This is a genomic window from Pseudomonas sp. CGJS7 (genome assembly GCF_036961695.1).
Genome location: NZ_JBAMDI010000015.1, coordinates 1 through 56,408, shown reverse-complemented (window position 1 = coordinate 56,408; position 56,408 = coordinate 1). Strand labels below are relative to the sequence as shown.

The following is a 56,408-nucleotide window of genomic DNA, read 5'->3' as shown; positions in this document are numbered from 1 at the left end:
AAGTACTCCGGACTCACGCCGCTGGCCTGAGCGTCGCTGCGGCCGCTGTCGCTGAACACCGAATGGGTGCGGATCGGTTTTTCGGCGGCGAAGCGCTCCGCGCCGGGCACCACCGCGAGCGCGGCGTCGGCGTCGGCCAGGCTCAGGCCGAGGCTGCGCGCGCGGGTTTCGCGCAGGCTGTTTTCGTCCTGCGGCTTGGCTTCGGCGATCAGATTGTTCAAGCCCAGGCTTTCGACCAGACGCAAGGCCTCGCGCCGGCTGCCTTCGCCGACCGCTTGCATCGCCACGATCGCGCCGACGCCGAAGATCATGCCGAGCAAGGTCAGCAGCGTGCGCAGACGCCGCCGCCACAGCTCCTCGACCGCTTCGCGCCAGATCGGCGGCAGCGCATGCAGGACGCGGCTCATGGGCGCGCCGCCTGGGGCGCGCGCGAGGTCGGCGCGGCCGACGGCTTGGGCGCGTTGTCTTCGCTGGCGGGTTCTTTCGGCGTCGGCGCGGTTTCGACCGCGCCGGCCTCCGCCAACAGCACTTCGTCGCCGGGCTTGAGCCCGGACAGCACCTGCGAGCGAGCCGGCCCGCGCACGCCCAGCTTGACCGGGCGGCGCAGGAAATCGCCGCCGTCGCGCACCCGCACGTAGTCGCGGCCGTCGTCGCTGTCGACGGCGACGTTGGCCACGCTCAAGGCCGGCGCGTCGAACAGGATCACCCGCGCTTGCAGCCGCTGCCCTGGCACCAGCCGGTAACGGGCGATCGCCGCGGCCGGAATCGGCGCCTTCATGCTCAGATACTTCACCGGACTTTCCTGGCTGCGCACCTTGGCCGCGCTGGCGACCCAGCTGAGTTTGCTGACGATCTTCTGCTCCGGCCGGCCGACCGGAAACATTTCCACCGCCGCGCCCACGTGCACGCCTTGCGCTTCGATCTGGGCCAGGCTCAGATCGAGTTCCATCGCCGACGCGTCGGGCAAGCTGCCGTAATCGAAGCCCGCGCGCAGGGTCGCGCCGACGTTGGGTTTTTCGCCGGACCAGTTGGTGCTCAGCATCAACACGCCGTCGTTGGGCGCGCGCAGCTCCAGCGCGTCCAGATCGGCCTGACGGCTTTTCGCGGCGATGTCGAAGGTCGCGCGCTGCGCGTCCAGCACCGCCAGCTCGGCGCCGCCGCGCACGCCGGCGCGATCGCGCTGCCATTCCAGGGTGCCGCGCTTCTCGGTCAGAAAGCGCCGGTCCTGGACCGCGTCGAGCACCTCGTTGCGCGCCATCGTGCTCAGATCGGCGTTGGCGTAACGCTCGGCGATGCCCAGTTGCACCGCCACCTGGGCCAGATCGACCGCGACCTTGCTCTGCGCGGTTTCCAGCTCGCCCTGCTTGGCCGCGCGCGCGAGCAGGTTGCGCTGCACGTCGATCAGGGTCTGGGCGAGTTCCTGCTTGCCTTGCTCGGCCGAGAAGCGCGCGATCAGATCGCCTTTCTTGACCGCGCTGCCTTCCGGCAGCATCCACTGCACCTGCCGCGCGGCCCAGTTGCGGCCCGGCACGTTGAGCGGGGTGGCCTTGGCCGATTTGAGTTCGCCTTCGCCGTTCACGCTGAGCCGCAACGGCGCACGCGCGACGGTTTCGGTCGCCGCCGGCGCGATCTCGCGCGAGCACGCGCCCAGCCACAACGCCGACAGCGCGCAGGCGAACACGCGCAGCTGCGCGCGAGCGGTCGCCGATCGCATGCCCGTCATCGCGCCGCGCTCCCGCCAGTGGTCTTGCTCGCCGCGCCGGACTCGGCGATTTCCACCCGCACCGCTTGTCCGGGCCGCAGCGGCGCCTGCGCGTCGTCCAAACGCACATCCAGATCCAGCACCGGCACCGGCTGCACCTGCGACTTGCTGCGCACCGCGCGGCCGACCGAGGCGATGCGTCCGCGCACCACGTTGCCGGCGCCGCCCTCGACCACGATCCGCACCGGCGCGCCCACCCGGACCTTCTGCAGATCGCGTTCGGCCAGTTCGGCGCGCACCGCCAAGGTGCTCAGGTCGGGAATTTCCGCGACCGTCTGGCCGACCCAGACCTGCGAGCCGACATCGTATTTTTCGCCTTCGAAATTGCTCCGGTGCATCATCAGCCCATCGCGCGGGGCGACGACGTTGAGCGCGGCGAGCGAGCGTTGCAGACGGTCGACATCGGCCTGAAGCTGATCGCGCTCGGCCGCCAGCAAGCGCCGTTCCTGACGGCGCTGTTCGGCCGAGAGCGCCTCGCGTTTGCGCGCCAGCGCCATCTTGCGTTCCATCTGCGCGCGCGCGACCAGCAATTTGCGGTACTCGATGCCGGCGATCAGTTCGGCCGGTTGCTGGGTCTTGCGTTGCGCCTTGTCCAGCGCGGCCTGCGCTTCGGAGGTGGCCAGGCGTTCGCTGCGTTCGCGTTCGGCCAGTTCCAGATCGAGCTTTTCCAACTCGCTGTGTTTTTCCTTGAGCTGGCTTTGTTTCTCGCTGAGCTGCTTGACCACGTCGCTGCTGTCGAAGCTGATCACCGCCTGCCCGCGTTTGACCGGCGCGCCGTCGGTGGCGAGCTGGGTGATGTTGAACTGCCACATCCGGTCCACGCTCGGCGGCATCAGCGGCGAGGTGCGGCGCGCGTAGACCTCGCCGTCGACCCGCAGCGGCGCGGCCGTCGCCGGCAGCGCCAGCGCGAGCGATATCGCCGCGACTGTGCGCGCGATGACGCGGCCGCTCATCGCGCCGCTCCGGCGGCGGCCGGCGTGGTCGCGACCCGCACGCTCATGCCCGGCAACAAACTCAGCCCGTGCTTGGCCGGCAATTCGATATCGATGGTGAAGTAGCGGCCTTCGCCCCATTCGGACTTGCGGTCCGGCGCGCCGGCGATCGCGGCGATGGTGCCTTGCGCGCGGACGCGCGGCAGCGCGTCGAAACTCAGCTGCACCGGCTGGCCCACGCGCAGGCCGCGGCGATCGGGTTCCAGCGCCCAGGCCCGCACCTGCATGCCGCCGCCGTTGCCGACGACTTCGCCGGCGCGGCTGCCGGGCATGGTCGAGCTGCCTTCGTCGATGCGCCCGCCGATCCAGTTGTTGTTGAAGCCGTGCAGGACGATGCCGTCGCGCTCGGCGCGCACTTCCGATTGGCGCAGCAGCGCGCGGTAGTACTCGCGCTGGCCGGACAGCTTGTCGGCTTCCAGTTGCCCGTCTTGTTTGCGCCGCGCCACCGCGGTGGTGGCGGCGTCGAGTTGTTCGCGTTTGAGCCGATGTTCGCGGGTGGTCTTGTCCAGCTCGCCTTGGTGGCGGTCGTAATCCAGTTGCGAGATCAGCGCGCGCGGGATCGCCGCTTCGATCTTGGCCGTGGCCAGCGCCGCCTCGGCCTCGGCCACTGCGACTTCCGCGTCGACCGCCTTGACCTCCAGCTCGGCCAGTTCCTTGGCGGCCTTGGCCCGGGCTTGTTCGAGCTTGGCGTCGAGTTCGGGAATCTGGGTGCCGGCCTGGCCCGGGTCGATCCGCAACACCACCTCGCCGGCCTTGACCGCCTGACCCTCGGGCACGAAGTAGCGGATCGTCACCGGCGCGGTGTTGGATTGCGGGGTGTAGAGGATCTGCGCGCCGACCGAGCGGACTTCGCCGGTCAGCACCGCCGCGCCTGCGGTCGTCGCCATCCACGGCAGCGCCGCCAGCGACAGCAGCGCGATTGTGTTGTGCGCGCGCATGCGCTCAGGCCGCCGAATCATGATCGATCTTGCCGTCGTGCAGACGCACCTCGCGCGGCGCGCGCGCGGCCAGGTCGCGGTCGTGGGTCACCAGCACCACGGTCTGGCCGCCGGCGTGAACCTCGCCGATCAGATCGAGCACGTCGGCCGCGCTTTTGGAATCCAGATTGCCGGTGGGTTCGTCGGCCAGCAGCAGGGCGGGGCGCAACAACAAGGCGCGAGCGATCGCCGCGCGTTGCTGCTGGCCGCCGGACAGTTCGCTGGGCCGATGCGAACTGCGCTCGCCCAGGCCGACCCGCGCCAGCAGTTCGCGCGCGTGCTCGTGCGCGTCGGCCGGCGGCTGGCGGTGGAAGCGCAGCGGCAACAGCACGTTTTCCAGCACGCTCAAGCGCGGCAGCAGATGGAAACTCTGGAACACGAAACCGATGCGGCGATTGCGGATGTCGCTGGCCGCTTCGTCGTCGAACTCGGCCACGTCGCGCGCTTCGATCAGATAGCGGCCGCGGGTGGGCCGATCCAGGCAGCCCAGAATATTGAGCAGGCTCGACTTGCCCGAACCCGATGCGCCGGTGATGGCGACGAACTCGCCGGCGGCGATCTTCAGATCCACACCGGCCAATGCATTCACCGCCTGCCCATTCATTTCATAGCGACGATGGACCGCATCCAGTTCGATCATCGAAAACCAAGCGCGAGGTAATGAATATGGTGCCAAGCGGCACGCCGTCGCCTCGATTACCGAAGCGATGCATGAATCGACCTGACGATCGCGCCAAGGTTCCCGGCGCAGCGGCCAAGCTTAACCCGCTCCCGCCGCGCCGATGCATCCGACCCTCGCCGGCGCTTGCCGCGCGCCGGAGGATTTGTGAACCCGTGCTGCAATCGCTTTGCGGGTAGCGGCTAGTTTATGGACAGATTCGCGCATCCGCGATCGCGTCGGCCGCGTTGATCGGGCACCGGGCCCGCGTCGTCTCGGAGCTGTTATGTTTCTCGCACCCATGCTCTGTCCGCGTCGCCGGCGAGCGGAATCACTCCAGGCGCGGCGCTTCGCCGACGCCTCCAACAGGGGATGCTCCATGCTCCGCAAATCCGCTACGGTATGCCTGTCCGTCTGCCTGCTCATGCTGGCCGGTTGCGAAATGCCGCCCCGGTTCATGCCGCTGTCGGCCGACCAGGCGCTTCCCCACGTCGATCTGCGCGACACCTTGCCGGCCGCTCAGGCCCCGGTCTGAACCGTATAAGTCGGGCCGGGCGGAGTTAAGCCCGAGTTCAACGCATCAGGCAGACTCTGGGATCCTACCCGGGGGGTCTGCCATGATCCGTAAACTCATAGTTCCTCTAGTTGCAGCCGGCCTGCTGGCGGGCTGCGTGTCCGATTACACCCTGCGCGGCGGTGGCGGCGGCGGTTCGTATTACTACGGCCGGCCCAGCGTCGACTACAACTACTACGGCGGTTACGGCGGCTATGGACCCTACGGGTATCCGTACGGCGAGTCCTACCGCTATCGCGGCTACGGCTACGGCGGCTATCCGTACTACGGGTATCCCTACGGTTACGGCTACCCGCGCTACTACTACCCCAACCGTCCGCACCGTCCGCCGAGCCAGCCCAACAACCCGTCGGTCCCGCGCCCGCCGCGCGCCGATGGCGGCGTGAGTTGGCGCGACGCGCGTCCGGTCGGCGGCGGCGTCTGGGTGCCGCGCGATCCGGGCGCGTCGCAGCCGCGCGCGATGCCGCAGCCGCGCATGTCGGCGCCGGCCGCCCCGTCCGGGCGTGCCGATGGTGGCCGCAGCTGGAAGGAATGGCGCAACGCCGAACGCTGAACGGTGTCCTGCCGGTGCCGGGGCATGCCCCGGCACTCGCCGGAATTGGAACGGGGCGCACTTGCGTTCAAGCCGAAGTGACCGCAATCTACCGCTACTGACCGCTTACGTCGCATTTGGACGTTTTCGGTAAGCACAGGCTTCCATGTCGGCGCCTGGCGAGGAATCACGGATCCCCCCTGTTCCGTCCCCGTCAGGCGTCGGCGCCCATTCTCCCGAGCGTTCGGGAATGCGAAAAAGCGCGCGTATCCACGCGCGCTTTTTCGTTTTGGATCAATGAGTTCGCTCTTGGCCGAGGACGGCCGGCCGAACCGGCGTGGCGGCCGATGGCCGCGGCCCGCGGCGTAAAGCGCAGGCAATAAAAAGGGGCCGAATGTCCCCCGACATTCGGCCCCCCGGCTTCCCCCGCGAGCGCTTGGCCAGCCCCTGTTCCAATTCCAGCCGGCGTCTAGCGCCTGCCCCGCAAGGTGCATGAATAGCTACGCATGATCCGTGCCAAGTGGACACGGATCCGGATAGCCGAATCCGGACTGTCCCGCTAGGGATTGGCGACGCTCAGACTCGAAAACCGGCCGCGTGAGATCATGGCGGCCGGCGCAGCCCCGACGTTGCGCTCCTAGCGACTCCTAATTTCCCGATCCCGGCCCCAAGCCCATGTCCTTCTACCACTACGACGTCATCGTGATCGGCGGCGGCCACGCCGGCACCGAGGCCGCGCTGGCGTCGGCGCGCGCCGGTGCGCGCACCTTGCTGCTGACCCACTCGGTGGAAACGGTCGGCGCGATGAGCTGCAACCCGGCCATCGGCGGCATCGGCAAGGGCCACCTGGTCAAGGAGATCGACGCGCTCGGCGGGATCATGGCGCGCGCCGCCGATGCCGCCGGCATCCAGTGGCGCCGGCTCAACGCCAGCAAGGGCCCGGCGGTGCGGGCGACCCGTTGCCAGGCCGATCGCGGCTTGTACCGCGCCTTCATCCGCCGCGCGGTCGAGGCCGAGCCGGGGCTGACCCTGTTCCAGGCCGCGGTCGACGACATTCTTTTCGAACACGGCCGGATCGTCGGCGCGCTGACCCAGACCGGCCTGCGCTTCCACGCGCCGGCGGTGGTGCTGACCGCCGGCACCTTCCTCGCCGGCAAGGTGCATGTCGGCCAGACCACTTACGCCGCCGGCCGCGCCGGCGACCCGCCGGCGACCGCGCTGGCCGCGCGCCTGCGCGAGGGCCCGTTCGTGGTCGACCGGCTCAAGACCGGCACGCCGCCGCGGATCGACGGACGCAGCCTGGATTACTCGGTGATGGAAGAGCAGCCGGGCGACGATCCGCGTCCGGTGATGTCCTTCCTGGGCAGTCGGGCCGACCATCCGCGTCAGGTCTCGTGCTGGATCACCCACACCAGCGAGCGCACCCACGAGATCATCCGCGGCGCGCTCGACCGCTCGCCGCTGTACACCGGCCAGATCGAGGGCATCGGCCCGCGCTACTGCCCGTCGATCGAGGACAAGGTGGTGCGCTTCGCCGAGAAGGCCAGCCACCAGATCTTCGTCGAGCCCGAGGGCCTGGACGTGGCCGAGATCTACCCCAACGGGATTTCGACCTCGCTGCCGTTCGACGTGCAGCTGGATCTGGTGCGCAGCATCCGCGGTTTCGAGAACGCGCACATCACCCGCGCCGGTTACGCGATCGAGTACGACTTCTTCGACCCGCGCGGGCTCAAGACCACCCTGGAGACCAAGGCCATCGCCGGCCTGTTCTTCGCCGGCCAGATCAACGGCACCACCGGTTACGAGGAAGCCGCCGCGCAGGGCCTGCTGGCCGGCGTCAACGCGGCGCGTTTCGTGCGCGGCGCCGAGGGCTGGAGCCCGCGCCGCGATGAGGCTTACCTGGGCGTATTGGTCGACGATCTGATCACCCACGGCACCAGCGAGCCGTACCGCATGTTCACCTCGCGCGCCGAGTACCGCTTGCAGCTGCGCGAGGACAATGCCGACTTGCGCCTGACTCCGGTCGGGCGCGAGTTGGGTCTGGTCGATGAAGCGCGCTGGAGCGCGTTCGAGCGCAAGCGCGAAGCGGTGGAGCGCGAGACCGCGCGCCTGGGCGCGGTGTGGGCGGCGCCGAACAATGCGCTGGGGCGCGAAATCGCCCAGACCCTGGGCATCGAAGTCAGCCGCGAGAGCAGCGCGCGCGATCTGCTCAAGCGGCCGGAACTGGACTACGCCAAGCTGATGCAGGTGGCCTCATTGGGCCCGGGCACGGACGATGCCGAGGTGGCCGAGCAGGTCGAGATCGGGGTGAAGTACGCCGGTTATCTGGACCGTCAGCGCGAAGAGATCGAACGCCAGCAGCGCAACGAGAGCACGCCGATTCCGGACGGTTTCGATTACGCCGGGGTGCGCGGCTTGTCGCTGGAAGTGCAGCAGAAGCTGGAACGGGTGCGGCCGCAGACGGTCGGGCAGGCGCAGCGGATTCCGGGGATGACGCCGGCGGCGATTTCGCTGCTGTTGGTGCATTTGACGCGGGCGCGGCGGGCGCGGGTGGCGTAGGCGGGCGAAGCAAATCCCCCGCGCAGTGGGGGCGGTCCCGGCTTCGTGCTTGCGCAAGCGTCCGCCCCCTTTTGCAAAGGGGGCGATTTGCAGCGCGCGGTCCTAACTGCGTTTGCAGCGTCCGTCTGCCCGTTCGCCCACCGTTGCCGTCGTTGTCGCTGTTGCTGTTGCTGTTGCTGTTCCCCCCTTTGAAAAAGGGGGGCAGGGGGGATTTGCTCTTGCTCCTCCCCAACAACCTCAATACAACTTCCGCTCCCCCTTAGGCGGCGGCGACCACTGATACAACCACGTCTCGCTAAGCGCCCCACTGCCGTCGCGCAAGAACAGGCGCAGATCGATCTGCTCGGTCGAATCCCCCGGCGGCACCGCGTCGAACATCGCCCGATACCCGCCGATCTCATGCAACGGCCGGCACGAAACGGTCTCCAGTTTGCCGCTGCCGATCTGCAACACCGGCTCGACCGTGGCGTTGCGCTTGGCCAGCTGCGCCAGCGTCCCACCGGCGAAATCCACCGCGAACCGCTGCGAGTAGTAATCGCGCTTGAAACCGATCCGCCCGCCCAGCCCCGTGCGCGTGGCCACGCAATGGGCGAGCTTGGGCACCGCCGGCGGCTGCGCACCCCAATACAGCCGGTAGCCGTACAACAGCTCCTGCCCGGCTTGCGGTTTCTCGCGCGGGTTCCAGAACGCGACGATGTTGTCGAAGGTTTCGTCGATGGTCGGGATTTCCACCAACTGCACCGAACCCGCGCCCCAGCCTTGCTTGGGCTCGACCCACAGGCACGGGCGCTTCTCGTAGAACACGCCGTCGTCCTGGTAATGGTCGAAGTTGCGGTCGCGCTGCAGCAGCCCGAATCCGCGCGGGTTTTCGTCGCTGAACATGTTGAAGCGCAGGTGTTCGGGATTGCACAGCGGACGCCAGATCCATTCGTCGCTGCCGGTCCACATCGCCAGGCCGTCGGTGTCGTGGATCTCCGCGCGCCAGTCCCAATCCATGCGCCGGTCGTTTTCGCCGACCTGGTACATGCTGGTGCACGGGCCCAGGCCGAGACGCTCGATGCTTTTGCGCGGGTACAACGCGCAATCGATGTCCATCAGCAACACTTCGCCCGGAGTGATGGCGAAGCGGTAAGCGCCGGCGACGCTGGGCGAATCGAGCAGGCCGTACACCACCACGGTGTTGGAGTTCGCCGCCGGGCGTTCGAGGTAGTAGGCAACGAAGTCGGGGAATTCCTCCGGGCGGCCGCTGCCGGTGTCGATCGCCAGGCCGCGCGCGGACTGGCCGTACTGGCCCTCCACGCCGACCGCGCGGAAATAGCTCGCGCCCAGGAACGCGGCGAAATCGCGCTCGGGGTCCTTGCGGGTGTTCAGGCGGAAACCGGCGAAACCCAGATCGGCCGGCAGCGGCTTGCCCTGGATGCCGCTGCGCGCGCGGTCGAACATCTCCGGGTCGTAGGCGATCTCGCGCGCCTGACCGTCGGCGAGTTCGTACATGTGCACCGGCGATTTGAAGTACAGGCCCAGGTGAAAGAACTGGGCCAGGAACTGGCCGTCGCCGTCGCCCCACAAGGCGTGGTCGCGGCGGAAGCGGATCGATTGGTACTGGTCCCAGTTCAGCGCCGCCAGCGCCGGCGGCAGGGTGGTGCTGCGCGGCACGTAAGCGCGCTCGGCCAAGGCGCGGGCCTTGCCTTTGAGGCTGGCGAAATCGAACGGCTGCGGCGCGCCGAGCTTCTTCACCGGCGCCGGGCCGGCCAGGGCCAACGCGGGCAGGGGCAGGCCGAACGAGGCCAGGGCGGCGGCCGCGGATTGCAGGAACTGGCGTCGGATCATGGCGGGGTGGTGCGATTGCGGGGGTTGAGCATGCTAGCCAATACCGCTGGGGTGGTGGTTATGGCGGTGTCTAGGTGGGGTCGGGGTCGCGGTTTGGTGGGGCGCGTTTGCGAGCCACTGGCTCGCGCGCCACCGAACGCCCGAACGCTATGCGTTCGGGCCGGGGGGCGAGTTGGAATGCAGGCCGAGGTGAGGGCGGCGCACCGCCCACCGTCCAAATCAAAAGCGCCCACCCCCGCAGCCACCTACAATATCGCCATGCTCCGACTCACCGACCTCCGCCTGCCGCTGGACCACAGCGACAGCGCGCTCACCGCCGCCATCGCCGCCCGCCTGGGCATCGCCGTCGCCGACATCGCCGGCCACACCATCGCCAAGCGCAGCTACGACGCGCGCAAGCGCGGCGGCATCGAATTGATCTATTCGCTCGACATCGACACCCCGCGCGAGGCCGAAATCCTCGCCCGCCTGGGCACCGAGGCGAACGTCGCGGCGCCAGCGCCCGGCAAGCGTTCGCCCGGCAAGGCGCCGGCCGCCACCGGCAAGGTCATGCCCACGCCCGACACCGACTACAAATTCGTCGGCCGCGCGCCCGCTTCGCTGCCGCTGCGGCCGATCGTGATCGGCATGGGCCCCTGCGGCCTGTTCGCCGGCCTGATCCTGGCCCAGATGGGCTTCCGCCCGATCATCCTGGAACGCGGCAAGGCGGTGCGCGAACGCACCGTCGACACCTTCGGCCTGTGGCGCAAGCGCGTGCTAAATCCCGAGTCGAACGTACAGTTCGGCGAAGGCGGCGCGGGCACGTTCTCCGACGGCAAGCTCTACAGCCAGATCAGCGACAAGCTGCATCACGGCCGCAAAGTGCTGACCGAGTTCGTCCTGGCCGGCGCGCCGGAAGAAATCCTCTACGTCAGCAAGCCGCACATCGGCACCTTCCGGCTGGTGTCGATGGTCGAGAACATGCGCGCGACCATCGAATCGCTGGGCGGCGAAATCCGTTTCTCGCAGCGGGTCGACGACGTGCTGATCGAAAACGGCCAACTGCGCGGCGTGGTTCTCGCCGACGGCCAGCAACTGCGCGCCGATCACGTGGTCTGCGCGCTCGGCCACAGCGCCCGCGACACCTTCAAGATGCTGCACGAGCGCGGCGTGTACATGGAGGCCAAGCCGTTCTCGATCGGTTTCCGGATCGAACACCCGCAGTCGCTGATCGACGGCGCGCGCTTCGGCCCGCAGGCCGGGCATCCGATCCTCGGCGCGGCCGACTACAAACTCGTGCACCACTGCCGCAACGGCCGTTCGGTCTACAGCTTCTGCATGTGCCCGGGCGGCACGGTGGTGGCCGCGGCCAGCGAGCCGGGCCGGGTGGTCACCAACGGCATGAGCCAGTACTCGCGCAACGAGCGCAACGCCAATGCCGCGATCGTGGTCGGCATCACGCCCGAGGACTACAAGCCCTACGACGACAGCGGCTCGCCGCTGGCCGGCATCGCCTTGCAGCGGCATTGGGAAGCGCAGGCGTTCGCGCTCGGCGGCGGCGAATACGAAGCGCCCGGGCAACGCGTCGGCGATTTCCTCGCCGGCCGCGCCTCGACCGCGCTCGGCGCGGTCCAGCCCTCGTATACGCCGGGCGTGCGGCTCAGCGATTTGAGCCAGTCGCTGCCCGACTACGCGATCGCGGCGATTCGCGAAGCGCTGCCCGCGTTCGACAAGCAGCTCAAGGGCTTCGCCATGGCCGATGCGATGCTGACCGGGGTGGAGACGCGCACGTCCTCGCCGCTGCGCATCACCCGCGGCGTCGACGGCCACAGCCTCAACACCCGCGGCCTGTTTCCGGCCGGCGAGGGCGCCGGTTACGCCGGCGGGATCCTGTCGGCGGCGGTGGACGGAATCAAGGCGGCCGAGGCGGTGGCGATGAGCCTGCTCGGCCGCGCGGCCTGAGCGGGCCAGGCGGACGCGGACGGCGATGATCGAGTTCGCCATCGGCAGCCGCAGCGAGGTGGCGTTGCGCCTGGATCGCGCCGATGCGTCGGCGTGGTTGCGGGCGCTGGGCGCGGGGACGCTGGTGGCGCCCGCGCTGCGCGAGGGCCAGGTGTTCGCGATCGAACTGCTGCGCTCGCAGCAGGAATGGCTGCGCATCGAAACCGCGCGCTGCCGGATCGCGGTGGATGAGGACTCGTTGCAGTACCTGCGCGATCGGCTCGAACAATTCCTGCAGACCGGGGAATTCTGGCCGGCCGAGTTGTGGCATCTGCGCGACACCCGCAGCGGCCGCGAACGCACGGTGTATCTGTTCAAGGCCGAGTCGTAGCGCATCCGCCGTCGCCGCGGCCGCGCCGGCTTGTCCCGATCCTGCGCAAGCCCTGTGCGCAATCGGTCGCCCCGCTCCGCCGGTAGCGGCCTATGCCAAATGGCAGGGGGCAAGCGCGGCGCCTTGGCTAGGATGTCCGATCCAGTCCCGCGCGTCGCCGGAGTCCGCCATGTCCCGACCCTCCCTTGCCCTGCTGCCGCTGCTGATCGCCGCCGCGCTGCCGCTGACGGCCGCGCGCGCGCAGACCGCCGCGCCGCGCGATACGCCGTATCCGGGCACGCTGCAGTTGGAGGTCGACGCCACCGACATCGCCCGCCGGGTGCTGCACGCGCGCCAGCGCATTCCGGTTCAGGCCGGGCCGATGACCTTGCTGTTTCCGCAGTGGATCCAGGGCAATCATTCGCCGACCGGGCCGGTCGACAAGCTCGCCGGCCTGCGCATCGTCGGCAACGGCCGGACGATCGACTGGACCCGCGATCCGCTCGACGTCTACGCCTTCCAGCTGACCGTGCCCGAGGGCGTGAGCGAGTTGGAACTGAGCTTCGACATGCTCACCCCGACCGGCAACAACCAGGGCCGGGTGATCATGACCGCGGACATGCTCAACGTGCAGTGGAATCAGGTCGCGCTGTATCCGGCCGGTTACTACGCGCGCGGCATCCAGATCGCGCCGACCCTGAAACTGCCGGCGGGCTGGCAGGCCGGGACCGCGCTGGAAGTCGAATCGCGTCAGGGCGATACCTTGCGTTACCGCGCGGTGCCGTTCGACACGCTGCTGGATTCGCCGGTCTACGCCGGCCGCCACTACAAGCAGATCGATCTCGACCCGGGCGCGAAAACGCCGGTGCGTTTGAACATCGTCGCCGACGCGCCCAAGTTCCTGGAAGCCAAACCCGAGCAGATCACCTTGCACCGGCAGCTGGTCCAGCAGGCGTACAAGCTGTTCGCCACCCAGCCTTACGACCACTACGATTTTCTGTTCTCGCTGTCTTCGCAGATGAGCGGCAACGGCCTGGAGCATCACCGCTCCAGCGAGAACGGCGTGGACCCGGACTACTTCACCGGTTGGGACGGCGCCAGCAGCGTGGTCGGCCGCGATCTGCTCGCGCACGAGTTCGTGCATTCCTGGAACGGCAAGTACCGGCGTCCGGCCGGCATCACCTCGACCAATTTCAATCAGCCGCTCAGCGACGGCCTGCTGTGGGTCTACGAAGGTCAGACCCAGTACTGGGGCTTCGTGCTGACCGCGCGCGCAGGATTGTGGAAGCCCGAGCTGGCGCGCGACGCCCTGGCCCTGGTCGCCGCGCGTTACGCCGAAGACCGGCCCGGACTGGCCTGGCGTTCGATCCAGGACACCACTTTGGATCCGGTGATCGCGATGCGCCGGCCGAAGTCGTACCAGAGCTACCAACTCAGCGAGGACTACTACAGCGGCGGCCAGCTGGTGTGGCTGGCGGTCGACGCCAAACTGCGCGCACTGACCGGCGAGAAGCGTTCGCTCGACGATTTCGCCCGCGGTTTCTTCCACGGCGAGAACGGCGACTACCGGGTCAAGCCGTATCAGTTCGAAGACGTGGTCGCGGCCTTGAACGCGGTCGCCGCGTTCGATTGGGCGAAGTTCCTGCGCGAACGCATCGACGCCAAGGCCGCGCCGCTGGACGGCCTGGCGGCCAGCGGCTGGAAGCTGGTGTTCACCGATACGCCCAGCGATTTCCTCAAGTTCGCCGAGGCCGATCGCAAGTCCACCGATCTGACCTATTCGCTGGGATTGAACCTGTCCGGCGAAGGCAACATCAGCAGCGTGCGTTGGGACGGCCCGGCGTTCAACGCCGGCATCGCGCCGGGCAGCACGCTGATCGCGATCAACGGTTATGCCAGCACCGGCGAGCGACTCAAGGAAGCGGTGACCGCGGCCAAGGACGGGCAGCGGCCGATCGAGCTGATCGTGAAGAACGCCGACGTGGTCAAGACCGTGCGCATCGATTACCGCGGCGGCCTGCGCTATCCCAAGCTGGAGCGGATCGAGGGTACGCCGGACCGCCTGTCGAAGATTTTCGCGCCGAAGTGAATGCGGCGCGCCCGCCCGGGTCGCGCGACCCGGGCGGCTTCGCGCACAATGGCGCGCATGGACGACGTACACACCGACGCGCGCGCAGGGCGCGGATCGCCGCAACCGGCGCATTACCTGCTGATCGATTTCGAAGCCACCTGCGCCGACGACGGTTCGATCGCGCGCACCCACATGGAAATCATCGAGATCGGCGCGGTCCTGGTCGAGGCCGATACGCTGAGCGTGGTCGATGAGTTCCAAAGTTTCGTGCGGCCGGTGCGGCACCCGCGCCTGACCGCGTTTTGCACTCGATTGACTTCGATCCGCCAGGCCGAGGTCGATGCCGCGCCGCTGTTCGCCGACATGCTGGCCGCGTTCAAGCCGTGGCTGTACCGCTACCCGGATTTCCTCTGGGGCTCGTGGGGCGACTACGATTTGCATCAGCTGCAACAGGATTGCGATTTCCATCGCCTGCCCAATCCGATCGGCGCGCCGCATCGCAACATCAAGCAACTGTTCGCGCAGGCCCAGGGCTTGAGCAAGAAGCCCGGCCTGGGCGAGGCGGTGCGTTTGGCCGGGTTGGAGTTCGCCGGCACCCACCATCGCGGCATCGACGATGCGCGCAACATCGCGCGGCTGATGCCGTGGGCTTTGGGGCGTGCGCGGCTGCCGTCGCGGCGGGGCTGAGGCGCTTGCAACCCCGGCGCCGGTTCGCGCATCCAAGCGCCACACCCGCTTTGGATCGCATCGCATGGACGCCCTGACCCGTCTTCGTTCTGTCCTCGCCGTCGCTGTGTTGGCGGCGGTCCCGTTCATGGCCACAGCGGCGCCGCCGCCCGAGCGCCTCAGCGTCGAGCAACTGCGGCAAGACCTGGACGTGGTTGCCGCTACTCTGCGCGAGCAGCACCCCGACATCGCCCATTCCATCGCGCCGGCCGAACTCGACCGCGCCCTGGCCGATCTGCGCCGCGACCTGCGCCGGCCGTTGACCCGCGAGCAGGCGTGGTTGCGCCTGGCCGAACTCAATCCGCGTCTGGCCGATGCGCATGTATCGATCGGTTACCCGGATTGGCGAGGTCTGGCCAAGGCGCAGCAAGCCGCGGGCCCTGGCTGGTTTCCGTTTGAGGTGCGGATCGACCCGGATACGCAGCAATTGTTCGTCGCCGCCGAACTCGGCGGCGGCGCCAGCGACCAGGCCCGCGCGCGGATCGTGCGCATCGACGGCGTCGACAGTCGCGTGGTGGTGCGCCGCCTGCTCAAGCTGGTGCACGGAGACACCCCGGCGTTTCGCGCGCGCCTGTTGCAGGACCGCTGGTTCTACTACTACTGGCGCGCCTACGGCGAGCCGGCGACGTTTCGGATCGTACTCGACCGCGCCGGCGCCAAGCCGCTGAGCGTGGCGGCGGCCAAGCGCACGCCCGCGGCGCTCGCCGTCGCGGACGATTTTGAGCGCAGCTTCCGCTTTGAGGTGCGTCCTGGTGGCGATGCGGTGCTGACCATAGCGAGCTTCGTCTGGCCCGACCGCGAGCGCTTCTTCGCCTTCACCGACGACGCGTTCGCCCGGATCAAGCGCGAAAGCGTGCGCCGCTTGCTGATCGACGTGCGCGACAACGGCGGCGGCGACGACGAACTGTGGACGCGCGGCATCCTGCGTCACATCGCGACCCGGCCGTACCGCACCGGTTCGACCTATCGCAAACGCGTGCTGGAGAAATTCCGCAGCGGCGATGAAGTGGTCGGGCAAGTGGTGCGCGGCGAGAAGACCAGCACGATCGAGCCCGAGCGCGACGACCCGCTGCATTTCGACGGCGAGCTGATCGTGCTGGTCGGCGCGGCGACGTATTCCTCATCGGTGTTGTTCGCCAACACCGTGCAGGATTACCGCTTCGGCCGCATCGCCGGCGCGCGCGGCGGGATCGTGCGCAGCCGCCAGAGCGGCAACGTGCAGGAAACGCGTTTGCCCAACAGTGACCTGCGCTTGTACTGGCCGCGGTTCGTGCTCGACCGGCCGCTGCCGCGCGATTCGATCTGGTTGCAGCCGGATGTGATCGTGCGCGATGACCCGTTCGATCCGGAGGCGGCCATCGCCGAGCTGCTGACGCCGCGCGCGGCGCCATAGCTCGGCGAACGGCTCGACCGATCAACCCGCGTCGAGCGGCGAAGCCGCCTCGGCGCGCGGTTCGACGACGACATCGGCGTCGCGCGATTTTTCCCGCCACAGCATGCTGCGCAACACCCCGTCGCGACGGATCAGCCCGTGGTACAGCGCCGCGGCCAGATGCAGCAGCACGGTCGCGAACAGCAGGTAAGCCAGGGTGCGATGCAACCAGCGCAGCGTCGCGAACACGCTGGCGTCGAACGGCGCGATCGGCGGCAGTCGCAGCCCCGCGCCGAGGTCGATCGGATAACCGCCGGCCGACAGCATCGCCCAGCCGATCAGCGGCAGCGACAGCATCAGCGCGTACAGCAGCCAGTGCGAGGCCTTGGCGGCGAAGCGTTGCAGCGGCGGCAGATCCGCGGGCAACGCCGGCGGTTTGTGCAGCAGCCGCAGCGCCAGCCGCAGCAGCGCCAGGATCAGGATCGCGATGCCCAGCGGTTTGTGCAGCGCCAGCAACCAGGTGTGCTTGTCCGACACGGTCGCGACCATGCCCGCGCCGACGAACAGCATGGTCAGGATCATGATCGCCATCAGCCAGTGCAGCACACGCGCGGGCAGGCGGAACATCTGCGGGTCGCGGTTCATCGGCGGGTCTCCTGCGGCGGGCGGCCGCCGGCCTGCGCTTGTTCGGCGGTGCGGCGGCGGTAGGAATCGGCGTACGCGGCCGAACGCGCCGGCAGCAGCGGATCGTCGGAGGCGGCGATGCCGTCGGGCAGGATCAGCGGGTCGTAGTTGATGTCGCGGCATTCGCCGGCGTCCTGCGCTTGCGCGCGTTCGATCACCACGCTGCCAGCGTCGATTTCGGCGCGGTCGGCCGGCCAGGTTTTGGTCGCGTCGTTGGTGGGATCGCCGGGCGCGGCCAGGGTCGCGAGCAAGCGCCAGCGCAGCGGGCCTTGGGTCAGGCGTTGGTTCAATTCGTTCGCCAACACGTCCTGGTCTTGCGCCGACAGCGGCGCGGCGGCCGCGCCGTTGTCGGGCGCCACCCGCCAACGCACCGCGTTGCGCTTGCCGTCGGCATCGATGAAATAGAACGCGTTGAGCCCGTAATAGCTTTCGGTGGCGTAGCTGGCCGAGGGTTTGCTGTCCTTGGCCCAGGCGCGGAACGCGGCGGTTTCCGGGTGCGCGGCGAAGAAGGCTTTCTGTTTGTCCGGGTTGGGTTTGCCGGTGGCCGGATCGGGCGCGCCGGCCTGCAGTTGTTCGAAGAACGCCTGCGGGGTGGCGACCGGAAACACCGGCATGTTGTTCATGCCGGTACGCCATTGCTGGCCGTCGGCCTGGGTCAGGCGCAGGGCGAAACTGCGGATCGGCACGCCGCCGTCGGGCGCGTACGGGTTGCCGCCGGGCAGGGCGAACCGGCCGACCAGGGGCGTGCTCGCGCCGGCGGCGAACAGGCCGGCGCGCGAGTAGGCCGCGGCGTTGCCGCTGCTGTCGAAGCGGCCGATCACGCACACGCCTTTGGCGTGGTTGCGCCGGTAGCCCGGATGCAAGCCGCCGTTGTTCTGCAGGTTGTCGACCAGCCGTTGTGGGGTCAGCCGTTGCGGGTCGAGGGGGCCGGCAACATAGCCGAACCCGGCCGCCAGGCCGGCGACGGCCAAGGCGATCAGGGCCCAGCGTCCCAGCGGACGCGGCGGCGCGGAAGAAGTGGGGGTATCGGGCGAGGGCATACGTGGCTCGGTTGGCTGCGATACCGGTACGACGCCCCGGGGCCGGGCTTATTCCCTGGAATCTGCCGATCGGATTTATTTGTTGGGCCGGGAATAAACTCAGGCCGGCGGCGTCCCACCCAGGACAGCCCACTCAGCCGGTTACCCGCCCATGTCCGCCAGCGAACTCGACGCCGCCCTGCGCGAACAACTGCCTGCCCTGCGCCGCTTCGCGCGCTGGCTGGCGCGCGATCCGCACGCCGCCGACGATCTGGTCCAGGCCGCGCTGGAGCGCGCGATCGTCGGCTGGAGCGGCCGCCGCGACGATCAGGCGCTGCGGCCGTGGTTGTTCTCCATCGTCTATCGCCAGTTCCTCGACGGCCAACGCCGCGCGCGCCGCTACGCCGGATTGCTCTCGCGCCTGGGCATCGGCGCGGCCGACAGCCAGCCCTCGGTCGAGCGCGAGCAGCTGGCGCGTTCCACCCTGGACGCGATGGCGCAGTTGCCGGTCGAGCAACGCAGCTTGCTGCTGTGGATCTCGGTCGAAGGCCTGAGCTATCGCGAAGTGGCCGAGATTCTTGAAGTGCCCATCGGCACGGTGATGTCGCGGCTGTCGCGCGCGCGGCAAGCGCTGCGCCGGCTCAGCGAAGGCGAAATCCTCGCGCCGCCGTTGAGGCTGCTGAAATGAGCCGCCGCCATTCGCCCATTGTCATGCGGCATCGCCGCCGTTGCTTCCTCACTCTTGCACACCCGCCGAGCGCTACATGAGCACGCCCCCGAGCGAACACGACCTGCACGCTTACGTCGACGGACGTCTGGACCCGGCGCGCCGCGCCGAAGTCGAGGCCTGGCTGGCGCGCGAACCCGAACGCCGCCAGGAGCTGTCGGCCTGGCAACGCGACGCGCAGCAACTGCGCGCGGCCCTGGCCGGGCAAACGCCCGAACCGGCGCCCGAACTCGACCCCGCACGTCTGCGCGCCGGCCTGACCCGCAAGCGCAACGCGCGCTACGCGATGGCCGCGGCGGTGCTGCTGAGCATCGGCGTCGGCGGCATCGGCGGCTGGCAGGCGCGCGAATGGAGCCGTCCGGCGGCGCCGCCGTCGATGCTGGCGACCGCGCCGATGGCCGACGCCATCGCCGCGCACCGCCTGTTCGCGGTGCGCCACGACCTGCGCCCGGACCGCGCCGCCGACCTGCAACCGTGGCTGGACGCGAACTTCCGCCAAGCGATGGCCTTGCCCGACCTCAGCGGCGCGGGCTTCAAACCGGTCGGCGCGCGCATGCTCGCCACCGACCAGGGCGCGGCGGCGTTGGTGGTGTACCAGGACGCCGCCGGCGAAGCGATCAGCTTCTACATCCGCCCGCCCGGCCCGCGCCGGCACATGCTCCCGCGCGGCGACCGCCGCGACGGCGATTTGCTGGCCCAGTACTGGTCGCGCGGCGGTTACAACTACGCGATGGTCAGCGCGGGCGACGATGCCAGCGCGGAGGCGGTGCGGCGGGCGTTGCAGGCGATTTGAGGCGGTGCGAAGTCGGTGGGTTTTCGGGATTTTGAATCGATCTCTGAATAGATTCCTGGATAGAAAAACATCAGGAAAATCAGATGCATTTCAGCTAAAAACCGACTGAAGTGAATAGATTGATGAATTGATTCAGGCGCAACGGTGCTGCAGGCGCTTTGCCAATCCGGCTACGGAAGACAGACCACCGCCAATGTCTCGATCCGCCCGCCCGCGCCCAAGTCCAGGCGCAGCCAGCACGTTTCGTCCTCGACGTAGTACTCGACCCGGCCGTCGACCGGCACGGGCGGCGCGCCGCGACCCAGGCGCGCGTGGGCCTGCACCAGCGTTTGCCCCGGGCATGCGCCCGAGGGCGTGCAGCGTTTGGGCGAGCTGCTGCTCAGGCCGGCGACATCGTCGCCGAAGAAGGTGACGTCCAGGCCGGGGTAACGAAAGACGTGTTCGTAAGAGTCGGCTTGGCCGGTGGTTTTGGTGGGCTTGCCCAGTTTCTTGCGCACCTGGGCCTGGCTGTCGCCGAGCTCGATGCCGGCGAACGACAGCTCGCTCAGCGCGATCTTGCCCGGGCGCGCGGGTTCGGCCGCGGCGAGCGCGGCGGGCAGCAGGCACAGCAACAACACAGCGCGTATCGGTCGCATACAGTCGTCCTTGTCGTGTCGATTCGGCCTCGCGTCGGTGGCGACGTCCATGCCGGTGCGGGCGTCGGCGCGCGCACGGTTGCATCGTACCGTCGGCGGCGCGGGTTTGGGCGATGCCGAAAAGAACGGGGCCGCTTTCGCGGCCCCGTTGGTTTCATGACGTTGGCAGCGGCGCTCAGGCCGCCCGCACGATCCGCAGCGGATTGGCGAATTCCTTCAACAGCTCCGCTTCGCGCGTCTTGGCCTTGTGCAAGTGATCTTCCTTGACGTGGCCGTAGCCGCGGATGTGTTCGGGCACGCTGGCGATTTCCGCGGCCAGATCGACGTTGCCGCCGTCGAGCTTGCCCAGCAATCCGCCGACGGTGTTCTCGTAGTCGGCGATCAGCTGGCGCTCCATCTTGCGCTCCTCGGTGTAGCCGAAGATGTCGAGCTTGCTGCCGCGCAGCTTGCGCAGCTTGGCCATCCACTTGAACGCGGTGAACACCCAGGGGCCGAACTCCTGCTTGATCAGGCGGCCTTGCGCGTCCTTCTTGGCCAGCAGCGGCGGGGCGAGGTGGAACTTGAGCTTGTAGTCGCCGTCGAACTGCTGCTCCAGCTTGCGCTGGAATTCGCCGCTGGTGTACAGGCGCGCGACTTCGTACTCGTCCTTGTAGGCCATCAGCTTGAAGAAGTACCGCGCGACCGCTTCGGCCAGATCGGTCGAACCCGGCGCGCGCTGTTGCTCGGCCGCGCGCACCTTGGCGACGAAGTCGGCGTAGCGCTTGGCGTAGGCGGCGTCCTGGTAGTCGGTGAGGAAGGCGACGCGGCGCGAGATGAGTTCGTCGAGCGAACGCGACAGGCGCAGGTCGTCCAGCGGCAGGAACGCGAGGTTGTCGCTCTCCGCCTGCGCCGGCACGTGGCGCAGTTCGTCTTCGTTGCGGGTCGCGCGCGGCGCCGAGGTCGCGCCCCATTCGTTGCCTTCCCACTCGCCCGGGGCCAGATGCGGCAGGTCGTGCGGGGTGGCTTCGGCGGCGGTCGGCACCTTGCGGGTGACGCCGGCGGCCTGCGCCACCGCTTGCGGGTCGATCGCGGCCAGGCGACCCCAGGCGAAGGCGGTCTTGTTCATTTCGATCGCCGCGCCGTTGAGTTCGACCGCGCGCATCAGCGCTTCCAGCGTGATCGGCACCAAGCTGCGCTGCCAGGCGTAGCCGAGGATGAACAGGTTGGTGGCGATGGCGTCGCCGAGCAGCGCGGTGGCGAGCTGGGTCGCATCGACCAGCAACGGGTCTTCGCCGCCCAGCGCCTGCTTGATCGCGGCGACGATGTCGGTGGCCGGGAACTGCATGTCCGGACGGGTGGTGAAGGTGCCCGGCATCGCTTCGTAGCTGTTGAGCACGACCTGGCTGCGGCCGGCGCGCACTTTCGACAGCGCCCAGTAGTCGTTGACTACGACCATGTCGCAGCCCAGCACCAGGTCGGCCTCGCCCGCGGCGATGCGCACCGCGTGGATGTCGGCCGGGGTCTTGGCGATGCGGATGTGGGTGGTGACCGCGCCGCCCTTCTGGGCCAGGCCGGTCTGATCGAGCACGCTGGCGCCCTTGCCTTCCAGGTGCCCGGCCATGCCGAGCAGCGCGCCGATGGTGACCACGCCGGTGCCGCCGACGCCGGTGATGAGGATGTTCCAGGGCTGATCCAGCGCCGGCAACGGCGGCAGCGGCAGGTTGTTCAGACGCTCCTTGGCCGAAGAGGCTTTCTTCTTCTTCAGCCCGCCGCCTTCGACGGTGACGAAGCTGGGGCAGAAGCCGTTGACGCAGGAATAGTCCTTGTTGCAGTTGGACTGGTCGATCTCGCGCTTGCGCCCGAACTCGGTTTCCTTCGGCAGCACCGACACGCAGAACGACTTCTTGCCGCAGTCGCCGCAGCCTTCGCAGACCAGCGAATTGACCATGACGCGCTTTTGCGGATCGACCATCTTGCCGCGCTTGCGCCGGCGGCGCTTTTCGGTGGCGCAGGTCTGATCGTAGATCAGCACGCTCACGCCCTTGGTTTCGCGCAGACGCTTCTGGATCGCGTCGAGTTCCTTGCGGTCGTGGAACTCCATGTCGCTGGGGAAGATCTCGCGCTTGCTCCACTTGGCGATGTCGTCGGACAGCAGGATGATCGTGTGCACGCCTTCCGAACGCACCTGATGGGCGATCTGCGGCACCGACAGGGTTCCGTCGACCGGCTGGCCGCCGGTCATCGCGACAGCGTCGTTGTAGAGAATCTTGTAGGTGATGTTGACGCCGGTGGCGACCGACTGGCGGATCGCCAGCGAGCCGCTGTGGAAATAGGTGCCGTCGCCGAGGTTCTGGAACACGTGCTCGGTTTCGGTGAACGCCGCCTGCCCCGACCAGGTCACGCCTTCGCCGCCCATGTGGGTGAAGGTGTTGGTGTCGCGGTCCATCCAGGTGACCATGTAATGGCAACCGATGCCGCCGAGCGCGCGCGAGCCTTCCGGCACCACCGTGGAGGTGTTGTGCGGGCAGCCGGAGCAGTAATGCGGCACCCGCGGGAACGAGGCGCGCGGCAGCGCCAGCTCGCTTTCCTTGGCTTCCATCCAGCGCAGCACGTTTTCCATCTGCTCGCTGTTGTGGAAGCGCTGGATCCGGCGCGCGATCACGCCGGCGATGCGCGCCGGGGTGAGCTCGCCGGTGGAGGGCAGGATCCACTCGCCGCTTTCGTCGTACTTGCCGACGATCGACGGGCGGCGCGCGCCGTCCCAGTTGTACATCGACTCCTTCATCTGGCTTTCGATGAAGGCGTGCTTTTCCTCGACCACGACGATGTCTTCCAGCCCCTGCGCGAACGCGCGCAGGCCGACCGGTTCCAGCGGCCAGGTCATGCCGACCTTGTACACGCGGATGCCCAGGTCCGAGCACGCGCGCTGATCCAGGCCCAGGTATTCCAGCGCCTGCAGCACGTCGAGGTAGCTCTTGCCGGTGGTGATGATGCCCAGCCGCGCGTTCGGCGAATCGATGACGATGCGGTCGATCTTGTTGGCCCGGGCGAACGCCTGCGCGGCCTTGACCGCGTACTGGTGCAGGCGCATTTCCTGATCCATCGGCGGATCGGGCCAGCGGATGCTCAGGCCGCCCGGCGGCAGGATGAAGTCGTCCGGGGTGATGATGTTCAGCGCCAACGGATTGACGTCGACCGAGGCCGAGGACTCCACCGTTTCGGCGATGGTCTTGAAGCCGACCCAGCGGCCGGTGTAGCGCGACATCGCCCAGCCGATCAGGCCCATGTCGAGGATGTCCTGGACGCCGGCCGGGTTGAGGATCGGCATCATCGCGCTGGTGAATTCGCCTTCCGAGCCGTGCGGCAGGGTCGAGGAGCGGCAGGCGTGATCGTCGGCGGCCAGCGCCAACACACCGCCGTACTTGCTGGTGCCGGCGGCGTTGGCGTGCTTGAGCACGTCGCCGGTGCGGTCCACGCCCGGGCCCTTGCCGTACCACATGCCGTACACGCCTTCGACCTTGGCGCCGGGGAACAGATTGGTCTGCTGGGTGCCCCAGACCATGGTCGCGCCGAGGTCTTCGTTGAGGCCCGGGGTGAACTTCACCCCCGCCGCTTCCAGGTGCTTGCGTGCGCGCCACAGTTCCAGATCGAAACCGCCCAGCGGCGAGCCGCGGTAGCCGGAGATGAAGCCGGCGGTGTTCAGGCCGGCGGCCTGATCGCGCAAGCGCTGCATCAGCGGCAGACGCACCAGCGCCTGCACGCCGGACAGATAGATGCGGCCCTCCTGACGGGTGTACTTGTGCTCGAGGGAATAATCTGGATCGAGGACGGAGTTGGTCAGGGACGTATTCGCCGACGAGGGCGAGCTGAGTTCTGCGGTGCTGGTCATGGCGGGCTCTCGCGGCGGTGCCGCGGGTGGGCTGGCGGGGATGGTTCTTCGATCCAGCTGGGCCGGCGGTGGCGCGCCGGGGACCGAGCAAAGACTCGGAATTATAGCAATCTGGCCGAATCGGGCCGCTAGACCGGCCCGGTGTGCCTTAAAGCACAGGCCCGGCGGGACCATACCGGCCCGGATTCGGCCGTGGGGTTTTATCCTGAACAGGCGGCGGCGCCCGGTCCGGCCGGGGGCGCGATGAAGTTCTTTCTGACCTGCGATGCCAACTGGGAATCGAAGATCAGCCACGCCCTTCGTTCGCTCGACAGCGAGCGGGCGCGAGTTCTTTCGCGAGCGTTGTTACGGCGAGGACTTGCAGGACATCGGCATCGTCTTGATGTGCCGCGATCCGGAACTGGCGTTCGTCCAGCGTAATCGCTACTACAAAGACCGCGCGGCCTTGAGCATGGACGTGAGTTCGATCTGCCGATGTTCATCGCCGCCACCCACGCGCAGCGACGGCGGTGGGTTCACGACGCGGTGCTGGCGGAGGTGCCGCGCATCATCGCCAAGAAGAAGCTCAAGCAGTTCGACCTGCCCGCGTTCGAAGCCGACCTGCGCGCCTATCTGAGTCAGTTGCTGAGCGAGGATGCGGGGCGTTTGGATGCTCTGGTGTTGGAACGGGCCACCGGTTACTGAAAACCCGCTCGCGCCTGCGGGCCCGGTTGCGGTGGCTTATGCGCCAGATGGCACATTTATCGGGCCACAGTTAGCATGACCGCGCGGCCGCGGGGAAAACGGCCAGGACTTCGCGCCGCCGGCAGCGTCCGGTTCGGCAGCGGGACGACTCAAGCACAGGGGGACATCGTGAAAATCACTTTGCTGGCCGGCGCGATCGCGCTGGCTTCGCTGCCGGCCATGGCCAAGGACAAGCTGATTCCGCTCGCCGCCGCCGATGCGGCCGCGCTCAAGGACAAGACCGTCGCGGTCACCTTCCATGAAGCGGCGGATTTCACCGCGATGACCGCGGGCAAGGCCACCCTGGGCTTGTTCGGCGGCTTGGCGATGATCAAGACCGGCAACGATCTGGTGAGCGAGAACGGCATCGCCGACCCGGCGATCCTGTTGCGGCAACAGCTCGGCGACGCGCTGCGCCAAACCTACGGCGCGCAGATCCGGCCGGTGGACGCTGCCGCGACCAAGGCCAAGAAGCCGAAGGAAATCGCCGCCGTCCACCCTGAGACCGATTACGTGCTGGATGTGCGTTCGGGCGGTTGGATGTATGCGTACTTCCCGACCGACTGGAACAGCTACCAGGTGGTGTATTCGGTCCAGGTGCAATTGGTGGCCAAGGACGGGCGGCAGGTCTCCAACGCGGCTTGCACCGCCAACACCAAGGCCAACACTAATCCGCCGAGCCGCGAGCAGCTGATCGCCAACGGCGCCCAGTTGCTCAAGGACTACACCGCCGCGCTGGGCTGGAACTGCTTGCAGATCCTGGCGACCAATCAGTTCATGGTGCCGCTGGAGAAGTTCGCTGGCGTGCCGCAGCCGTATGCAGGGTTGATCGCCAGCTTCACGCCGCAAGGGCAGGGGTCGGTCAAGGTCGCCAATGGCGGCACCGCGACGTCGACTGCGAAGGGGCCGGTGATTACTGCGCCGATCGCTGATGCGCATGTCGTCGCTACCGCGCCGATCGAAGTGGGCGAGGCGACTGAGGTTGCCGTGGCGGCGCCGGCATCCGCGGCCGCACCCGCGCCGGCGCCGCTTAGCGTCGAAGCTCCGGTCGCTCCGGTTGCTCAGGCTGTTGCGACTGCTCCGATCGTTTCGGCTGCCGCGGTCGCGCCTGTTGCGCCGGTCGCTTCGATGGTTCCGGCGGTCAAGACCGAAGTGCCGGTGCCTACGCCGGTCAAGTCGGTGGGCGATCGCTGATTCGATTCGTTTGCGAATCGGCCCGCGAGTGGGTCGGTTCGCTGCGGTGGCGTGTGCGTGTACTGTGAGTCGTCGACGAAGACTACGGCCGGGCCGATCAGAGCAAGATCAAAATGGGTTCCGGCTTTCGCCGGAATGACGGTCGGGTGGGTTGCGCGGTTCCAGCGGCGGGTGTTAGCGCCGCTTGGCGAGCATGGTTCGCTCGGCTCTACTCGACCGGCACGGCTAGATCAGTCCAGTTCGATTAGTCCAGTTCGATTAGTCGAGCTCAGCGCGCGTCAGCAGATCGCGGATCTGCGCGTCGTCGCGGAACACCGCCTGCATCGCCGCGCCGAGGGCTTGCAGCGCCTCGCGCGAACCTTGTGCGGAGAACATGCCGGCTTCCGAGTCGAACGAAAGCTGCGCCTGCCATTGCGGCAGGCGTTCGGCGACGACGACTTGCGCGAGCGAGTTCCAGTCGTAGCCGTTGCCGCTCCAGCCGTCCTCGCCGAGCTCTTCGAACACGGCGAACTTCGCCGCCATGTGCTCGTCGGTCAGCAGCAGCGAGCGATAGCCGCCGCGGTCCATCAGGATGAAGGGCGCGTAGGTGCTGCGGTCGGTGCGGTCGGTATCGTCCATGAGTCGTGTTCCTTCAGGCGGTGGTCGCGGCCGATGCTATACGGCGTGGGCGACGGTTGCCATCGCGGAACGACGCAGTTCAAGCCTCGCCGGCGATCCAGCTGCCGCGCACGTTCAGCGCATCGTCCAGCACCACCAGATCGGCGCGATACCCCGGTGCGATCCGTCCCAGCTCATGGCCCAGGCCGAGGAATTCGGCCGGGTAGGTCGAAGCCATGCGGCAGGCTTCCTCCAGCGGCAAACCCAGCCGCCGCACGCTGTTGCGCACGGCCGTGGCCATGTCCAGCGAGGAGCCGGCCAGGGTGCCGCTGGCGGTGGTGCATTTGCCGTCGCGGCAGGTCATGGTTTCGCCGTACAGCACGAAGTCTTCGCTGTCGCCGCCGACCGGCGGCATCGCGTCGGTCACCAGCATGATCTTGCCGCGCGGCTTGGCCGCGATGGCGATGCGCAGCGAGGCGTCGTGCACGTGTTCGCCGTCGACGATCACCCCGCACCACGCGTTCGGGTCTTCGATGCAGGCGCCGACGCCGCCGGGTTCGCGGCTGCCCAGCGGGGTCATCGCGTTGTAGAGGTGGGTCACCCCGCGCACGCCATTGGCGAACGCCGAGCGCAGGCGGTCGTAGTCGGCGGCGGTGTGGCCGGCGCAGACCAATACACCGCGCGCGGCCAGCGCTTGCAGGGTGTCGTCGCCGAAACGCTCCGGCGCGAGCGTCAGCATGGTCTTGCCGACGCCGAGCGAGGCGATCAGATCGAGTTCGTCCGCGCCCGGGGTATGGAATTTGTCCGGGTCGTGCACGCCCTTGCGCGCCGCCGCCAGATACGGGCCTTCCAGGTGGATGCCGAGAATCCCGGGGACGTTCTGCGCGATCGCCTCGCGCACCGCGGCGATGGCGCGGACCATCACCGCGACGTCGTCGCTGATCAGGGTCGGCATCATCGCGGTGGTGCCGAACTTGCGGTGCGCCTGCATGATCCGGCGCAGGCCGTCGACCGTGGGCGCGTCGTTGAACAACACGTCGCCGCCGCCGTTGACCTGGGTGTCGATGAAGCCGGGCACCAGATAACGGCCTTGCAGATCGACCGTGCGCGCGCCGGCCGGCGCCGGGCCGGGCAGCACCGCGACGATGTGCGCGTCCTCGACGATCACGCTCAGGTCCGATTCGAACCCGCGCTCGCTGAGCACGCGGCCGTTGACGAAGGCGGTGGCGGACATGGCGATGCTTCCTCAGACCGTCTCGGTGACTTTGTTCAAATGCGGCGGCAGGTCCGGGTTGTGCCCGCGCGCCACCGACAGCGCGTTGACCGCCTTGTAGAAGCTGGCCACGGTGATCAGCGGCGTCATCGCCGGATGCACTGAGCGCGCCAGCGGCAACGCATCGCCGCCGTGGATGCCCGGCGCGGCCAGCCACACCGGCGCGCCGCGCTGGCGGAACTCGCGCGCCACCGCGACGGTGCTGTCGCCGGTGCCGTCGTCCTGGGCGAAGGCCAGCACCGGGAAGCCAGGGCCGACGATCGCCATCGGCCCGTGCTTGACCTCGGCGCTGCTGAACGCCTCGGCGTGCAGGCCGCAGGTTTCCTTGAACTTGAGCGCGGCTTCCTGCGCCGCGCCCAGGCCCAGACCGCGGCCGAGCACGAACAGATTGCGCGCATCGACCAGGCCGTCCACCAGCGGCGACCAATCCTGGCGGGTCGCATCGCGCAGCGCGGCGGGCAGGGCGTGCACGGCGTTGAACAGGCCGGCGTCGTTGCTCCAGCGCGCGCTCAGTTGCAGCAGCGCGGCCAGTGAACACAGATAGCTCTTGGTCGCCGCGACGCTGGTTTCCGGGCCGGCGTGCAGGCCGAGCACGGTGTCGGCCAGCTGCGCCAGCGGCGAGTCGAGCACGTTGACCAGCGCCACCACGTGGGCGCCGGCGGCCTTGGCGATTTCGGCGTTGCGCAGCAAGTCCGGGCTTTTGCCCGACTGCGAGATCGCCACGAACAACGCGCCTTCCAGCTTGGGCTTGACCGCATACACCGAACCCACCGACGGCGAGGCCGAGGCGGTGACCAGACCCAACTGGGTTTCGAACAAATACTTGCCGTAGGTAGCGGCGTGATCGGAGCTGCCGCGCGCGCAGGTGACGATGAAGCGCGGCGGCTGTTTGCGCAGGCGCTCGACCAACTCATCGACGATATCGACGTTCGCCGCGAACTGGCGGGCGACCGCGTCGCCGGCTTCGTCGGCTTCGGCGTACATGCGCGTGCTTGTTGCGTCCAGCAAAGTGTCGGTGGTCACGGAGTGGTTTCGCTCTGCAGTTCGGCGACGAAGTCGTAGGCGTCGCCACGGTAGAAGGATCGGGTGAACTCGACGACGCGGCCGTCGTCGAGGAAGGTGCGGCGTTCGATGAACAATCCGGGCGCGCCTTCGGGCAGATTCATCAGGCGCGCCTGCTCGGCGTCGAAGGCGATCGCGCGCAGGCGTTGCAGCGCGCGGGTGGGGCGGATGCCGAGTTTGGCGAAGGCTTCGTACAGCGAGTTCTCAACCAGCGCCGGATCGGGCATCACCGCCAACGGAACCACCGTGCGTTCGAGCGCGAGCGCCATGTTGTCGGCGGTGCGCAAGCGGTAGTAACGGATCACCTGCGCGCCGGGCGACAGGTTCAGCGCCATCGCTTCTTCCGGGGTGACCTCGCCGACGCCGCGTTCGATGAAGGTCGAGCGCGGGTCCAGCCCGCGCGCGCGCAGGTCGTCGGTGAAGCTGGTCAGGCGCGAGAACGATTTGACGATGCGCTCGGCGACGAAGGTGCCGGCGCCCTGGCGCTGCACCAGCATCCCGTCCTCGACCAGCCCGGCGATGGCCTTGCGCACGGTCACCCGCGACAGGTCCAGCAGCTTGCCGATCTCGCGCTCGCCGGGCAGGGCCTGGCCGGCGGTCAGCTCGCCGTTCTCGATCGCGTGCTGCAGGGTCCGGCGCAGGTGCTGATAGGCCGGCGCGCGGCGCGCGTCGGACTGGCGGCGGAATTCGCTTTCCAGATAGGCCTGCATGGCAAAAAGATACCAGTCGCAGACCATTGACGGCAACAAAGGCCTGTAACCCAAATGTAACTAATTGATTTATGGTTTATTTGCCGGACTGGTATCTTACTGGTATCTTTGCTGGTATGGTTCCACTCAGACCTGTCCGAGCCCGTCCATGAGCGTCTATTCCGTGCCGACCTCTTCGCAAGCCCCGCATCTGCAGCCGTTGGCGCCGTTCGATCTGGTGATTTTCGGCGGCACCGGCGACCTCGCCCTGCGCAAGCTGCTGCCGGCGCTGTTCCACCGTTACGCCGACGGCCAGATCGTCGCTGGCACCCGCATCGTCGGCATCGCCCGCGACGAACGCAGCGATGAGGACTACCGCGACAAGGTCCGCGCCGCGCTGCGCAACTTCGCCGGCGACCAGGCCCAGCGCGCCGACTTGCTCGACGGCTTCCTGGCGCTGCTGCTGTACCGCCGCCTGGACCTGAGCTCGGACAACGGCTGGCCGGAGTTCTCGGCCGAATTCGCCGACGGCGAACGGGTGCGGGTGTTCTATCTTGCGGTCGGCCCGGATCTGTTTGGCGTGGTCGCCGATCGTTTGCAGTCGCATGGCTTGGTCAATCCCAAGACCCGGGTGGTGGTGGAAAAGCCGCTGGGCAAGGACGGGGTCAGCGCCGATGCGATCAACGACGCGCTGGCGCGGGTGTTCAACGAAACCCAGATCTACCGCATCGACCATTACCTGGGCAAAGAAACGGTGCAGAACCTGACCGCGCTGCGTTTCAGCAACGCGCTGTTCGAACCGTTGTGGAAGGCCGAGCACATCGACCACGTGCAGATCACCGTGGCCGAAACCGTCGGCGTGGAATCGCGCGCGCCGTACTACGACAAATCCGGCGCGCTGCGCGACATGGTCCAGAACCATCTGTTGCAGCTGCTGTGCCTGGTGGCGATGGAGCCGCCGTCCTCGCTCGCCGCCGATGCGATCCGCGACGAAAAACTGAAAGTGCTGCGCGCGCTGCGCCCGATCCTCAACGGCAACGCCGCCCAGTCCACCGTCCGCGGCCAGTACAAGGCCGGCGCGGTCGACGGCACCGCGGTGCCGGGGTATGCGCAAGAGTTGGGCGCGCAGTCGCTCACCGAAACCTTCGTCGCGCTCAAGGCCGAGGTCAAAAACTGGCGCTGGGCCGGGGTGCCGTTCTACCTGCGCACCGGCAAGCGTCTGGGCGAGCGGGTTTCGGAAATCGTGGTGACCTTCCGCCAGGTGCCGCATTCGATCTTCGAAGACCTGACCGAACAAGACCCGTCCAGCCGCCTGCAACCCAACAAGCTGGTGCTGCGGTTGCAGCCCGATGAGGGCGTGAAGCTGTGGCTGATGAACAAGGTGCCCGGCCCCGGCGGCCTGCGTTTGCGCCACGTGCCCTTGGACATGAGTTTCGCCGCGGCCTTCGGCGGCCGTCAGGCCGACGCTTACGAGCGTCTGCTGATGGACGTGGTGCGCGGCAATCCGATGTTGTTCATGCGCCGCGACGAAGTCGACGCGGCCTGGAAGTGGATCGACCCGATCCGCGCCGCCTGGGCCGCCAGCGCCGAGGCGCCGCGTCCTTACACGGCCGGCAGTTGGGGGCCGAGCGCCGCGGTGGCGCTGATCGAACGCGATGGGAGAACGTGGCATGAAGATGCAGGCTGAGCTGAAAGTGATCGAACCCTTGCCGCTGCCGTTGCACGAGCGCCTGTTCGACGACGCCGAACAGCTCGCCCAGGCGCTGGCCAAACAAGTGGCCGCGGATTTGCGCGGCGCGTTGGCGCGGCACGGCGAGGCATGCATCGCGCTGTCGGGCGGCAACACGCCCAAGCGTTTCTTCCAGGTGCTGTCCACGCAAACCCTGGATTGGGCGCGGGTGACGGTGCTGCCGGTCGACGAGCGCTGGTTGCCGCCGGAGCATCCGCGTTCCAACGAACGTCTGCTGCGCGAGCATCTGTTCCAGAACAACGCCGCCGCCGCGCGCCTGCTGCCGATGTACCGGCCGACGCCGACGCCGGAAATGGCGCTGATGCCGGTGCTGACCAAGATCGCCAACGAAGGCCTGCCGCTGGACGTGGTGGTGCTGGGCATGGGCGAGGACGGTCACGTGGCCTCGCTGTTCCCGGACTTGGGTTACGACAATCCCGCGCTGCGCGAGATCGGCTTGCAGCCGCGCGGCCGCGCGCCGGTGATGTCGATCCGCACCGCGGCGATGCCCGAGCCGCGCATGACCTTGACCTTGAGCGCGATCTTCACCGCGCCGGCGATCTATCTGCACATCGAAGGCGACAAGAAGCGGGCGGTGCTGGACGGCGCGCAGCGCGATCCGCGCAGCGCGTTGCCGGTCCGTTCGGTGCTCAGCGGCGCGCCGTCGGCGCCGACGTTGTACTGGAGTCCTTGATTCGTTGAGGTTCGCGGCCGCTGTGGTGTTTGGACCGCGAACCCGTCCCAGATTCGTTTTTTCGGCGCCCGCCGCATTCTTGGGCGCCATGACAGCCAGACCAGAGCTCCCTCCCCTCCCAGCTTCGGTCTTTGCTGTCGCCCCCTTTAGCACAGGGGGCCACGCCGCGTAGCGGCGTGGGGGGATTTGCTTTTGCCTTTGCTTCTTAGGAAGGTGTAGGAAGAGCGAATCCCCCCTAACCCCCCTTTTTCAAAGGGGGGAACTGTTCGGCGTCGCTTGCGGCGCCTGCCACCGACCGAGTGAACGTGAATACCCCATTGCATCCCGTTGTCGCGCAAGTCACGCACCGTATCCAGGAACGCAGCCGCGCGCGCCGCAATGCCTACCTCGCCCGCATCGACGCGGCGCAAGGCAGCGGCCCGCATCGGCGACGGCTCTCGTGCGGCAATCTCGCCCATGGCTTCGCCGCGTGCTCCAGCGGCGACAAGGCCGCGCTGCGCAGCGGCTACGCGCCGAATCTGGGCATCGTCAATTCGTTCAACGACATGCTCTCCGCGCACCAGCCGCTGGAGCGCTTTCCCGACCTGCTCAAGGCCGCCGCGCGCGAGTGTGGCGCGACTGCGCAAGTGGCCGGCGGCGTGCCGGCGATGTGCGACGGCGTCACCCAGGGCCGCGAGGGCATGGAGTTGTCGCTGTTCTCGCGCGATGTGATCGCCATGTCGACCGCGATCGCGCTGTCGCACGATATGTTCGACGCCGCGCTGTACTTGGGCGTGTGCGACAAGATCGTGCCGGGGCTGTTGATCGGCGCACTGCACTTCGGCCACTTGCCGGGCATTTTCGTCCCGGCCGGGCCGATGACCTCGGGCCTGCCCAACGACGAAAAATCGCGCGTGCGCCAGCGCTACGCCACCGGCGAGGCCAGCCGCGAGGAATTGCTCGAAGCCGAGGCGCGCAGCTACCACGGCCCGGGCACCTGCACTTTCTACGGCACCGCCAACTCCAATCAGATGCTGATGGAGATGATGGGCCTGCACTTGCCCGGTTCCAGCTTCGTCCATCCCAACACGCCGCTGCGCGACGCGCTGACTGCGCTGGCCGCGCGCCGCGCTGCGGAAATCACCGCGTTGGACGGCGACTACCGTCCGATCGGGCGCATTGTCGATGAGCGCGCCATCGTCAACGGCGTGATCGGCCTGCATGCAACCGGCGGTTCGACCAACCATTTGCTGCATTTGATCGCGATGGCCGCCGCGGCCGGGATCGAGCTGCGCCTGGAAGATTTCGACGCGCTGTCGTCGGTGATTCCGTTGCTGGCGCGGGTGTATCCCAACGGCAGCGCCGACGTGAATCACTTCCACGCCGCGGGCGGTCTGGCGTATCTGATCGGCGAATTGCTCGACAACGGTCTGCTGCACGGCGATGTCGAAACCGTCGCCGGCCATGGCCTGGAGCGTTACCGCGTGGAAGCGCGCTTGGGCGAGAACGGCGAAGTGGTTTACGTGCCGTGCACCGCACAAAGCTGCGACACCGCGGTGCTGCGGCCGGTGGCCGAACCGTTCCGCGCCGACGGCGGCTTGCGCGTGCTCGATGGAAACCTGGGCACCGCGGCGATCAAGGTCTCGGCGGTGCCGGAAGACCGCTGGGTCGTCGAAGCGCCGTGCCGGGTGTTCGTCGAGCAATACGAAGTAAAGCAGGCGTTCGAGCGCGGCGAGCTCGATCGCGACGTGGTGGTGGTGGTGCGCTTCCAGGGCCCGCGCGCCAACGGCATGCCGGAGCTGCATCAGCTCACTCCGACCTTGACCGTATTGCAAAAGCGTGGCCACCGCGTGGCGCTGGTGACCGACGGCCGCATGTCCGGCGCTTCCGGCCAGGTGCCGGCAGCGATCCATGTCACCCCCGAGGCGATGGTCGGCGGCGCGTTGGCGAAGCTGCGCGACGGCGATGTGCTGCGGGTGGATGCGGTGGCAGGAACCTTGAGCGTTGTCGAGCCGGCGGATTGGGCGTCGCGCGAGGCGGCGACGGCGGATCTGTCCGCGCACCATGTCGGCGTGGGGCGCGATTTGTTTGCCGCGTTCCGCGATTATGCGGCGCCGGCGGATCGTGGCGCGGGGGTGTTCGGGTCGGTGGCGGGTTGATGGCGAGGGCGGGTCGAGCGTTGTCGGTTCGATGCGCCGTAATCATCAACGTGTCCCTCCCGCGTACTCCCACAACGTCATTCCCGCGAAGGCGGGAATCCAGAGACTTCAGCGTCATCCTTCCACTTCGTCATTCCCGCGAACGCGGGAATCCAGCGACTTCATACGTTCTCGCACGAAAGGCACTGGATTCCCGCCTTCGCGGGAATGACGGTAGGTAAGTTCGTCGTTATCGACGATCGATAAGTACGCTAATCCCGAATCCCGAATCCCGAATCCCGAATCCCGAATCCCGAATCCCGAATCCCGAATCCCGAATCCCGAATCCCGAATCCCGGAGCACCCATGCCAGCCCCCGCGCGCACCACGTTCCTGTTCGATCTGGACGGCACTCTGGTCGACAGCGTCTACCAACACGTACTGGCTTGGAAGCAAGCCCTGGACGCCGACGGCATTCCGCTGTCGGTGTGGCGCATCCATCGCAAGATCGGCATGAGCGGCGGCTTGTTCACCAACATCCTGCTGCGCGAAACCGGAATCGACATCACTCCGGAGCGGATCGAGCGCCTGCACCGCCTGCACGCGCAAGCCTATTCGGCGCAGGCCACCCAGATCCGCCCGCTGCCCGGCGCGGTCGAGTTGCTCGCGTACCTGACCGACAACGACATTCCGTGGGCGATCGCCACCAGCGGGCGCATGGAAACCGCGCGGCATAATCTGGTCGCGCTCGGGGTCGATCCGGACAAGCGCGTGGTGATCACCCGCGACATGGTCAAGTACGCCAAGCCCGATCCGGATCTGTTCCTGGCCGCGGCCGACAAGCTCGGCGCCGACATCGAGCATTCGGTGGTGGTCGGCGACAGCATCTGGGATCTGTTGGCCGCGCGCCGGGCCCGTGCGCTCGGCGTGGGTCTGTTGTCCGGCGGTTACGGCCAGGACGAACTCGAACGCGCCGGCGGTTTCCGGGTGTACGAGGATCCGGCCGACCTGCTCAAGCACATCGACGAAGTGGCCGCGCGTCCTTGAGCGCGGCGTGGCGAACAACGGGAGTCTGGCGATGAGTTCCATGCAGGATCTGCAACAACGCGTGGCCGCGGTGCTGGCCTTGGCGCCGGTGGTGCCGGTGTTGGTGATCGATGAATTGAAGGACGCGGTGCCGTTGGCGCGCGCGCTGGTGGCCGGCGGATTGCCGGCGATCGAAGTGACCTTGCGCACGCCGGTGGCGCTGGACGCGGTGCGTGCGATCGCCGCCGAAGTCGAAGGCGCGGCGGTCGGCGTCGGCAGCGTGCGCAGGCCGTCGGATTTCGCCGATGCGCTGAAAGCCGGGGCGACCTTCGCGGTATCGCCGGGCAGCGCGCCGGGGCTGATTGCGGCGGCGCGCGATTTCGATCTGCCGTGGCTGCCGGGCGCGGCCAGCGCGTCGGAGGCGATGGCGTTGCTGGAACACGGCTACACCCAACTGAAGTTTTTCCCGGCCGAATCGATCGGCGGCGCGGCGGCGTTGAAGGCGATCGGCGCGCCGTTGCCGGAACTGCGTTTCTGCGCGACCGGCGGCATCGGCGTCAACAACGTGCGCGATTACCTCGCGCTCAAGAACGTGCCCTGCGTCGGCGGTTCGTGGGTGGCGCCGGCGGCGGCGATCAAGGCCGGCGATTGGGCGCAGATCGAAGTGTTGGCGCGGCAGGCGGCAGCGCTGAAAGCTTGATGCCTTTGCTCCCTCTCCCGCTTGCGGGAGAGGGCTGGGGTGAGGGCACGAGTGAGGTCGTTACTCTCACGCTCGGGTGTTGCCGCGCGCCCTCACCCTAACCCTCTCCCGCAAGCGGGAGAGGGGACCCGTCAACCTTGCAACGGTCGCGGCGGTGCCGTCGACCCGCGCACCACCAGGATCGGGCTGAAGCCCTCATTGGCCGGCACATTCACCGGCTGATCCCCACCATCGCGGCGCAACTCGGAAATCAACCGATACGCCGCGTGCCGCGCGATCTCCTCGGTCGCCTGCCGCGCGGTGGTCAGCGTCGGCCAGGACTGCTTGGAGAACGGGCTGTCCTCGAACCCGGCGATCGACAAGTCGTAAGGCACGTGCATCCCCGAGGACTTCGCCGCCGCCAACACCCCGGCGGCGATTTCGTCGTTGCTGCCGAAGATCGCGGTCGGCCGGTCGGGCAGGGCGAACAAGCGCCGCGCGCCGCGGAAGCCGTCGTCGAAGGAGTAGTCGCCCGGCAGCACCAGGTTTTCGTCTTCGGCGATGCCGTAATCGGTCAGCGCCTGCGCATAACCCTTGTAGCGCTCCCAACTGGAACGGTGCGATTTGCCGCCCCACAGGAAACCGATGCGCTGATGGCCGAGCTGGATCAGGTGCTCGGTGATGTCGTAGGCGGCGTCGCGGTCGTCGACCCACACGCAGGGCGAGCCGTCCTTCGGATCTTCGGCGGCCGAAACGATCCGCACCAGACGGATGCCGTGGGCGACCAGTTCGCTGACCAGTTCCATCCGCTCCGACATCGGCGGCGCCAGCACCAGCCCGGCCAGGCGCGCGCCCTGGACCAGATCGATCAGGTCGGCGGCCAGCAGCGGCGAGGACGAATCGCAAGGATGGATCTGCAAGCCGTAGCCGGTTTCGCGGCAGGCGGCGAGCACGCCGTTCTGCACGCTGATGATGTAGTACGGATTGGGATTGTCGTAGACCACGCCCAGCGCATACGGCATCGCGCTGCGCAGACTGCGCGCGGACGGGTCGGGCCGGTATTCGAGTTCGGCGATCGCCTCGTGCACCCGCGCGCGGGTGCGGGCGCGCACGCCGGATTCGTCGTTGATGACCCGCGAGACGGTCTTCAGCGAGACCTGGGCGAGTTCGGCGACATCTTTGATGGTGGGTCGGCGCACCGAAGCCTCGGCAATGAGCGGTGGAATCGCCGCATCCGGCGATGCGCCGCGGCGTGCCGTCTAGCCTACTCCAGTCCGCCGCTCCGGCGCGCGCGGCTCAGGTGTCCTGCTCCAGCGTGCCCAGGCGGAAGGCGTGGGTCTTGCGGATCGCCAGTTGGTAGTCGCGCTGGATCAGCTCGAAGTGGCCGTCGAGTACGCTCAGCAGCGCGTCCACGCCGAGCTTGGGCGTTTGCGCGGCGATCGGCGCGATCGCGCGGTCCTGCCAGCGCCGGCCGAGCGCGCGCCAGAACTCGCGCACCAGCTTGCCGGGCTTGTGCGCCGCGGCGTACTCCGGCGGCATCCACAGGTAGTCGTCGAAGATCATCACCCCGCCGACCTTGAGCTTGGGCCAGGCCATCACCCCGTCGGCGAGCGCGCCGAACGCGGTATGCCAGCCGTCGACGTAGATCATGTCGTAGGGGCCCTCGGCCAGCGGCAATTGCTCGGCGCTGGGGCCTTTGCGTTCCAGGACCTTGTCCGCCCACGGCGCGACGTTGGCGCGGAAGCGCGGGTGGTAGTCGCCCTGCTTGGGGTCGGGCGCGAACAGGTCGATGCATTCGATCCGGCTGTCGGGCTGGGTCAGGATGTTTTGCAGCAGCCAGACCGTGGAGCGCCCTTCGAAGCTGCCGATCTCCAGAAAGCGCAGGCCGGGCCGGTCGCGGAACTCGCCCAGCCAGCGTTGCCAATTGGGGATATGCGCCTGGAACCAGTCTTTGCTGTAGTGCGTGTCGGACATGTGCGGCCGTAACGATGAGATAGGGAAGGACGCGGCGCGACGCCGCGCGGGCGGTGCGCGAGGGTGGCCGGCGAGTTGGCGCGGTTCAGATCTTCGGCACGATCGCCAGGGTCAGGCGCGAGATGCAGGCCAACTGGCCGGCTTCGTCCTCGATCCGGATTTCCCAGACCTGGGTGCTGCCGCCGACGTGGACCGGCCGCGCGGTGCCGGTGACGGTGCCGCTGCGCACGCCGCGCACGTGGTTGGCGTTGATTTCGATGCCGACGCAGACCCGGCCTTCCGGGCAGCACAGATTGCCGGCGCTGCTGCCCAGGGTTTCGGCCAGCAGGACCGAGGCGCCGCCGTGGAGCAGGCCGTAGGGCTGATGGGTGCGGGCGTCGACCGGCATGGTGCCGCGGACGTAATCGGGGCCGATTTCGGTGAAGACGATGCCGAGCGGTTCCATCGCGGTGTTGCGCGAGAGCCGGTTGAGGTCGTCGACGGTGGTGGTGCCGCGGAACAGGGGCTTGGCGGCCTGCGCGGCCGCGGGGCTGGTCGGGTCGGGTGCGTTCATCGCTGCACGATAACGGCGATGCGGCGGCCGGACCAGCCGGGACCTGTGGATTGCGGTGGGTGGCGCTGCTGCGGCGGGGCCGCGGGACAACGGTGGGACTGGGGCCGAACAGTACTGCGCAAGCGGGGCGGGCGGTGTCGCGAGCGGGCCGCGGAGGTCTAGAAAAAGCCCGGAACGGTGCGCGGGGAAAAGGAAGCTGTGCGCACCGGTCCGGGTCGGAAAAAGACCTTACGGTGTATCGCTACGGACGGCCGGCCCATGAACGGCGGTCCGGAATCAGGCGAAGCGGAAGCGCGGCTGGACCCAGTTGCTGGCGTAGCTGCGGTTGCTGGCGTAGCCGCTGCTGTTGCCGTAGCCGACGCCGAAATCGCGCTGGCGGTGCAGGTGACGGACCGGAGCCGGGGTGGTGGTCGCAGCCTTGGTGGCGGGGGAGGTGGCGGTGCGGGTGGTCAGAGCGTTCATGGTGGTGTCCTGTGTTGTGGGTCTGTAGTGCTTCGGTGTGTTGGTAATCTACAACACCTAGGTAGAAGTCGCCATATGTCGGAAGTCATATCCCCCTTTAGTCATGCCCTGGAGCTTCTGGGCTGGCTGGGCGGCGGGTCCTGCCGTCCGGGTTCGCTAATAGAGATGTGCCGGGGTTGTGGAAGGTTGCAATCGCGCACCCATGACTGAAGACCTAGACGCGGTGGCGGATGTGACCGGCGGGCGGGCAGGGCGAATCCGCCTGGTCCGCGTCGGGGGGCGGACCGGACGGGTTGACCGGGGGAGCCGCTCAGCAGGCCGCGACGGTGAGCGCTGTGCCCAACGCCGCGCAGACGCCGTTGATCGCGCCCGCCGTCAGCCGGCCGCGATTGAACGCGATATCGCTCAGCCACGCGCCCACCAGCGCCAGGTAGAGGAGATAAGCGAAGCCGACGTAATCGCCGAACACGATGGTGCGCAGCCAGTCTTGTTGGAACAGATAGAAATACGCGGTGATCGCTGCCGCTCCGATCAGCGTCAAGGTCGGCGGCAACAAATGCAGGCCGGCGCGGGGCTTGCTCAGCGTGACCGCGCCGAGCAATGCGAACAGCAGCAGATTCGCGGCGCTGAAGATGCGGAACTCGCGGATCAAGGCAGCGGCCACTTGCCGGTATTGGTCGCCGATCGCGCGGGTCAGGCGGGTGTCCATATCCAGCAAACGCTCGCGCTGCGCTTGCAGTATCGAAGTGACGCGGTTCTCCACCTGCTGGCGGCAAGCGCACTGAGGGTCGCGCATCTGGGTGGCGATCTCGGCGACTCGGCGCGGCAGGTCCGATTGCAGTTGTCGATCGATCTGCGCGATCCGCGCGCGGCCGCGTTCGGACATGCGCGTGGCCAGTCGCGATACGGCCGTGTCGTCCAGGCGGTGCAGGGTTTCGCCTACGCGTTGTTCTACTTCGATTCGGATCAAATCGCGTGCTGCCGATTCGATCGCGATGGGGTGCACGAACGAATAGATGAGGGCGCCGCCGAAAGCCATTGTTCCCAGCACGCTTAGCAGCATTGCGACGATACGCATCGAGGAACTCCGGTCCGTGGGGTCGATTCGTTACGGCTAAGACCGGGGCGGGGTGTGCGAGTTCATTGGGGGCGCCTATGACTGAAGACCTAGTGGTTCTTCGCGGCAAATCCCCCGGCGCAGTTGCATTGGTGCGAAGCAGGCTGCGCAGGCGCCAGCACCCTTTTTCAAAGGGGGCGAATTGTCGAGTGCGTTCTCGCCACCGCTGTCGCCGCGACGGCTGTTCCCCCCTTTGAAAAAGGGGGGCTAGGGGGGATTTGCTCTTACTAACAAACCCCTGCGCGCCCTCACAAAATCGGCGCCAACCCCGCTCCGAACGCGGTAAACATCCGCGTAGTCAAACTCTTCACCCCCAGATTGACCTCGGGGAAATCGCCGACCGGCTTATAGCAAGCGCGGAACCCCGGATCGGTGCGGTACAACGGATGCGGGCAGTCCGGCCCAGGCACGAATTCGTAGCTGGTGGCGTAACGCACCGGCCACAGATCGAAGATCGGCAAGTGCTCGGAGATCTTGGCGATCGAATACTCCAGCCCGGAGAAAATCGGCGGCTTGTCGCGACGCGCGATTACCCACGAGTTGGCCGGGGCGATGTCGCGGCGGATGCTCGCGGCCAAGGCCTGGGCGAAGGCGGCATCGTCGATCACCACCGCGCTTTCGGTGTTGTAGTGGTCGCCGCGCGGATCGAAGTTGTGGGTGCCGATCACGCCGATGCGGTGGTCGATCACCATCGACTTGGCGTGCATGCCGATGCGCACGCCGGCGCGCTTGAGCGGCACCGGTTCGTTGGTGCGGCGGCGCGCATAGCGCATGGCGGCGTACTCGCGCGCCAGCGGCTGCCGGTAACGCTGGCGGTAGATCACGCTGCTGCGGTCGATGTCGTTGCGGCCGCGGCGCGATTCGGCCAGGCCGGCGCCTTGCACCGATTCGGGCTGCGCGCGCTCGCCTTGCGCGGGCAGTCCGTCCAGGCCCAGGTCGGGCAACTCCGCGCCGGTGGCGGCGATGTCGATCGGCGCGTCGGCGGGAAAGGGTTTGTATTCGTAGATGTTGAAACCGAACTCGCGCAGGTAGCGGCGCTTGTACTTGTACGACAGCGCGTAGGCGATGAAGGCGTCGGTCGCGGCCAGGCTGTTGGTGGAAACGATCACCCGCGGCCGGTCCGGGCGCGCGTGCAGGGTGCGGAACAGGTCCTGCGCCGATTTGGACAACACCAGGTACGGGGTCTGCAACAGCACTTCTTCGCGCGAGTTGGCGATCAGATTGCGCAGCGAGTCCGAGGCCAGCGCATTGGCTTCGCTGTCTTCGCGGTGCTTGTCGGGCGTGTCGGAGATGTAGCGCACCGCGCCGACGGCGAGCGCCTGGCTGGCGAGGCGTTGTTCGATCTTGGCGCTGTCGGCGGCGTCCTCGCGCATGGCCTGGGCGCGTTTGGGGCGCTCGAATTCGACCTTGGGCAAGGCCGGCACGCCGGCGTCGATCAGGCGCGTGCCGACATCGGCCAGGCGTTCGACCGGAACGCTGCGGCGGTCGCTCCAGAACACTTCGAAATCGGTGCCCATGATGTCGGCGACCGGTCCGGCGACCAGCACGTCGCGGTCGCGGAAGTTGTATTCGTCGTCCCAGTCGTAATAGTCGTCTTGGTAATTGCGTCCGCCGGAAATGCCGATGCGGCCGTCGGCCAGCAGCAGCTTGGTGTGCATGCGCTGGTTGAGCCGGCGCCAGCAACAGGCCGCGGCCAGCACGTATTGCGGGTAGGTGATGCGGGCGCGGTGCAGCACCGGGTTGTAGAGCTTGATCTCGAAGTTGGCGTGGACGCCGGACAGCGCGGCCAGCGTGTCGATGTGGCGCATCGCCGCCAGTTGGTCCAGCAGCAGGCGCACGCGCACGCCGCGGCGCGCGGCGGCGAGCAGTTCGTCGAGCACCAGCTTGGCCGCGTCGTCTTCGTCGAAGATGTAGGTCTGCAGGTCCAGGGTGTGGGCGGCGCCGCGGATCAGGTTGATCCGCGCCAGCAGCGCGTCGGGGCCGCGGTCCAGGATCAGGGCGTAGTGGCGCGGGCGCTCGGGGGTCGATTCGGCCATCGCCTTGCGCCCCAGCTCCATCAGCGGCGAGGGCTGGGCGCAGGCGTTGTCGGCGCTGCAGTCGATCTGCTGCGAACGCGCGGCCGCGGCGATCGCGCTGGCGCGGTCGCGCTGGGCCGGGCTCAGCGAGGCGCAGGCCGACAAAGACAGGGCGAGCAGGGCCACAAGGCCGCGCAAGACGGGGTTCAACGGGGTGGCTCCTTAACGCTCCGGGTCCGTGGCCGGCGCGGTGTCCGGATTCCTGGGCGGCGCGGGTTTCGGCGGGGCGAGCTTAGCTTGCGTGGATTGCAGGCGGACCTGCATGGTGAAGCGTACCCGGTCGCCGAGCGCGAGTTGCCAGCCGTCGAGGTTGTAGTCGTCGCGGCTGACGCTGCCGTGGGCGATGGCGTCGCACTCCTCGCCCGGTTTGGCGCAGGCCGCCGGGGTCAGGATGAAGGTCTCCATGCGGCTGACCCCGTGCAGGGTCAGGCGGCCGCGCAGGGCGCCGCCGGTGCGGACCAGATCGGCCGGGTGCGGTTCGGACAGGAACTCGATGAAGGGATAGCGCGGCGCGTTGAAGAAACGCTCGCCGCGGGCCATGCGCGCGTAACGCTCGGATTCGCCGACGGTGACCGCGGCGGTGGCCAGGCGGATGCGGACCTGATGGCGGCCGTCGGCCAGGGTGGTGACTTCGCCGTCGTAGCGCGGGAAGTCGCCGCTGATCTTCTGGCCCCAGCGGGTGCGCAGTTCGAAGCTGAAACGGGTGTGTTCGGGATCGAAGCCCTGCGGCGGCGGCGTCTTGGGCGGCGCCGGCCGGCCGGTGGCGATGCGCGGCATCGCCTCGCGCGGTTCAGCCGCCGGCGCGGTCTGGGCCGTGGCCTGGGCCGCCTGCGCGGCCGACATCAACAGCAACCCGGCGATCAGGCCGGGCAGTGCGGCGGTACCCACGTGCCGCCGCCGCGAGCGCGGCGGCGACGCGTTCACGGCCACCAGAATGCGCTGAGCTGGGCTACGCCCGGTTCCAGACTGGTGCCGGCCGGCACGCTGAGCACCGCGATCCCGCCCGGCGGCATGCCGCGGTAATCGCCCGACTGGCCGCTGTGCAGCAGCGCCGCCAGCCGTTCCAGGCCCGGGTTGTGGCCGACCAGCATCAGCCGCTCGGCCTCCAGGTGGGTGTCGGCCAGGGCGATCAGGGTGCCCGGGGTGGCTTCGTAGATCGACGGTTCGATCCGCTGTTCGACGTAGCCGATCGCGCCGAGCACCGCCTCCAGGGTCTCGCGGGTGCGCCGCGAGGGCGAACACAGCACGCAGTCGGGGATCAGTTTGTTTTGCGCCAGCCAGCGCCCGGCGGCTTCGGCTTCGGCCAGCCCTTCGGCCGACAGCGGCCGGTCGAGGTCGGCCTGGCTTTGGCCCGCGGGTTCGGCGTGGGCGTGGCGGAGCAGGATCAGTTCGCGCATGAGTCAGTGCCGGAAGCGAGTGAAGAAGGGGAGTCGGGTGCGCGAACGCTTAGGGCAGAGGATGCCTGTCAGGAGCGCGGATGGGTAGCGGGGAGCGGCCGGATCCGGAACGGGTGCGGCAAGTGAACGCACCGGCGTCGCGGCGGTGCACCGCGGGCGCGGCCGCGCCGCCGCGCCGCGCTCGCCGCCGATCACGGCCGTGCAAAACCGCGAAGCCCGTCCGGCCCTTACTTCTTCAGCCACTTCAGCAGCGGCTGCCAGTCGGCCTGGTGCTCGCGGATCTGCTGCGAGTGGTAGTCGAACAGGCTCTTGCCGAGCGCGGTCATGACCACATAGGCCTGGCTGTCGCGGATCTGGCCGATCACCGGGTAGGGCCACTCGCTGAGCAATTCGACCGCCTGCTGGGAGGCGTTGGTCCAGGGCTTGAGCTTGTTGCCGATCAGCCCGACCCGCAGCTGGCCGCGGCGCACCCGCGGGTGCTGGGCCAGCGAATCCAGGAACGGCACGGTGGCCTCGATGTCCAGGGTGGACGGCTGCACCGGCACCACCACCGCATCGGCGAATTCGAGAAAACTGTCCAGATCTTCGGCCATCGCCCCGGCCGGCGCGTCGATCACGGTGCGCTGGGCGTCCTCGGGCAGATTCTTGCGCCAGCCCTTCTTGCGGGTGCCGTCCAGCGGCAATACCGCGCTTTCCAGCACCGAGCGGCGTTGCGCCCAGCGGGTCGAAGAGCCTTGCGGGTCGGCGTCGATCAAGGCCGTACGCAGGCCTTCCAGGGCCGCTTGCGCGGCGAGGTGGGTGGCGATCGTGGTCTTGCCGACACCGCCCTTGGAACTGGCCACCAGCACGGTCTTCATGCGAGCTCCCTCCGGATGGAAAGCGCAGCCTACACCGCGGATGTGGAGTGGGCCATCACGGCGTCGCGGTCGGCGCGCCGCGCCCGGCTTATCCCACCGCCACCCGCGCCCACAACGGCAAGCTCAGCAGCGACAACAACAACCCATACCCCACCATCGCCGCCGCCAGCCGCGGCGCCAATTGGTGTGCGATCGCCAGCGCGCCGGCGGTGACCATCGACGGCATCGCCGCTTCCAGCACCGTGGTGCGGGCCATTTCGCCGTGCAGACCCAGCAGCGGCACCAGCGCCCAGGCCAGCGCCGGCATCAGCGCCAGTTTCAGGCTCAGGCCGACCGCCAGGGGTTTGAGTTCCTCGCGCGGCAAAGCCAGCTTCACCGACAGGCCGATGGTCAGCATCGCCAGCGGCAACAAGGCCTCGGACAAGCGCTGCAGCGCGCCCGCGATCCAGTCCGGCGGCTGCGCCGGCATCACGCTGAAGCCGAGGATCAGCGCCCACAGCGGCGGAAACTTCACCACCCGCAGCAGCATGTCGCGCGCGCTCGGGCGGGTGTCGCTGCCGTAACGCGCCAGCACCCACAGGCCGAAGGTCGACAGGATCAGGAACGCGCCGAATTGGTCGTAGACCACCGCGTACGGCAGCGCGTGTTCGCCGATCAGCGCGCGGGTCAGCGGATAGCCGAGAAAGCTGGTGTTGCCCAGCGCCACGGTCAGCAGCAGCACCGCGTGCTCATCGCGGCGGAACTTGAGCCAGCGCGACAAGCCGCCGACCAGCAGCACAGTCGCGCCCAGCAGCAGCCACGGCACCGCCGCCACCCCGAGCAGGGCCGGCTCCAGATGCAGGCGCGGCGCGTAGCGCAACACCGCGGCCGGCAAACACACGTACAGGACCACCAGATTCAAGGTCTGCGCGGCGTTGTCGGGCAACGCGCGCAAGCGCTGGAACAGGTAGCCCAGGACCAGCATGGCCAGGACCAGGGCGAAGGCGTCGAAAGCCATGGGCGCAAATCGCGGGCGCCGGAGCGCGGTAAGGGCATGGTCGCGGCTGCGGCGCGCCGGCTCAAGACGGCTTTGGGATTAGGCGGTCGCGGCGCGGCCGGGCGCCGATGCCCGAGGCCGGCGCGGATCGGCCGACCGGCCCGATGGCCGGCGCCGTATCATGGCGCGTCCACGGAAGACTGCCCCCAATGAGCGACCTGCAAGACCTGACCGCGCTGATCCGTTCCAACACCCCGCTGATCGTGATCGAAACCCGCGACGAAGCGCGCGTGGTCGAACTGTTCCGCCAGGCGTTGATGAACGTATGGCGGGCGCTGTACCGCTGGTCGATCACCGAAGGCCTGCGCCGGGTCGATCTGGACCGCGAAGAAGACGCCGACGTCGCGCCCGACATCTCCACCACGCTGCAATCGATCCGCGACGCCGACCAGCGCGGCATTTATCTGTTGTTCGACGCGCATCCCTACCTGGGTTACGCCAGCACCCAGCGCCAGTTGCGCGAAATCGCCCAGCGCCGCGATTGCCAGCCGCACGTGCTGGTGTTGATCGGCCACAAGCTGGAACTGCCGCCGGACCTGGATTCGCTGGCGGTGCGCTTCACCCCGCGCCTGCCCGACGCCAACGCGCTGCTCAAGCTGGTGCGCGAGGAAGCGGAAAACTACGCGCGCGAAAACGGCGGCCGCCGGGTCGAGGTCGACGGCGAGGCGGTCAAGCAGATCGTGCGCAACCTGCAAGGCATCGACCCGGTCGATGCGCGCCGGATCGCCCGCCACCTGATCTTCCGCGACGGCGCGCTCGGGCCCGACGATCTGCCCGAACTGGCCAAGCTCAAGTTCGAACTGCTCAACCGCTCCGGCCATCTGCATTACGAATACGACAGCGCGCGCATGACCGAGGTCGCCGGCGCGCGCCGGCTCAAGCGCTGGGTCGAACAACGCCGCGCGGTGTTCGTCAGCGGCGAAGCGCCGCCGGGACTGGACCCGCCCAAGGGCATTTTGTTGCTCGGCGTGCAGGGCTGCGGCAAATCGATGATCGCCAAGGCGGTCGCCGCCGGTTTCGGCGTGCCGCTGGTGCGGCTGGATTTCGGCACCCTGTACGACAAGTTCCACGGCGAAACCGAAAAGAACCTGCGCGCGGCCCTGGCCTCGGCCGAGCAACTGGCGCCGGCGGTGCTGTGGATCGACGAAATCGAAAAGGGCCTGGCCGGCGACGGCGGCGACGGCGATGGCGGCGTATCGCGACGCGTGCTCGGCTATCTGCTGACCTGGATGGCCGAACGCAAATCGCGTTTGTTTCTGGTCGCCACCGCCAACCAGATCGACGCCTTGCCGCCGGAGCTGCTGCGCAAGGGGCGCTTCGACGAAATCTTCTTCGTCGACCTGCCGGTGGCGGAAACGCGTGCGGAGTTGTTCGCGATCCATTTGCGCCGGCGTTCGCTGCAGTCCGAATCCTTCGACCTGCCTGGTCTGGCCGCGGCCAGCGAGGGGTTTTCCGGCGCCGAGATCGAGCAGGCCATCGTCGCCTCGATGTACGCCGCGCATGCCGCCGGCACGCCGTTGTCGGATTTCCAGTTGCGCGCCGAACTCAAGCAGACCCGGCCGTTGTCGGTGCTGATGGCCGAGCAGGTGGAGTCGCTGCGCGAGTGGGCGCGTACGCGCACGGTGTCGGCGGATTGAGCCGAACGGGCCGAGCGATATCAGGGGGCTGAATCGCTGCGGCCGCGGCGTAGCGCCCGAACGCGAGCGTCGCCAGGTTCCGCGCGGCCGCGCGATGCGATGAAACCTAATCGGCGCACAGGCGTTATCGCGGTGGTCGCTTGCTCGCCCGCTTCCGCCTGCGCACGGCGGCGCGGGTTTGGATCGATGCCATCGGTCCGCGTCGTCGCGGACGTTCCGCGCGCCCGTCGCGATCGCCCGCCAGGGAGTATCGGCAATGCCGCAACATCTGACTTTGAATTTGTCTTTGCTGTTCGTCGTCGTCGCACTGCCGGTCGTTTGCCTGGCTCAACAAGCGCCGCCGCCGGCGTTGGCCGCGGACACGCGCCAGGCCGATGCCCGCGTCCGCGAAACCTGGCCGCGGGTCTGGGCGGAACTGCAGTGGATCCAACAGCAAGGCACCCGCTACGCCTGGACGACCGACATGCAGGGCCCGGCGCACGCGATCCCGGGGCGCAATCTGATCGAATTGAACCCGCGATTCCTCGGCCGCGCCGACTACCCGCGCGACCGGTGGCTGATCGTGGTCTGGCACGAGTACGGCCACATCCTGTTTCGCCGCAGCGATAGCGGCCGTGGCGGCAACCGCGGCTGGCAAGACCGGATCGCCAGCGAACACGCGGCGTTCGAGTACTCGCTGCAACGGGCGATCGATTGGGCCAACACCCGGGACGATGCCGGACCGCTGCGCGAGGTGCTGAAAAACCTGCGCCAGCGCAGCCAGGCGGCGCAGGCAGAAGCGACGAACGACCCGCACACGCCGGCGATCCGCCAGCTGATGAGCGAGCCGTTGTGGAGCCAGGCCGAGTCTGTGGCGCGCGCTACGCGTTGAGCGAACCGCCGATCAACCCCGCCGCTGCGGAATCAACGCCTCGAACCCGGCGATCAACGCCCGCAACCCGTACTCGAAGTCGGCGTCGACATCGTTCTGGCTCAGCACGCTCTGCGCCTGCGCCAACAGCGGATAGCGCTGCGGGTCCGGCGTCATCGGCGCCTGGCCCGGGCCGCGGCCGGCTTCGGTCGCGGCTTGTTCTTCCAGCAGCCAGCCGATGGTGTAGTAGCTCAGCGAGATCAGCGCGCGCAGGCCGTCGGCCGGGGTGAAGCCGGCTGCGACCAGATACCCCAGCTCGGCTTCGCCGTCGCCGAAATCGCCGCCTTCCGGGCGGGTGCCGATGTGCACGCGCGCGCCGTCGCGGTGGGCGCGCAGGCAGCGGCGGAACTCGTGCGCCTGGGCGGCCATCCACTCGCGCCAGTCCGGGTAATCGGCGTGCTGCGCCGGCCGCTGCTCGGCCAGCATCGCCTCGGCCAGGGCGTCGAGCAGCTCGCGCTTGTTCTTGAAATGCCAGTACAGGCTCGGCTGCTGCACGCCGAGCTCCTGGGCCAGCCGGCGGGTGGTCAGGCCGTCCATGCCGACCTCGTCGAGCAGCTTCAGCGCGGCGGCGACCACGGTATCTCGTTGCAATTTCATGGGCTTGCGGTCTCCGGCCGGCGGGGCTTGTTTCCCTATCGACGATAGATTAGCATGCGCGGCGAATCTATCACTGATAGGGAGCGTGTCATGGACACCCCGATCCATTCGCCGGCCCCCGCGCCGGCCGAGCCGCCGGCCCAAGCGCCGGCGCCATCCCCCACCCCCGCCCAATCCCCAGCCCAAGCCGGCGCCCGCTTCGCCCTGGTGCTGATCCTGGCCACGGTCACCCTGGACGCCATCGGCATCGGCCTGATCGCACCGGTCATGCCGCAACTGCTCGATTCCTTCGGCCTGCAGCACAACCTGGCCCTGCACGCCGGCGCCCTGACCGCGCTGTACGCGCTGATGCAATTCGTTTGCGCGCCGGCGCTGGGCGCGCTCAGCGACCGTTTCGGCCGGCGCCCGGTGCTGCTGTGCTCGTTGTTCGGCAGTTCCCTGGACTACCTGCTGATGGCCTGCGCGCCGTGGCTGTCGCTGCTGTACCTGGGCCGCGCCATCGCCGGGATCAGCGGCGCCAGCGGTTCGGTGGCCGGCGCCTACATCGCCGACATCTCCGACGAATCCCAACGCGCCCGCCGCTTCGGCTGGATGGGCGCGGCCTTCGGCCTGGGCCTGGTCGCCGGGCCGGTGATCGGCGGCCTGCTCGGCGCGGTCTGGCTGCGCGCGCCGTTCCTGGCCGCGGCCGCGCTGGCCACGATCAACTTCGCCCTGGCCTGGCTGGCCTTGCCCGAGCCGCCGCGCAAACGCGAGCCGGCCCGCGCGCCGAGCCTGCGCCAACTGGCGCCGTGGCATTCGCTGCGCGAACTCGGCCGCCTGCCGGATCTGGCGCCGCTGCTGTGGCTGTACCTGGCGATGCAACTGGCCGGCCAGGTGCCGGGCACGCTGTGGGCGATCTACGGCCACGACCGTTTCGGCTGGAACCCGACCGCGGTCGGCCTGTCGCTGGCCGCGTTCGGCGTCATCCACTCCTTGTTCCAGGCGTTCGCGACCGGCCGCATCAGCGACCGCTTCGGCCCCTCGCGCACCTTGATCGGCGGCGTGATCTCCGACGTGCTGGGTTATCTGACCTTCGCCTTCGCCCGCAGCGCCGCCACCCTCGCCCCCGGCCTGTTGTTGGCGGCCGGCGGCGGCATCGGCGGACCGGCGCTGCTGGCGATGTCCAGCCAGCGCACCGACGAAGCCAACCAGGGCGCGCTGCAAGGCGTGCTCGCCAGCCTGGCCAGTCTGGCCGCGGTGATCGGCCCGTTGATCTTCGGCACGATCTACGTCATCGGCGCCGGCCACTGGGACGGCTGGGTGTGGGTGGTCGGCGCCGCGCTGTATCTGCCGTGCGTGCCGGCGCTGCGCAAGTTGCTGCGCGAAGCCAGCGTGCGTCAGACCGCGACGACCGCTGGCGGCTGAAGCCCTCGGCCTGCTCGAACCGCGATCTGCATCGGCGGCGAGTGCGATTTCCGCCTCGCCGCCGGCGTTCGCGAAATGAATTCCGACGCGTCGGCCCACCGCGCGCGGATCGCACTCGATCGCCGCCGACGTTGCCCACGTCAAGGGCGAAACGCGATTGCGGATTCAAGCGTCCGCCGAATGATGTGCCTGAAAGCGCATTCGAATCCGCAGTAAACAACACCGATAAGCACACCGGACCGGGGAATTTTTCGGGCTTGGCAAGACCGCGCGCACTCGTCACCATGTCAGCAACCTGAAGTTGGCAGGACGCCAACGACAACGAGCACAAGGACGGCGGCATGAAGTACGTGGTCGCGGACCACCAACCCGCAATGGCGAGGTTGGTCGATGGATTGCTGAGGAGATCGCAAGGATGCAGTGTCGAAACCGTTCGTATCGCGCGTTCCAGCGAACGCTTGCAGGAAGTGCTGATCCAGCTCGGGCGCGACGCGTGCATCGTCGTGCTCGATCCGGCGATCCCGGGCCTGCAGCGCATCGCCCTGGTGCGGGCGGTGCGGCAGCACCGCGCACGCGTGCGCTTGATCGTGCATGCCGGCGACGAAAGCCCGTTTCTGGCCGCGCGGCTCATCGCCGAGGGCGTGTCGGGTTATGTGCTCAAGAGCAGCGCCAGCGCGGTGCTGGCGCAAGCGATCCGGCAAGTGCGCGCGGGCGATGCCTTCTACGACCCCAGCATCGACTTCGAGCGGGTCAGGGCCGATCCGTGGTCGGCGCTGACGCCCAAGCAGCAAGAGGTGTGCGTGCTGATTCTGCGCCACGGCTCGATCGGCCGGGTCGCCGAACGCGAGCGCCGCAACTACGACACCTTGTGGATGCATTGGTCCAAGGCCCGCAAGTCGCTGGGCATCGAGCACGGCGCCGAGCTGGCCAAGCATTTCTACGACAAGGGCCTGATGCACCTGCTGGACGACTGAAGCCGGCACCGTCGCGCGGCCGTGGCCGCGATCCCGAACGCGAGCAGCCGATCCAACCGACCAGGAGGCGGACATGAAACCCACCGGCAACGCGACCCGATGCGTCTTCGCTGCGGTCGTCCTGGCGGCGTGCGCCTGCATCGTTCCGGCCTGCGCCCAGACCGTGGTCAACGATCCGGCGAACTACGCGGCCAAGCTGCGACAGATCACCAAGGACTCGATCGAATTCGGCAAGAACGCCCAACGCTGGACCGATACGGCCCATCACTACCAGCAACAGATCATCCGCCTGCAACGCCTGAATTTCGGTCAGACGCAAATGGACGACACTTTTCCGCCGCGACCCGCCGACTACGGCATGCGCGAGACCTGCTCGGGGCCGAGCGGGGTCCAGCAGCAGATCGCCGGAGCGCTGGAGCTTTCGCTGCCCAAACTCGACGGCAATGTCGTCGATGAGCAACTGGCGATATGCCGGCGCATGGTCCACGCGCGCAACATGAAATACAACGAGTCGGTGCGGATGCTGCGCGCGCTGATGGCGCGCAACGCCGAGTTCCAGCAGATCGAACAGCAGCGCGACAGCACCGGTTCCAGCCAGGGCGATCTGGCCGCGAACGACAATGAAGCCCAGCGCTTCATGCTGCGCAGCGCGCTGGAACTGGACTACTGGCAAGCGCGGATGAAGGCCTACGACGACTACCTCGCGGCCCTGCAATGGGACCAGTCGCGCCTGGCCGAGCGCGCCTTGAACGGCAATAAGGATTCGCTGATCGGCAAAGTCGTCCAGGCCGGCGTGCTGGCGGCGGCATTGTCGAAATAGCACTGCGAACGATCGGAACGGACCCGAGCCATGGACTACCTGCTGCTGGACGCATTGATCGATTTCGCCACGCCCCGCTCGCAGTCGGGCGTCGCCGATTTCGCGTTCTACAAGATCATCAACCACTACCTCAGCGAAGAGATCGACCGCTTCGGCTTCGCCTTGATGCGGCGCACGATGGGCTGGGTGTCGGGCATGGCCATGACCCTGGCGACGCTGTACGTGCTGACGATGGGCTATCGCATCGTCACCGGGCAATCGCGCGAGCCGATGATGGGGCTGGTCGCCAACTCGCTGAAGGTCGCGCTGATCCTTTCGGTCGCCACCGGCATGACCTTCGGCAACGTCGATCTGTACCGGCTGCTGACCACCGGGCTGGACAGCGAAATCCACGAAGTCGTCAGCGGCAAGAGCGGGCAGACCGCGGTGGAGGCGGTCGACCAGAATCTGGCCTACCTGCAGATCGCCACCAACGCCATCGACGCGGTCAAGGTGGTCGATGGCGACGACGACACCCGCGAGAAGAAAGCCCGCGCGCTGCTGATGGCCGGATTCGGCACCGCCAGCGTCCCGATGACCGTCGGCACGCTGATGCTGATGTACAAGTTCGGCATCGCGTTCTTCGTCGGACTCGCGCCCTTGTTCGTCCTGTGTCTGATGTTCGAGCAGACCAAGGAACTGTTCCGCAAGTGGTTGCTGTCGGGCATCGCCACCTTCTTCTCGATGGCCGCGCTGAGCGCGATGTCGGCCATCGCCTTGAAGCTCACCTCCAAGATCGCGCTGGCGTTCTGGGTGTCCAAAGCGCTGACCGGCATCCGCGGACTGGAAGCCGAGGGCATGAGCTCGCTGGCGATCCAGCAGGGCGGCGTCGGGCTGATGCTCACGGTGCTGCTGATCTCGGTGCCGCCGATGGTGGGGATGTTCTTCCATGGCGCGCTGGGAAGTTTCATGCACTTCTCCGCGTTCTCCGGCGCGGGTGGGCAGCCGGGGCCGCAGGGGCAGCCGCCTGGGTCGTATGTATCGCCGCAGAGCAATCAAGTTGCCAGGCACGGCGACCAGGACTTCCAGAGGGTCGTCAGCAATGCAGCAGCCCGCCACGCATCGAGCGGGGCAACGGATCAAGGCGAATCAAACGAGGTCAAGAAGCGATGAACGCAAGCATCATTTTGCCGGCGTGTGCTCTGTTGATCGTAGTGTCTGGTTCAGCGGCCGCAGAAGGCGGTTGTCCGGCCGGCATGATTCCCTATCAGGGCACTAACACAATGTCCTGCGGGCCAATGCCGTCGAGTGGCGAAGGCAGCGCGCCAAGCGGTCCGAGCTGGGCGTCTCGTTGGGGCGCGATAGCCAGAGACACGGCTGCCGGAGTAATGAGCGCCGTGGACAGTCGTGATAGCAAGCGTCGGGCACGATCGGACGCGATCGCCGATTGCAAGGCCCGCGGCGGCGAAAAATGCAAGGTGGTACTTACCTATCGCAACCAGTGCGTAGCGACGGTCTATGGACGCACTGGCGCCGAACACATCAGCGCGCGAGATGAATCAAGCGCGATACAACTTGGAATGAAGGCGTGCACAGCGCGGGGCGACGACGATTGTCGCGTCTACTATCAGGCTTGCAGCCTGCCGGTGCGGATCAGATGAATCGCTTCTGGTCGGTGCTTTTATCTAGAGCACGCCAACTGGCATTGCTTGCATGCGCGTCGCTGACAAGTGTGGCTAACAAGGTGAACGCGGAAGGCGGTTGTCCCGCGGGCATGATTCCCTATCAAGGCACGAATACGATGTCATGCGGACCGATGTCATCAAACGGCTACGACACGACACCGAGCGGTCCGTACTGGGTATCGCAATGGGGAGCCATAGCAGGAGATAAAGCTTCCCTGGTCGTGGGCGCAGTAGATAGCCGCGACAGCAAACGGCGTGCGCGCGCAGACGCGATCTCGGAATGCGAAACGCGTGGCGGCAGCAAGTGCAAGGTCATTTTTACCTATCGCAACCAGTGTGTCGCGATGGTTAAAGCAAAGACTCGCGCGATAAACGTCAGTGAGGTGGACGTCGATCAAGCCATTCGGGTCGGGATGAAGGAATGTAGAGGGTGGAACGACGGCGAATGCAGCGTCTACTACCAAGCGTGCAGTCCTCCTGTTCGAATCAGGTGAGGCGCTCTGCTCTATGTATTTCGCGATAAAGGAGCGATCGGGACTGGCTTTTCTGACAGGAACGCTATGGGCGGGGCTGTTTGGAACGGCGAGCGCGGAAGGCGGATGCCCGGCCGGCATGATTCCCTATCAGGGCATCAGCACGATGTCCTGCGGGCCGATGCCGTCCGATGGCTACGGAACCGCGGCGAGCGGTCCGATCTGGGCCTCTCGCTGGGGTGCGATAGCGAGAGACAAGGCCGTTGGAATAATGAGCGCAGTGGACAGTCGCGACAGCAAGCGTCGAGCGCGTGCGGACGCGATTGCCGATTGTAAGTCCCGTGGTGGCGGAAAATGCAAGGTGATACTTACCTATCGCACCAGTGCGTGGCGACGGTCTATGGCAGCACGGGCGCAGAGCACATCAGCGTGGGGGATGCCTCAAGCGCTATACAGCTCGGAATGAAGGCATGTGTAGAACGGGGCGACGACGATTGCCGCGTCTACTACCAAGCATGCAGTCTACCGTTCCGAGTCCGTTGAGGAATTTGCGCGGCGTCAACGAAATTCGCGCTTAAGGCCGAATCAAACAGGGAAACAGAACATGCGAATTCCAAAGCGTCTTCGCCGCGCCGACATGCGCGCGCGGATCGCAACGATTGCCTGGTTGCTGATCGCTCCGGCGATTCTCGCGATAGCCGCATGTTCGAGCGAATCAGGAGCAGGGATGCCCGTCTACAAACAAAATACCAAGCCATCGCGAGTCTTTGCTTTGGCCGTCCGCATCGACAACGCGCCAGGGCCGTTCGCGTCCTTACACGGGACGATGCAATACGACATCGCCAACAGCGCCTGCCTGCCGCCGGCCGAATTCTTTTCCGGCGTCCAGACCACACCGATCTCCACCTTCTTGCCGATCAGCCTCAAGCGCACCGGTGACGGCCGCTATGAGGGCGAGATAGCGCTGGATGGTCTGATCGACGCCGACTATTTCGGCCGCGGCGTTTGCCGCTTCAAGGCGGTCGGTCCCAGCGTTTCGCTCAGAGCGACCGGTGCGGCCGGCGAGACCCGCTTCGTCGTGCGATTGGACGCCGAGGCGGTCGAGGCCGAGGTCACGAAGACGAAGTACTACTGGCGCGGCGGCTACCCGCGCGATCCCAGGGTCGAGGATTTTCCGGACCACGGTCTGGATAGTCCGGACGACTTCCTGGAGCCGTTACGCGACGAACTGTTCAGCGTCACCATCCAGTCCAGCAAGGTGAATCCGTGAGAATGACCACGCAGCAGTACGCGAATCTGGCCCAAGACGCTTATCGTTCGCCCGACCTCAGCTTGCCCGAGGAACGGCGCGTGAAAATCGCCGGCGTCGAATACGCCGTTCTGGCTCATGTCGACAAACCATCCGGTTACCAGGGAACGATTTACCAGCACGTCGACAGCAAGCAGATCGTCGTCGCCCATCGCGGCAGCGAGTTCGACCGGCAACCGTTCCAGGACGGGCTGATCGCCGACGGCGGTATGGTGGCCCAGCGCGTCAACGCGCAAGCGGCCGATGCGCTGACGCTGACCCGGACCGCGCTGGAGATGGCGCGTGGCCAGTACGATCGCACCGGAAAGTTGCCGCAAGTGACCGTGACCGGGCATTCGCTGGGCGGCTGTCTGGCGCAGATCGCGGCCGCCAGGTTCGGGTTGAACGGGGAAACCTTCAATCCTTACGGCGCGGTGAGTCTGGCCTACAAGATTCCCGAAGGCGGCAACCAGATCGTCAACCATGTGATGGCCGGCGACGTGGTCAGCGCGGCGAGCAAGCATTTCGGAACCGTGCGGATGTATGCCGAGCCGGTCGAGCTCAATGTGTTGAAGGCGGCCGGTTATCAGGACAACGGCGACCGCTTGGATCTGCGAAACCCGATCAGGGCCGCGGCGACCGGGGCGGACTCGCACCGCATGCATCATTTTCTCGACGTCGATTTGAACGGTATGCCGGACCGCTCGATTCTGGTGCAGCGGCAAGCGCTGGAACTGGCGGAACAGCATCGGCCGATGTTCGACAAGTACCGAGGCGACATCGAGGGACTGCGCGCCGGCGTTTCAGTCGGCGCGGCGATCGCGCGCGGCGTTCAAGGCGTCGCGGGCGAGGTCGGCCGGTTGCTTCCGCAGAAGCCGGCGGAGAGTCCATTCAAGGATGCGAACCAATCGTCACGAGAGGCTGTCGACGCGGCGGATCGAGCTCGCGACCCGCGCGGGTCCTTGCATCCGGATCACCCGATGTACCAGCGGATCCGCGACGGGATCGGCGCGCTGCAAGCGCGCGAAGGCCGCCCGTTCGATGAGTTGTCCGAGCGGACGGCCGCGAGTTTGCTGGTGGCGTCCAGGGCCGGAGGGCTCGCCACGGTCGACCACGTGCTTCCAGGCGGTACGCCGCAGAGCGGCCCGAATGTGTTCGCGATTCAAGGCGACTTGCACGACCCGGCGCACAAGCGCGCTCAGGTGTCGGTGGCCGACGCGGCGCGGGTATCGGTGGCCGAGTCGTTCCAGCAACTGGAGGCTGTCAATGCGCAGCTGGCGTCGACCTCGGCGCCGACGCATTCGCCAGACCCAAGCCG

Annotated in this window: 53 protein-coding genes (1 of these 53 running past the window's edge); 28 read left to right on the top strand and 25 right to left on the bottom strand. The window is 67.7% G+C overall.

What is annotated here, in order from left to right:
* The 5 genes in view from V7787_RS11945 to V7787_RS11925 are tightly spaced (each overlapping or abutting the next) and all read right to left on the bottom strand, a layout consistent with a single transcriptional unit that may run on beyond the window.
* On the bottom strand, positions 1-407 hold the 5' end (the start) of the coding sequence (locus V7787_RS11945) for an ABC transporter permease (RefSeq protein ID WP_336088390.1). It extends 844 nt beyond the left edge of the window; only the first 407 of its 1,251 coding nucleotides appear in the window; it begins with the start codon at positions 405-407; its stop codon lies off the left edge, out of view.
* A complete protein-coding gene (locus V7787_RS11940) occupies positions 404-1,723 on the bottom strand; it encodes an efflux RND transporter periplasmic adaptor subunit (protein ID WP_336088388.1) in 1,320 nt (439 codons plus the stop codon). The genes V7787_RS11945 and V7787_RS11940 overlap by 4 nt, the downstream gene beginning before the upstream one ends.
* A complete protein-coding gene (locus tag V7787_RS11935; RefSeq protein WP_336088387.1) occupies positions 1,720-2,715 on the bottom strand; it encodes an HlyD family secretion protein in 996 nt (331 codons plus the stop codon). Before V7787_RS11935 ends, V7787_RS11940 begins: the two co-directional genes overlap by 4 nt.
* On the bottom strand, positions 2,712-3,713 hold the full coding sequence (locus tag V7787_RS11930; protein WP_336088386.1) for an HlyD family secretion protein: 1,002 nt from the start codon (positions 3,711-3,713) through the stop codon (positions 2,712-2,714). Before V7787_RS11930 ends, V7787_RS11935 begins: the two co-directional genes overlap by 4 nt.
* Positions 3,697-4,371: an ABC transporter ATP-binding protein gene (locus V7787_RS11925; protein WP_336088385.1), complete on the bottom strand. Its 675-nt coding sequence runs from the start codon at positions 4,369-4,371 to the stop codon at positions 3,697-3,699. Before V7787_RS11925 ends, V7787_RS11930 begins: the two co-directional genes overlap by 17 nt.
* Before the next feature lie 397 nt (positions 4,372-4,768).
* On the opposite strand from V7787_RS11925, the gene V7787_RS11920 reads away from it, so the two are divergent.
* The 3 genes from V7787_RS11920 (at position 4,769) to mnmG (ending at position 8,054) form a co-directional block, all read left to right on the top strand.
* A complete protein-coding gene (locus V7787_RS11920) occupies positions 4,769-4,924 on the top strand; it encodes a hypothetical protein (RefSeq protein WP_336088384.1) in 156 nt (51 codons plus the stop codon).
* Positions 4,925-5,006: 82 nt separating this feature from the next.
* Positions 5,007-5,516 (top strand): hypothetical protein, encoded by a 510-nt coding sequence (locus V7787_RS11915; RefSeq protein WP_336088383.1) that lies wholly within the window; start codon positions 5,007-5,009, stop codon positions 5,514-5,516.
* 654 nt (positions 5,517-6,170) lie between these two features.
* Positions 6,171-8,054, top strand: coding sequence for a tRNA uridine-5-carboxymethylaminomethyl(34) synthesis enzyme MnmG (mnmG, locus tag V7787_RS11910; protein WP_336088382.1), 1,884 nt, complete (start codon positions 6,171-6,173; stop codon positions 8,052-8,054).
* Positions 8,055-8,291: 237 nt separating this feature from the next.
* On the opposite strand, the gene V7787_RS11905 is transcribed toward mnmG, so the two are convergent.
* Entirely contained in the window at positions 8,292-9,884 is a 1,593-nt protein-coding gene (locus tag V7787_RS11905; protein ID WP_336088381.1) for a glucan biosynthesis protein, read from the bottom strand.
* A gap of 258 nt (positions 9,885-10,142) precedes the next feature.
* Between V7787_RS11905 and V7787_RS11900 the strand changes: the two genes are divergently transcribed.
* From V7787_RS11900 to V7787_RS11880, 5 genes are all read left to right on the top strand, one after another.
* Positions 10,143-11,825, top strand: coding sequence for an NAD(P)/FAD-dependent oxidoreductase (locus V7787_RS11900; RefSeq protein ID WP_336088380.1), 1,683 nt, complete (start codon positions 10,143-10,145; stop codon positions 11,823-11,825).
* Between the two features lie 25 nt (positions 11,826-11,850).
* Positions 11,851-12,195 (top strand): hypothetical protein, encoded by a 345-nt coding sequence (locus V7787_RS11895; protein WP_336088379.1) that lies wholly within the window; start codon positions 11,851-11,853, stop codon positions 12,193-12,195.
* Positions 12,196-12,364: 169 nt separating this feature from the next.
* A complete protein-coding gene (locus tag V7787_RS11890; RefSeq protein ID WP_336088378.1) occupies positions 12,365-14,263 on the top strand; it encodes a M61 family metallopeptidase in 1,899 nt (632 codons plus the stop codon).
* 57 nt (positions 14,264-14,320) lie between these two features.
* The gene (locus V7787_RS11885) at positions 14,321-14,932 is read left to right on the top strand and encodes a 3'-5' exonuclease (protein WP_336088377.1); all 612 of its coding nucleotides are present in this window, start codon (positions 14,321-14,323) and stop codon (positions 14,930-14,932) included.
* Positions 14,933-14,996: 64 nt separating this feature from the next.
* Positions 14,997-16,364 (top strand): S41 family peptidase, encoded by a 1,368-nt coding sequence (locus V7787_RS11880; protein ID WP_336088376.1) that lies wholly within the window; start codon positions 14,997-14,999, stop codon positions 16,362-16,364.
* Between the two features lie 21 nt (positions 16,365-16,385).
* Here the strand turns inward: V7787_RS11880 and V7787_RS11875 are convergent, their stop codons facing one another.
* On the bottom strand, positions 16,386-16,988 hold the full coding sequence (locus tag V7787_RS11875; RefSeq protein ID WP_336088374.1) for a cytochrome b: 603 nt from the start codon (positions 16,986-16,988) through the stop codon (positions 16,386-16,388).
* Positions 16,985-18,067, bottom strand: a complete 1,083-nt coding sequence (locus V7787_RS11870) for a catalase family peroxidase (RefSeq protein WP_336088372.1) — start codon at positions 18,065-18,067, stop codon at positions 16,985-16,987. Before V7787_RS11870 ends, V7787_RS11875 begins: the two co-directional genes overlap by 4 nt.
* Before the next feature lie 151 nt (positions 18,068-18,218).
* Here V7787_RS11870 and V7787_RS11865 point away from each other — a divergent pair, with 151 nt between their 5' ends.
* Both V7787_RS11865 and V7787_RS11860 read left to right on the top strand, forming a co-directional pair.
* Entirely contained in the window at positions 18,219-18,734 is a 516-nt protein-coding gene (locus V7787_RS11865) for an RNA polymerase sigma factor (RefSeq protein WP_336088370.1), read from the top strand.
* Between the two features lie 76 nt (positions 18,735-18,810).
* Positions 18,811-19,566, top strand: coding sequence for an anti-sigma factor family protein (locus V7787_RS11860; protein ID WP_336088369.1), 756 nt, complete (start codon positions 18,811-18,813; stop codon positions 19,564-19,566).
* Positions 19,567-19,736: 170 nt separating this feature from the next.
* Here V7787_RS11860 and V7787_RS11855 read toward each other — a convergent pair whose 3' ends face one another.
* On the bottom strand, positions 19,737-20,201 hold the full coding sequence (locus tag V7787_RS11855; protein WP_336088368.1) for a hypothetical protein: 465 nt from the start codon (positions 20,199-20,201) through the stop codon (positions 19,737-19,739).
* Between the two features lie 175 nt (positions 20,202-20,376).
* The gene (locus V7787_RS11850; RefSeq protein ID WP_336088367.1) at positions 20,377-24,069 is read right to left on the bottom strand and encodes an indolepyruvate ferredoxin oxidoreductase family protein; all 3,693 of its coding nucleotides are present in this window, start codon (positions 24,067-24,069) and stop codon (positions 20,377-20,379) included.
* 474 nt (positions 24,070-24,543) lie between these two features.
* Between V7787_RS11850 and V7787_RS11845 the strand changes: the two genes are divergently transcribed.
* Positions 24,544-24,753: a hypothetical protein gene (locus tag V7787_RS11845; protein ID WP_336088365.1), complete on the top strand. Its 210-nt coding sequence runs from the start codon at positions 24,544-24,546 to the stop codon at positions 24,751-24,753.
* Positions 24,754-24,921: 168 nt separating this feature from the next.
* On the top strand, positions 24,922-25,986 hold the full coding sequence (locus tag V7787_RS11840; protein ID WP_336088363.1) for a hypothetical protein: 1,065 nt from the start codon (positions 24,922-24,924) through the stop codon (positions 25,984-25,986).
* Positions 25,987-26,244: 258 nt separating this feature from the next.
* On the opposite strand, the gene V7787_RS11835 is transcribed toward V7787_RS11840, so the two are convergent.
* From V7787_RS11835 to V7787_RS11820, 4 genes are all read right to left on the bottom strand, one after another.
* Positions 26,245-26,604 (bottom strand): Imm51 family immunity protein, encoded by a 360-nt coding sequence (locus V7787_RS11835; protein WP_336088362.1) that lies wholly within the window; start codon positions 26,602-26,604, stop codon positions 26,245-26,247.
* Positions 26,605-26,683: 79 nt separating this feature from the next.
* Positions 26,684-27,817, bottom strand: coding sequence for an N-acetylglucosamine-6-phosphate deacetylase (gene nagA / locus V7787_RS11830; protein WP_336088361.1), 1,134 nt, complete (start codon positions 27,815-27,817; stop codon positions 26,684-26,686).
* Positions 27,818-27,829: 12 nt separating this feature from the next.
* A complete protein-coding gene (locus tag V7787_RS11825) occupies positions 27,830-28,879 on the bottom strand; it encodes an SIS domain-containing protein (protein WP_336088360.1) in 1,050 nt (349 codons plus the stop codon).
* Positions 28,876-29,628, bottom strand: coding sequence for a GntR family transcriptional regulator (locus tag V7787_RS11820; RefSeq protein ID WP_336088359.1), 753 nt, complete (start codon positions 29,626-29,628; stop codon positions 28,876-28,878). Before V7787_RS11820 ends, V7787_RS11825 begins: the two co-directional genes overlap by 4 nt.
* A gap of 148 nt (positions 29,629-29,776) precedes the next feature.
* Between V7787_RS11820 and zwf the strand changes: the two genes are divergently transcribed.
* The 5 genes from zwf (at position 29,777) to eda (ending at position 35,873) form a co-directional block, all read left to right on the top strand.
* The gene (zwf, locus tag V7787_RS11815) at positions 29,777-31,294 is read left to right on the top strand and encodes a glucose-6-phosphate dehydrogenase (RefSeq protein ID WP_336088358.1); all 1,518 of its coding nucleotides are present in this window, start codon (positions 29,777-29,779) and stop codon (positions 31,292-31,294) included.
* Positions 31,278-32,030: a 6-phosphogluconolactonase gene (gene pgl / locus V7787_RS11810; protein ID WP_336088357.1), complete on the top strand. Its 753-nt coding sequence runs from the start codon at positions 31,278-31,280 to the stop codon at positions 32,028-32,030. Before zwf ends, pgl begins: the two co-directional genes overlap by 17 nt.
* A 317-nt stretch (positions 32,031-32,347) precedes the next feature.
* Positions 32,348-34,168 carry a phosphogluconate dehydratase gene (gene edd, locus V7787_RS11805; RefSeq protein ID WP_336088472.1) on the top strand — a complete coding sequence of 607 codons (1,821 nt, stop codon included), beginning with the start codon at positions 32,348-32,350 and terminating at the stop codon, positions 34,166-34,168.
* A gap of 345 nt (positions 34,169-34,513) precedes the next feature.
* Positions 34,514-35,194, top strand: coding sequence for an HAD family hydrolase (locus V7787_RS11800; RefSeq protein WP_336088356.1), 681 nt, complete (start codon positions 34,514-34,516; stop codon positions 35,192-35,194).
* A gap of 31 nt (positions 35,195-35,225) precedes the next feature.
* Positions 35,226-35,873, top strand: coding sequence for a bifunctional 4-hydroxy-2-oxoglutarate aldolase/2-dehydro-3-deoxy-phosphogluconate aldolase (eda, locus tag V7787_RS11795; RefSeq protein WP_336088355.1), 648 nt, complete (start codon positions 35,226-35,228; stop codon positions 35,871-35,873).
* A gap of 131 nt (positions 35,874-36,004) precedes the next feature.
* Here the strand turns inward: eda and V7787_RS11790 are convergent, their stop codons facing one another.
* The 10 genes from V7787_RS11790 to V7787_RS11745 all read right to left on the bottom strand — a co-directional run bounded on the left by V7787_RS11790 (position 36,005) and on the right by V7787_RS11745 (position 45,284).
* Entirely contained in the window at positions 36,005-37,051 is a 1,047-nt protein-coding gene (locus tag V7787_RS11790; RefSeq protein ID WP_336088354.1) for a LacI family DNA-binding transcriptional regulator, read from the bottom strand.
* A 97-nt stretch (positions 37,052-37,148) separates the two neighbouring features.
* The gene (locus V7787_RS11785) at positions 37,149-37,826 is read right to left on the bottom strand and encodes a class I SAM-dependent methyltransferase (RefSeq protein WP_336088353.1); all 678 of its coding nucleotides are present in this window, start codon (positions 37,824-37,826) and stop codon (positions 37,149-37,151) included.
* A gap of 85 nt (positions 37,827-37,911) precedes the next feature.
* Positions 37,912-38,379, bottom strand: coding sequence for a hotdog fold thioesterase (locus V7787_RS11780; RefSeq protein WP_442965313.1), 468 nt, complete (start codon positions 38,377-38,379; stop codon positions 37,912-37,914).
* A gap of 276 nt (positions 38,380-38,655) precedes the next feature.
* On the bottom strand, positions 38,656-38,841 hold the full coding sequence (locus tag V7787_RS11775; RefSeq protein WP_336088352.1) for a hypothetical protein: 186 nt from the start codon (positions 38,839-38,841) through the stop codon (positions 38,656-38,658).
* 310 nt (positions 38,842-39,151) lie between these two features.
* Entirely contained in the window at positions 39,152-39,919 is a 768-nt protein-coding gene (locus V7787_RS11770) for a hypothetical protein (RefSeq protein WP_336088351.1), read from the bottom strand.
* Positions 39,920-40,206: 287 nt separating this feature from the next.
* A complete protein-coding gene (locus V7787_RS11765; RefSeq protein WP_336088350.1) occupies positions 40,207-42,183 on the bottom strand; it encodes a phospholipase D family protein in 1,977 nt (658 codons plus the stop codon).
* Positions 42,184-42,195: 12 nt separating this feature from the next.
* Positions 42,196-42,921 carry a YceI family protein gene (locus V7787_RS11760; protein ID WP_336088349.1) on the bottom strand — a complete coding sequence of 242 codons (726 nt, stop codon included), beginning with the start codon at positions 42,919-42,921 and terminating at the stop codon, positions 42,196-42,198.
* A 32-nt stretch (positions 42,922-42,953) separates the two neighbouring features.
* On the bottom strand, positions 42,954-43,430 hold the full coding sequence (locus V7787_RS11755) for a SixA phosphatase family protein (protein ID WP_336088348.1): 477 nt from the start codon (positions 43,428-43,430) through the stop codon (positions 42,954-42,956).
* A 227-nt stretch (positions 43,431-43,657) separates the two neighbouring features.
* Complete coding sequence (locus V7787_RS11750) at positions 43,658-44,287, bottom strand: ParA family protein (protein ID WP_336088346.1); 630 nt, start codon at positions 44,285-44,287, stop codon at positions 43,658-43,660.
* An 88-nt stretch (positions 44,288-44,375) separates the two neighbouring features.
* Complete coding sequence (locus tag V7787_RS11745; protein ID WP_336088345.1) at positions 44,376-45,284, bottom strand: AEC family transporter; 909 nt, start codon at positions 45,282-45,284, stop codon at positions 44,376-44,378.
* A gap of 188 nt (positions 45,285-45,472) precedes the next feature.
* Here V7787_RS11745 and V7787_RS11740 point away from each other — a divergent pair, with 188 nt between their 5' ends.
* Both V7787_RS11740 and V7787_RS11735 read left to right on the top strand, forming a co-directional pair.
* Positions 45,473-46,960: an AAA family ATPase gene (locus tag V7787_RS11740; RefSeq protein ID WP_336088343.1), complete on the top strand. Its 1,488-nt coding sequence runs from the start codon at positions 45,473-45,475 to the stop codon at positions 46,958-46,960.
* A gap of 256 nt (positions 46,961-47,216) precedes the next feature.
* Positions 47,217-47,831: a hypothetical protein gene (locus V7787_RS11735; protein WP_336088342.1), complete on the top strand. Its 615-nt coding sequence runs from the start codon at positions 47,217-47,219 to the stop codon at positions 47,829-47,831.
* A 12-nt stretch (positions 47,832-47,843) separates the two neighbouring features.
* On the opposite strand, the gene V7787_RS11730 is transcribed toward V7787_RS11735, so the two are convergent.
* Positions 47,844-48,467, bottom strand: a complete 624-nt coding sequence (locus tag V7787_RS11730) for a TetR/AcrR family transcriptional regulator C-terminal domain-containing protein (protein WP_336088340.1) — start codon at positions 48,465-48,467, stop codon at positions 47,844-47,846.
* 90 nt (positions 48,468-48,557) lie between these two features.
* Here V7787_RS11730 and V7787_RS11725 point away from each other — a divergent pair, with 90 nt between their 5' ends.
* From V7787_RS11725 to V7787_RS11695, 9 genes are all read left to right on the top strand, one after another.
* Positions 48,558-49,871, top strand: a complete 1,314-nt coding sequence (locus tag V7787_RS11725; protein ID WP_336088338.1) for a TCR/Tet family MFS transporter — start codon at positions 48,558-48,560, stop codon at positions 49,869-49,871.
* Between the two features lie 341 nt (positions 49,872-50,212).
* Positions 50,213-50,845, top strand: a complete 633-nt coding sequence (locus V7787_RS11720; RefSeq protein ID WP_336088336.1) for a response regulator — start codon at positions 50,213-50,215, stop codon at positions 50,843-50,845.
* Between the two features lie 73 nt (positions 50,846-50,918).
* Entirely contained in the window at positions 50,919-51,665 is a 747-nt protein-coding gene (locus tag V7787_RS11715; protein ID WP_336088334.1) for a hypothetical protein, read from the top strand.
* 30 nt (positions 51,666-51,695) lie between these two features.
* Positions 51,696-52,817 carry a type IV secretion system protein gene (locus V7787_RS11710; protein ID WP_336088332.1) on the top strand — a complete coding sequence of 374 codons (1,122 nt, stop codon included), beginning with the start codon at positions 51,696-51,698 and terminating at the stop codon, positions 52,815-52,817.
* Positions 52,814-53,305, top strand: coding sequence for a DUF4189 domain-containing protein (locus V7787_RS53070; protein ID WP_442965312.1), 492 nt, complete (start codon positions 52,814-52,816; stop codon positions 53,303-53,305). Before V7787_RS11710 ends, V7787_RS53070 begins: the two co-directional genes overlap by 4 nt.
* Entirely contained in the window at positions 53,302-53,823 is a 522-nt protein-coding gene (locus tag V7787_RS11705; RefSeq protein WP_336088330.1) for a DUF4189 domain-containing protein, read from the top strand. Before V7787_RS53070 ends, V7787_RS11705 begins: the two co-directional genes overlap by 4 nt.
* 13 nt (positions 53,824-53,836) lie before the next feature.
* A complete protein-coding gene (locus V7787_RS53065) occupies positions 53,837-54,268 on the top strand; it encodes a DUF4189 domain-containing protein (protein WP_442965311.1) in 432 nt (143 codons plus the stop codon).
* 138 nt (positions 54,269-54,406) lie between these two features.
* Positions 54,407-55,072, top strand: a complete 666-nt coding sequence (locus tag V7787_RS11700; protein WP_336088327.1) for a hypothetical protein — start codon at positions 54,407-54,409, stop codon at positions 55,070-55,072.
* Between the two features lie 2 nt (positions 55,073-55,074).
* A partial coding sequence (locus tag V7787_RS11695; RefSeq protein ID WP_336088325.1) for an XVIPCD domain-containing protein occupies positions 55,075-56,408 on the top strand: 1,334 nt, incomplete at its 3' end.

Excerpts from the sequence above, each read along its gene's own strand:
- V7787_RS11710 (WP_336088332.1), top strand. The coding sequence starts at position 51,696 with ATGGACTACCTGCTGCTGGACGCATTGATCGATTTCGCCACGCCCCGC.
- V7787_RS11785 (WP_336088353.1), bottom strand. The coding sequence starts at position 37,826 with ATGTCCGACACGCACTACAGCAAAGACTGGTTCCAGGCGCATATCCCC.
- V7787_RS11875 (WP_336088374.1), bottom strand. The coding sequence starts at position 16,988 with ATGAACCGCGACCCGCAGATGTTCCGCCTGCCCGCGCGTGTGCTGCAC.
- V7787_RS11735 (WP_336088342.1), top strand. The coding sequence starts at position 47,217 with ATGCCGCAACATCTGACTTTGAATTTGTCTTTGCTGTTCGTCGTCGTC.
- V7787_RS11895 (WP_336088379.1), top strand. The coding sequence starts at position 11,851 with ATGATCGAGTTCGCCATCGGCAGCCGCAGCGAGGTGGCGTTGCGCCTG.
- V7787_RS11780 (WP_442965313.1), bottom strand. The coding sequence starts at position 38,379 with ATGAACGCACCCGACCCGACCAGCCCCGCGGCCGCGCAGGCCGCCAAG.
- V7787_RS11935 (WP_336088387.1), bottom strand. The coding sequence starts at position 2,715 with ATGAGCGGCCGCGTCATCGCGCGCACAGTCGCGGCGATATCGCTCGCG.
- V7787_RS11720 (WP_336088336.1), top strand. The coding sequence starts at position 50,213 with ATGAAGTACGTGGTCGCGGACCACCAACCCGCAATGGCGAGGTTGGTC.
- V7787_RS11930 (WP_336088386.1), bottom strand. The coding sequence starts at position 3,713 with ATGATTCGGCGGCCTGAGCGCATGCGCGCGCACAACACAATCGCGCTG.
- V7787_RS11845 (WP_336088365.1), top strand. The coding sequence starts at position 24,544 with ATGTTCATCGCCGCCACCCACGCGCAGCGACGGCGGTGGGTTCACGAC.
- V7787_RS11700 (WP_336088327.1), top strand. The coding sequence starts at position 54,407 with ATGCGAATTCCAAAGCGTCTTCGCCGCGCCGACATGCGCGCGCGGATC.
- V7787_RS11940 (WP_336088388.1), bottom strand. The coding sequence starts at position 1,723 with ATGACGGGCATGCGATCGGCGACCGCTCGCGCGCAGCTGCGCGTGTTC.
- zwf (WP_336088358.1), top strand. The coding sequence starts at position 29,777 with ATGAGCGTCTATTCCGTGCCGACCTCTTCGCAAGCCCCGCATCTGCAG.
- V7787_RS11745 (WP_336088345.1), bottom strand. The coding sequence starts at position 45,284 with ATGGCTTTCGACGCCTTCGCCCTGGTCCTGGCCATGCTGGTCCTGGGC.
- V7787_RS11755 (WP_336088348.1), bottom strand. The coding sequence starts at position 43,430 with ATGCGCGAACTGATCCTGCTCCGCCACGCCCACGCCGAACCCGCGGGC.
- V7787_RS11800 (WP_336088356.1), top strand. The coding sequence starts at position 34,514 with ATGCCAGCCCCCGCGCGCACCACGTTCCTGTTCGATCTGGACGGCACT.
- V7787_RS53070 (WP_442965312.1), top strand. The coding sequence starts at position 52,814 with ATGAACGCAAGCATCATTTTGCCGGCGTGTGCTCTGTTGATCGTAGTG.
- pgl (WP_336088357.1), top strand. The coding sequence starts at position 31,278 with ATGAAGATGCAGGCTGAGCTGAAAGTGATCGAACCCTTGCCGCTGCCG.
- nagA (WP_336088361.1), bottom strand. The coding sequence starts at position 27,817 with ATGTCCGCCACCGCCTTCGTCAACGGCCGCGTGCTCAGCGAGCGCGGG.
- V7787_RS53065 (WP_442965311.1), top strand. The coding sequence starts at position 53,837 with ATGTATTTCGCGATAAAGGAGCGATCGGGACTGGCTTTTCTGACAGGA.
- V7787_RS11850 (WP_336088367.1), bottom strand. The coding sequence starts at position 24,069 with ATGACCAGCACCGCAGAACTCAGCTCGCCCTCGTCGGCGAATACGTCC.
- V7787_RS11900 (WP_336088380.1), top strand. The coding sequence starts at position 10,143 with ATGCTCCGACTCACCGACCTCCGCCTGCCGCTGGACCACAGCGACAGC.
- V7787_RS11750 (WP_336088346.1), bottom strand. The coding sequence starts at position 44,287 with ATGAAGACCGTGCTGGTGGCCAGTTCCAAGGGCGGTGTCGGCAAGACC.
- V7787_RS11740 (WP_336088343.1), top strand. The coding sequence starts at position 45,473 with ATGAGCGACCTGCAAGACCTGACCGCGCTGATCCGTTCCAACACCCCG.
- V7787_RS11820 (WP_336088359.1), bottom strand. The coding sequence starts at position 29,628 with ATGCAGGCCTATCTGGAAAGCGAATTCCGCCGCCAGTCCGACGCGCGC.
- V7787_RS11915 (WP_336088383.1), top strand. The coding sequence starts at position 5,007 with ATGATCCGTAAACTCATAGTTCCTCTAGTTGCAGCCGGCCTGCTGGCG.
- V7787_RS11885 (WP_336088377.1), top strand. The coding sequence starts at position 14,321 with ATGGACGACGTACACACCGACGCGCGCGCAGGGCGCGGATCGCCGCAA.
- V7787_RS11920 (WP_336088384.1), top strand. The coding sequence starts at position 4,769 with ATGCTCCGCAAATCCGCTACGGTATGCCTGTCCGTCTGCCTGCTCATG.
- eda (WP_336088355.1), top strand. The coding sequence starts at position 35,226 with ATGAGTTCCATGCAGGATCTGCAACAACGCGTGGCCGCGGTGCTGGCC.
- V7787_RS11715 (WP_336088334.1), top strand. The coding sequence starts at position 50,919 with ATGAAACCCACCGGCAACGCGACCCGATGCGTCTTCGCTGCGGTCGTC.
- V7787_RS11725 (WP_336088338.1), top strand. The coding sequence starts at position 48,558 with ATGGACACCCCGATCCATTCGCCGGCCCCCGCGCCGGCCGAGCCGCCG.
- V7787_RS11835 (WP_336088362.1), bottom strand. The coding sequence starts at position 26,604 with ATGGACGATACCGACCGCACCGACCGCAGCACCTACGCGCCCTTCATC.
- V7787_RS11770 (WP_336088351.1), bottom strand. The coding sequence starts at position 39,919 with ATGCGTATCGTCGCAATGCTGCTAAGCGTGCTGGGAACAATGGCTTTC.
- V7787_RS11865 (WP_336088370.1), top strand. The coding sequence starts at position 18,219 with ATGTCCGCCAGCGAACTCGACGCCGCCCTGCGCGAACAACTGCCTGCC.
- V7787_RS11775 (WP_336088352.1), bottom strand. The coding sequence starts at position 38,841 with ATGAACGCTCTGACCACCCGCACCGCCACCTCCCCCGCCACCAAGGCT.
- V7787_RS11705 (WP_336088330.1), top strand. The coding sequence starts at position 53,302 with ATGAATCGCTTCTGGTCGGTGCTTTTATCTAGAGCACGCCAACTGGCA.
- V7787_RS11925 (WP_336088385.1), bottom strand. The coding sequence starts at position 4,371 with ATGATCGAACTGGATGCGGTCCATCGTCGCTATGAAATGAATGGGCAG.
- V7787_RS11855 (WP_336088368.1), bottom strand. The coding sequence starts at position 20,201 with ATGCGACCGATACGCGCTGTGTTGTTGCTGTGCCTGCTGCCCGCCGCG.
- V7787_RS11870 (WP_336088372.1), bottom strand. The coding sequence starts at position 18,067 with ATGCCCTCGCCCGATACCCCCACTTCTTCCGCGCCGCCGCGTCCGCTG.
- V7787_RS11860 (WP_336088369.1), top strand. The coding sequence starts at position 18,811 with ATGAGCACGCCCCCGAGCGAACACGACCTGCACGCTTACGTCGACGGA.
- V7787_RS11905 (WP_336088381.1), bottom strand. The coding sequence starts at position 9,884 with ATGATCCGACGCCAGTTCCTGCAATCCGCGGCCGCCGCCCTGGCCTCG.
- V7787_RS11730 (WP_336088340.1), bottom strand. The coding sequence starts at position 48,467 with ATGAAATTGCAACGAGATACCGTGGTCGCCGCCGCGCTGAAGCTGCTC.
- V7787_RS11890 (WP_336088378.1), top strand. The coding sequence starts at position 12,365 with ATGTCCCGACCCTCCCTTGCCCTGCTGCCGCTGCTGATCGCCGCCGCG.
- mnmG (WP_336088382.1), top strand. The coding sequence starts at position 6,171 with ATGTCCTTCTACCACTACGACGTCATCGTGATCGGCGGCGGCCACGCC.
- V7787_RS11880 (WP_336088376.1), top strand. The coding sequence starts at position 14,997 with ATGGACGCCCTGACCCGTCTTCGTTCTGTCCTCGCCGTCGCTGTGTTG.